Here is a 57,671-nt window from a genome sequence, read left to right as displayed (position 1 = left end):
ATAAGGGAATTTTTAAAGCTCGACTTAAAATCTTGAAGCATATTAATGCTATTTTTAAAACAAATACATAGTATAAAGGAGACTAAAATAAAACCTACCATTGTATCATTTCCGCCTATTTTTTTAAATAAAAGCCCTGCTTTGAATTTTAACGGCAATTCCACCCAAATTACCCCAAACATTGATTTTAAGAGGTTTATAGCCCCTTGTAAATTTTCGCTTCTAAAGAAAATCCAAGCTATATTGATAAAATTGAAAGTGATAAACCAAGATATAATTTTATAAATTTTCGAATTTAAAAAAGTTTTGCCTTTAGCCCAAAAACTATAAATTCTATGGCTTATCATAGCTATAGCGTGTAAAATTCCCCATATAACAAAACCCCATCCGGCTCCATGCCATACTCCGCTTAAAAAAGCTACGATAAAAAGATTTCGTAGATTGATAAATTTTCCAAAGCGATTTCCTCCAAGAGGGATGTATAAATAATCTTTTAAAAATCTTCCTAAAGTAATATGCCATTTTCGCCAAAAATCAGCTATATTTAAAGCTTTATATGGAGAATTAAAATTTACAGGTAAAGCTATACCGAAAAAAAGAGCTAATCCTATAGCCATATCACAATATCCACTGAAATCAAAATAGAGTTGAAAAGTATACGAAAGGCTTGTTGCCCAAGCCTCAAAAATATTTAAAAAATTTCCATTTTGCACAACTGTAAATCCTGCATTTGCCCAAGAAGCAAAACTATCAGCTATGTAAACTTTTTTAAAAAGTCCTATAGAAAATATAAACAAGCCCTTTGCTATTAATTTCCAATCGATTAAAGCTTTTTCTTTATTAAGTAAAGAATGAAATTGCGGCATCATTTCTTTATGATGGACTATAGGACCTGCGATAAGTTGCGGAAAAAAACTGATAAATAAGCAATAATCTATAAAATCAACTTTTTTATTTTCTAATAAATCCTCAATATTACTTTTTTTATAACAGTCCACTAAAAATGCAATTTGTTGAAAAGTGAAAAATGAAATTCCTAAAGGTAGTAAAATATGTGGTAAAGGAATATTAAAGTCTAAATGAGCAAGTTTGGAAAAAAGATTAAAATTTTCCAAAAAAAAATCTGTATATTTAAAGATTGCTAGTAAGCAAAGGTTGAAGATAATACCTAGATAAAGTAAAGTATATCCCGCCCTATTATTTTCTTTTCTTAAGATAAGGTTTGCAAGAAAAAAATTTACCAAGGTTGAAAAGGTTAAGATGAAAATATAATCAATTTTAAAATAGGCATAAAAAAATAAACTAGCTAATATTAAAAATATTTTTGCACTTGTATAATATTGCAAAGCTTTTAATATGTAAAAGCCTACCAAAGTTAAAGGCAAGAAGGCAAAAATAAAAGTAAAAGAGCTAAAAAGCATAAACAACCTTATAAAATTTTACAATAGTTTTTTATTCTAACTAAAATTTTTTTATGGAGTGCTTAATTTTTTAATTTCTTCTATCACCTTTTCAGGCTTTAGATCTTTCATGCATTTATGGTGCTTTAAAGGACAGGTTTTTTGCATACAAGGCATACAAGCTAGATCTAAATGCACTAATTTTGCGTTTTGATTTTGCCAAGGTGAAGTTTGAGTAAATTTCGTAGGGCCAAAAATAGCCACGGTTTTTATCTTATAAACTGCACTTAGGTGCATAGGACCACTGTCATTTGTGATGAAAAGATCGCAAAAAGCGATATTTTGACAAAGGGTTTTGATGGTGGTTTTATTGCAAAGATTTTTTACTTTTATGTTTTGTTCTTTTAAAATTTGATAAATTTCATTACAAAGTTCTTGTTCGGCTTTTCCTGCGCCAAAGATTAAAATTTCATGACTTTGGCTGAAATTTAAAGCCACTTTAGCAAAATAACTCGCATCCCATCTTTTTGCACTTCCAAAGCTTGCGCCAGGGTTGAGTCCTAGAATTTTTTTACCATTTTTTAAGATAAGAGGGTTTTGAAATTTTAGCTTAAAGGGAAGCTTTAAGTCTTTAAAATGAGCTTTTATACTAAGTGAGTTTTCTATAAAATAAAGGTATTTTAAAACTTGATGTTCTTCTTTGTGCTTGTTTTTGTCAAAAAAATATCTTTGTTTTGTTTTGAGAATATGCAAGATAATCTTAGAAGAAAACGCAGATCTAAAAGCAAAGCTAAGATCGATTTTACCAAGTTCTTTGCGTAAAGATAGGGCTTGTTTGTAGCGGGTTTGTTTATTTTCTATGATGATTTTAGAATTAGGAAATTCCCTAAAAAGTGCTGTGGAAACCAAAGAGCCATAAAGGATAAATTGGGTATTTTTAAAATGTTCTTTTATAGCGTATAAAGCAGGTGAAGCCATCACTGCATCGCCTAGCCAAGTGGGAAGGTGTATAAAAATTTTCATAAATTTCCTAAACTTTGATAGAATTGTTTTTATTATTTTAACAAAATTTAGGAAAAATATGCCACAACTTTCGATCATAATCCCGCTTTTTAATTCTTGTGATTTTATTTTAAGGGCTTTACAAAGTTGTATAAATCAGACTTTAAAAGATATTGAAATTTTGATTATCGATGATAAAAGTAAAGATAATAGTTTAAATATGGTTTTAGAATTTGCTAAAAAAGATCCAAGGATAAAAATCTTTCAAAATGAAGAAAATTTAGGCACTTTTGCAAGTAGAAATTTGGGAGTTTTGCATTCTAGTTCTGATTTTATAATGTTTTTAGATAGTGATGATTTTTTAACACTTGATGCTTGTGAAATAGCACTTAAAGAGATGAAAAAAGGTTTTGATTTACTTTGCTTTGATGCTTTTGTACATAGGGTAAAAACCAAGCAATTTTATCGTTTTAAACAAGATGAGTTTTTTAATCAAAAAGAATTTTTAGAATTCTTAAGCAAACAAAGGCATTTTTGCTGGTCGGTTTGGGCGAAGTGTTTTAGAAAAGATATGATCTTAAAAATTTTTGAAAAAGTTAAAATCGATGAGCGTTTGAGTTACGGCGAAGATGTGCTTTTTTGTTATATTTATTTTATGTTTTGTGAGAAAATAGCTGTTTTTAAAACTTGCATTTATCATTATGAATTTAATCCAAATGGAAGATATGAGAATAAAAATAAAGAAATTTTAAATCAAAATTATAAAGATAAAAAGAAAAGTAATGAAATCATAAAAAGACTCTCCAAAGAGTTTTTACTTGATGAATTTCATCAGAAATTATTTGAAGTTTTGGAGAGAGAGGAAAAGAGTTTATGTATGAGAGCAAATAAGATTTAGCTTTATAATACTTTATGATTTTTATTTATAAATTTAAAATAGCAATATTTAATTAAGTTTATAAATGTATTTTTTATATTTTTATTATTAAAATCTTCTTTTAATTTTTCTTTGATTATTTTATAATACTTAATTTGATTTGTATTTATTTTTAATTTTTTTGCAATATTTTGTGGTATAAAATGATATAAAGAATCAAACCAAAAATAAACTTTTATAATGTTATAATTTTTTCGATAATTTCTAGCACACCATAAAAGCATTATTTGATCGTCATCAATTATTCCAAATGAGGTAAAATATTTTATACATTTTTGCATATGATGTTTAAATAAGAGCCAATTTTTTGATTTTGCGAATATAATACCACCCATTAAAAATGTTTCCATGGAAAAGTAAATGTTTGCTAAAGTTTGTTTATTATCATTTTTTATTGAAAAGAGATTAATTTTATTTTCATCTATACTATTTTGTTTTTGTAGATAAAAGTTAAATTGATCTTTATCTACGAAAAAATTTCCTCCATGATTAAAACCAAAATCAAGCCACATTATATCCTCATCAGTCAAACCTCTTTGTATAGCATCACATACAAAAAAAGGTTTTAAATACATAAGGTAGCAATACATAGGAGAAATACATTCTATATTGTTTGGATTTTTTCTATTTATACTTTGATCATAATTTCTAAAAGTATCTATTATTTTTTTATAACCTTGCTCATCAAATTCTTGTAATTCTTTGGTTATTATTATGGTTTTGTCTTCTAAATTATGTTTTTTTCTTGTATCTAAAATTTTTTCCTTTATATTTTCTTGGGTGTATATAATCATTTTATTTTTGATACCTGCTAAAAATTCAAAATAAGATAAATATTTATCATTATCTCTTTCAAAATTTTTAATATCTTTTCTACCTATATCATAAAAAGCTGTTACTATCGTAATTTCATTATCGATCATATTGCATCCTTAAATAATATTTTATCTATCATGGAATGTTTTCTAATTTTTTTAAAAATTTTTAATGAATGTATGCTTGTTTTATTTTTTATATCATTCCATAATTTATCACTATATTTATCTTTTGCATGATATTGCAAGAGATGAATATCTGTATCATTTGTTATGTATAAATTTAAATTTAAATACTTTTTCTTTAAGGCGTCAAACAATATTTGAAACATAAAATAATATACTAATTTATTCTCATATTTCCAATAATTAATCAATATATCTTGCATTATCTTCATAATCTCATTATTTTTATTTGATAATATAAAACCATTTACAATATTAACTTTAAATTTCTCATCCCAAGAAAAAAAATTATAATTAAAATTTATCCAATTTTTGTAATCTTGCGGTTTTTTTGTAGATCTATGAAAAATAAAAAAATCTTGATCTAAAATTTCTTTTTGAATTTCTCCGCTTAAAAACATACCAGCGTCTAGCCAAATTCCACCATAATTATTGAGCAAAGAAACTCTTAATAAATCAGAAAAAATAGTTATCGTTTTTTCTCCAAATTTTTTATCATCAATTTTTTGATAAATAAAATCAGGAAATATTAAATAATCTTTTATATTATCTTTATCAAGTAAAACAACTTCATAATTACCTTTATATTTTTGAACAGATTTAAAACACTTTTTTATAATGCAAGGTGCATTATCAATACCTTGATACCAAAATTGCCATATTATTTTTTTACCATTTATATTCCGTGTTTTTTTTATCTGTATGTCATCTAATTTATTTTCAAAGTATTTTTTTATATAAGCATTTTCCAAATAATTAGCTATATTCTCATGTTCTTTTTGATGTAAGATCTTACCTTTTATAATTCTTCTATGTTTATTTAAGAAAAATGCAGAATAAATAAAATACAAGCTATATAATACAAAATTATTCATATTTTCTCAATTTTTTTAAACTAGGTATAAAAAATATGATTTTATTTTTTATCTTTTTTATATATTTTGAAATTTTACTTCTTTTTCTATATCTTCTTTTATTATCATCTTGCACATAAGTTTGGGCTCCAAATATCTCATCAGTAGTTATAACAACAGGATATAAAGCATATACATTTATTATGTTATCATTACTAGTACAATGATCATATGGAAATATTATTTTTTCTAAGTATTTATACATTTTTAAGGCACCATTTTTATTGATATAATATCCATGGGTTCCATTGCCACCACCAACTAATCTTTTTGCATGATAAAAATCATCTATTTTATAATCATATCTTAAAGAAAATGGGCTTTCTATACGAAATCCATCGTCTAAATAAACTTGCCTATAATGACCAAGTAGGAATAATTCTAAATCTTTTGGAAATTTATCTTTTAAACTTAAAATATAATTTAATTTTTCATCAAAATAAGCATCATCTTCCAATATCAAACACTCATTTAAATTTAACTCAAACATTCTTTCAAAACATTTTTTATGGGATAAAGCACACCCTATCTCACCAAGACTTAAAGTTCTACCTAAATATTTTTCCGATAAAGAAAAATCACTAATATTTTTTACAAAATCACTATCCAACTCTTTTCCATCAACAGCTTGTATGATTTCATAATCTAAGTTATGCTTTAAACATAAATTCTGCATATATTCTTTTCTATCTTTGGCTATTTTTAAATTGATTATAAAAAATTTCATAAATAAAAACCTATCATAATAATTTATAAGATAAAATTATACTATAATATAAATAAAAAAGGTTATGACAATGATATATTATCCGTATTATTTAAAAAAATATTTAGCGAAGATTGCATGCTTGTTTATACCAAATAAAAATATAAGGGCAATAATTAGAGAAAAATTACTCAATCAATTTATGCAAATAAAACTTGATAATTTAAATTCGTATATTCCAAAAGATATAGTAGATAATATAGAAAAATATGATAATGAACATTTTTATAAAATAAATCACATTATAAAATCTAAACACAAAGGATTTTTTGATTTTGACGAAAAATCTAAAAATCCAACATCACCTTTAAATCCATGGGCTTATATAAGAGTAAAAAATGAAGCATTAACTTTGAAAGCTTCGTTAAAAAGTATACTTCCGGCTATACAAAGAGGGATTATAGGATATAATGATTGCAATGATGGAAGCGAAGAGATAATCTTAGAATTTTGCAAACAGTATCCTTCTTTTATACCAGTAAAATACCCTTATGAAGTACAAATTGAAAATCCGCAAAGTGAAGAAAATAAACTTTATAGTTATTATAATTATGTTGCAAGCTTTATTCCACAAGGAGAATGGCTTATAAAAATAGATGTTGATCATATTTATGATGCTAAAAGACTTTACAAAAGTTTTTATATACCTAAAAAAGACTATGATATACTTTGTTATTCTCGAATAGATTTTTATTATAAAGATGATGATAGAGCTGAGGTATTTATAGTAAAGTATAAGAGTATCAATAATATCTTGAATAACAAGAGTAATGATCAATGGTTGATAAAAAATAATCATCTTAAATGGGCAGAAAGTATGCATGAAGATAGGTATTGTATAGAGTATTTGGATATAAAAAAGTTAAAAATTTATCAAACAGAATTTTTAAACTATCATTTTCCATATTTTAAGAGAAGCTTAGATAAAAATAAGATAGAATTAATTCCCATAGATGATTTTAGTATCAAAGAATATAAAGATATAATATCACCTGATATGGTAACTAAAGAAAAATTGCTATATTTAAAAAAATATATAAAGGAAAATCAATGAAAAAATCGAAATCCATACAAATAATCAAACAGCAAGGAATAGCTGAATTTATAAAATATAAAAAAAATAAAATATACACTAAATATGAGAAAAAATTTAATATCAATATTTTTACTCCTTATTTATTAAAATTTTGTAAACCTTTAAAAGATGATTATAAATTTATATTATTTAGCTATGGTGTAAGTGGGCATTGGGCTTTTAAAAGTTTTTTAAAATATTGCGAATTAGATGACTTTGTCTTATATCAGAATAATTATAGTTATTATAAAGAATATAAGAATTTTAATAAAAAAAATTATTATGTAGAAATAGCTTGGTATCAAAGTATGCAGCCAAAATATAAGCATATAAGTAAAATTTTAAATAAAAATAAGCCTGTTGTAATTTTGACAAGAGATCCTATATCTAGATTAAAAACAATGGTTAATCATGGTTCTTATAAGATTGAAGAACTTGGTAAAAATGAATTAAAAAATTTTTATATAAATGAAGATATATTTGAAAATTTAGATAGAATAAGATATACAGATAAAAATGGACATAATGCTAATCTTAAAAAACCTGATTTATCATCTATCTATTTTATCGTAAACGAAGAGCTAAGTTTTAGCTATTTTTCAAATATAAATTTGATTAAAAACAAAAATATATTATATGTAGACACGAAATCAATTTCAAAAGATAATGCATTTGCCACTATAAAAACTCTTGCTAAAGAGCTTAATTTTAAAGAACCAAATGATAATGATGAATATAAATTTACGCAGAAATTTTGGAACGAATTGTATTATTTACTACCTTATAGACTTATTGTCAATAATGATATTTTGATAATAGTATCTGATGAAAATAAAGTATTTTTAGACAATGATAAGCATTATAATGAGATAAAAGATGATTTAATTGATATAAAAAAAGAACTTGTAAATACAAAAAGCAAGTTATTTGATAAAATTTCAATTAATATAGAAAATAAAAATTGGATCATTATTAAAGATGATAAAGCTTTAATCAATGATCTTAGAGAATATTTTGAAAAATTTATGATTATTTTAGAGAAAAAAGCGAATGAAAGACTTGAAAATATGGTAAAAGAAGAAGATGTTTTAAATTATTTAAGGGAGCATCAAGATTTAGGAAAAAAAATTAAAAATATTTTGGATTATGAATTACAACATATAAAAGAGCATAGACCAGATATTATTAATAGTTGGGAATACTATAAAAAATTTCTTGAAATTTTTTAAAGAATAAGCGAATAAAATGGAGAGCGATCTATCAGACTTTCCATTTGTTTAATATATCAGCCACTTTTTTAAAATCATTTTCTTTCATTGTTGGCGATATAGGTAATGACAAAACTTCTTGATGGATGTTTTCTGTTACGGGTAGTTGTAAATGATTTAAATCTTTATAGCATTTTTGCTTATGAGGAGGGATAGGATAGTGTATAATAGTTTGAATATCATGATTATTTAGATAGTGTTGTAATTCATCTCTAAGCTTTGTTTTGACTATAAATAGATGCCAAACATGATCAAATTTATTACTAGGTAATATAATATTTTCATTTTTTATATTTTGTAGATAAAAATTTGCTATGTTTTTTCTTTTATTATTGTCTTCATCTAAATATTTTAATTTTATATCCAAAAAAGCAGCTTGTATCTCATCTAATCTAGAATTTAATCCTATATATAAATTTTCATATTTTTTATGAGAGCCATAGTTTGCTAAAGCTCTAATTTTGGATGCAAAATTATCATCATTGGTGCAAATACACCCAGCATCCCCTAAAGCACCTAAATTTTTACCAGGGTAAAAAGAAAAACCGGCGGCATCTCCCAAATTTCCAACTCGTTTATCTTTATAAATAGCGCCATGTGCTTGAGCACAATCTTCTATAATTTTTAAATTGTATTTATTAGCTAACAACTGAATTTTTTCCATATCACAAACTTGACCATAAAGATGAACAACCATGATAGCTTTAGTTTTTTTTGTGATCTTTTCTTCTATTAAATCAGGATTTATGTTGTAAGTATTGATATCAGGCTCTATCAGTATAGGTTTGCATTTATTATCAGTTATAGCTAAAATTGATGCTATGTATGTATTTGCGGGAACTATGATTTCGTCATTTTCTTTAAAATTATAAGCTTTTATGATCAATCTTAAAGCATCAAGTCCATTTGCAACGCCTATGCAATGTTTAACCCCACAATATTTTGCAAAATTATTTTCAAATTTTTCACATTGCTTTCCAAGTATATACCAACCACTTTCTAGAATTTCTTTAAATTTTGTTATAAATTCAGTATTAAATCTATCATTTATTTGTTTTAAGTCTAAAAATTTTATCATTTGATTTCCATTATTATAAAATTAAAAATTAAAATAAATACAATTATACCTAATAATAAAGCTGTATAATTAAACATTTTTTTATATTTTCTATATTTTTTTATAAAAATATCCCCTGTATCGCATTTTTTTGCTAATTGTAGATAGTCTTTAAATGTAAAATTATATTTTTCATATAAAATTTTAGCATTGGCATCATTTTTATAAAATTCCATTATTTTATGATAACCCCAATATTTTTTATATATGTTGTCAGATTCTAAAGCCATTATTCCTAAAAAAAAAGGCAATGTCTCTTGATAAGGTTTTATATTTGTTTTATTTACTTCTTTATGAAAAATTTGCTCTAATAAAAATATATTATCAAATTTTAAGTAAGTATCTAAGAGCATTTCTGTTTCTAGGTTTTCTCGAGTTGTTGTGATGCTATTATGAGCACTTATATTTGTTTTGTCTCTAGTTCTTCTGTATCTTATAAGTTGTGTTTCAAGTATTTTAATTTCGCCAATATTTAATATATCAATATGCATCTTCATATCTTGATAGTTGCACATTGAATTTGGTAAAGGATATAATTTTTCAAAAACATCTCTTTTTAAAGATAATCCAACTGATGTTAAGCAGTTGTATCGCATAAATAAATAATATAATAATTCTACCTTATTTCTTTGTTTTAATGGATATAAGTTCCCTAAAATTTCATTATTTTCATCTATACAAATCAAATTTGGATATACAGCTATAATATCATTATCTTTAAATGTTTTATAGATAATTTCTAAAGCATTTTTTTCTAATATATCATCACTCGCGCAAAATACTATGTATTCTCCATTTGAGTTTTCGAAAGCTGTATTTAATGTCGCATTTATACCTTTGTTAAATTCATGTTTTATAAGTTTTATTTTTGGATCTTTAAATTTTTGAATTTCTTTTGTGCTATTATCACTTGAACAATCATCTACTATAATGAGCTCAAAATCACTAAAACTTTGCTCTAAAACACTTTGTAAAAAATAACTCACATATTTTTCATGATTAAAACATGGGGTTAGAATGGAAATTTTTGCCATTACTTTATCCTTGTAATATTATAACTTATTTAATTTTTGAGCGATAATTTTAAATCCATCAATACCTGAAATTATAAAATAGTTTTCAAATTCTTGAAAGACATTATATCCTATAAATTCGTTTACTAAAATAGATTTAATAATTTTACTATTATTGATAATGGGAAGTTGATATTCTTGAAAAATAAATGCTCGAATTTAATTATGTGTTTCAAAACTTGTTTTTTAAAATTAATTTCTATGATCAAGGTTTATATCTTTTTTTGAAAAATGATTTTAATAATATTTTAGACTATTTATAGATATTTCTTATATTTTTCTTTTGCAATTTCATATTCTTGTTTTGAAATGTTAAAATAAAAATTATCAACATCTTCTTTAATAATTTTAGCACCAAATTTTTTATGAAAGGCTACAACTCTATCGTTATCTTTTCTTACATCAAAATGACTAGCATTAAAACCTAAATTATAAAATGCGAATTCATACACATTCATAACAACCTCTATGGATATATAAAAGGCAACCCCATGTTTTATTATAAAACTTCCCCAGCAAAAAGAATCGTCAATAAAGTCATACAATCTAACTAGGCCTAACTTTTCATTATTTTTATTTCTGATTGTAAAATAAAATTCTTTTTTATTTTTTTCTCTCTTCTTATATAATCTAATCCATTCTCTTTGCTTTTTTATATCATTATCTATTTTGTTTAAAAATTTATTTTTTACAACATCACTTCTGAGTTCAAAAATAAATCCAGCATCTTCGTCATCAACTAAATACATATTAATATTTTTTCCAATTATGCAAAAATCACTCATTTGCATAATCCTTGTAAAAAATTATTGTTTTGAAATAATTTTGCAATAATAAGTTGTATTGGCTGCAATATCTTTTGTAACGATAGCCCCCCCCCCTATCACTGCATTTTCTCCTATAATTACACCTGGTAAAATTGTCGCATTAGCACCAATACTCGCGCCTTTTTTAATTATAGTTTTTAAAAATTCTTTTGGATATTGTTTTGATTTTGGATATTTATCATTGCAAAATGTTACATTTGGCCCTATAAAAACATTATCTTCTATTGTTATACCATCCCATATTTGAACCCCGCACTTAATCGTAACATTATCTCCAATCACAACATCATTTTCTATAAAGCAATGAGAACATATATTGCAATTATCTCCTATTTTAGCATTAGGTAAAACTACGCAAAATTGCCATATATTTGTATTTTTACCTATATTACTACTTTGTACATCTGACATTTTATGTATCATTAATATTCCTTAAAAATTCATCATAATTTCTTATATACTCTTTTTCATCATAAAAATCACTTGCCAAAACTAGCAATTTTGCTCCATAAGAAAAATTTTTCATTTCTCTCCACATATTTTTACCTATATAAAGACCCATATCAGGACGATTTAAACAAATTTTTTCACAATTTTTTCCATCATTTAGTATTATATCACAAGAACCACTCATCATTATAAGCACTTGCTCTAAATTTTTATGTGCATGTGCTCCTCTTGGAAAATTTGGATCTGTATCAAATATATAATACACCCTTTTTATCTCAAATGGAATTTCTTTATTGCTTTCTAAAGCTACTAATTTACCTCTATCATCTTTTATGGCATCTAACTTTAAAATTTTATAATTTTTCATGCCACTTTTAAGGCATGATTTTTATAGCATACCCCCCCCCCGCCGCCCTATATTATTTTTTAATTCACAAAAATACTTATAATCATAAATATACTCTTTTTCATCATAATAAGTATTTGTTAATACCAATAAAATACAATCTTTAGAAAAATTATACATTTGTTTCCATATCATTTTATCTATATATAAGCCTTTGGTTTTATCATTTAATATTATTTTTTGTTTTGTTTGTCCATCGTCTATTAAAATTTCGCAACTTCCATTTAAAGCTATAAAAATAAATTCTGAATTTAAATTAGCATGATCACCTCTTATTGAATCATTTAAAAAATCATATATATAAAAAATTCTTTTAATTTCAAATGGACAATTTACATCTTTTTGATGGACATTTAATATTGAATTTTTACTATTTATGGTTTTGAATTTTAATATTGTATAGTTCAAATTTAACCCTTGTATTTTTTAATATACCATTGTATAGTTTTATCTAAACCGCTATTAAAATTTTCTTGTGCTTTCCAACCTATAACCCTCTGTAATTTTGTCGGATCTATGGCATATCTTCTATCATGACCTGCTCTATCCTTTACAAAAGTAATTTGCTCTTTATAAGAAGTATTTTTTGGCAATACATTATCTAAATAAGAACAAATTTTATTAGCTATGTCTATATTTTGCCATTCTTCATTTGTTCCTATATTAAATACATCAAAAAAGCTATTATTTTCTTTTATCTTTTCAAAAGCATATTTATAAATACTTTCTATAGCCACGCAATGATCTTTTACATATAGCCAATCTCTTATATTCTTACCATCTCCATATATTGGAATTTGAGCGTTATTTAATGCATTTCTTATTATGGTAGGTATAAGTTTTTCATCATGCTGAAAAGGTCCGTAATTGTTAGAACAATTAGAAATAACAGCATTTAATCCATAAGTATGATGATAACTTCTAACAAGCATATCAGCACTTGCTTTTGAAGCTGAATAAGGGGAATTTGGAGCATAAGCGTTATCTTCTGTAAATTTTCCATTTTCTTCCAAAGATCCATAAACTTCATCTGTACTTATTTGATAAAAGAAACTTTGTTTAAATTCGTCTTTTTTAAGAAAAGGTTCGAGAAACCAAGTTTTATAAGCTGAGTTTAATAAATTCCAAGTTCCGTATATATTTGTTTTTATAAAAATATCTGGATTTTTTATAGAATTATCTACATGTGATTCTGCTGCAAAATTTATAACCGCATTTATTTTATATTTGCTGAAAATTTCATTAACCAAAAAAACATCACTTATATCTCCTTGAATAAATACATAATTAGGATTATTTTTTAATTTATTTAAATTTGATATATTGCTAGCATATGTTAAAAAATCTAAATTTATAATTTTAGCATCTGGATTTTTCTCAAAAAAATATAATAAAAAATTACTACCTATAAAACCAGCTCCGCCAGTAACTAAAATATACATTATTTTCCTTGACTAAGTATTTTATATAAATATTGACCATAATTACTTTTTGAAAGTAACAATGCTCTTTTTTCTAGGGTTTCATTATCTATCCAGTTGTTATTGTAGGCTATTTCTTCTAAGCAGGCAATCTTATAACCCTGCCTTAATTCTATGGTTTGCACAAACGAACTAGCTTCTATAAGACTATCGTGAGTTCCTGTGTCAATCCAAGCAAAACCTCTTCCTAAATGTTGTGATTTTAGCTTATTTAACCTTAAATATTCTATATTTACATCTGTTATTTCAAGTTCTCCTCTTGCACTTGGTTTTATATTTTTTGCAATATCTATAGCGTCATTATTATAAAAATATAAACCAGTTGCCACATAGTTGCTTTTTGGATTTTTGGGTTTTTCTTCTAGGCTTAAAACATTTCCATTTTGATCCATTTCTACCACTCCAAATCTTTCTGGATCTTTTACATGATAAGAAAAAATACTAGCAAACCCTTTTTTTAAGTCATCTTTTGCATTTTCCAAAATATCACTAAAGCCTTGTCCGTAAAAAATATTATCTCCTAAAATTAATGCAATATCATCATTTTGAATAAAATCTTGCGCCAAAATAAGTCCTTGCGCTAAACCTTCTGGACGCTCTTGAATTTTATACTGAATTTGCATTCCAAGAAAAGAACCATCTTTGAATAGCTCTTTAAATCTATCAATATCTTTTGGAGTAGAAATAATCAAAACTTCTTTAATTTTTGCAAGCATTAAAACAGACATAGGATAATAAATCATTGGTTTATCGTATATAGGTAAAAGTTGCTTGCATAAAGTTAATGTGCTAGGATAAAGCCTAGTTCCACTACCTCCAGCTAAAATAATGCCTTTCATTGTTGCACTCCTATTTAATATATTTCCAAAAAGTATATTGTGCATAAAGCTTTGCTATGATAAAACCTCTTTTGCCTTCTAAAAAACCTAATTTTACAAAATAAAGTTTAAAAAAAGTCCAATAAGGATTTATTAAAGCTTTAAGAAGGTTATTTTTTTTAGGATTTAGACTTGAGTATTTGTTTTGTTTATCTATAAATTGCTCGATATTTTCATAAGCATAATGTAAAAAATGATGTTTTAATTTCCCTATTTTTTCTTGACAGATTATGCTTTCGTGAACTTCTCTTTCATTAAATTTGGCATATTTTTTATGAAATAGTCTTATGTTATAATCAGGATATAGCCCCATTTTTGTTATTGTTTCTCCAAAGAAAAAATTTAATCTTGCTACTTTGTATGCTTTAAATGATGGATTTTTAATTATTTGCAATACTTCCTCTTTTAATTCTTCAGTAAAAACTTCATCACTATCTAAAACAAATATCCAATCATTATTTGCTTTTTCAACTCCAAATTGTTTTTGCTTTCCAAAACCAAGCCAATCTTGATGGAAAATTTTCACGTTTTTAAAAGTTTTTGCTATTATTAAACTATCATCTGTGCTTCCGCTATCTATTAAAATAATTTCATTGGCAAAATTAACACTTTGTAATACTTCTTGAAGATATTTTTGGCTATTAAAAGTTAGTATTACTATTGAAATATTCATGAGTATATTCCTTGATTATAACTAGCAAAGCGTCTATGAAAAAAAAAGTATTCCCAAGGTCTTTTTTTAATCATTTCTTCGCAACTTTGTGCTTGATAAAGTGTCAGTTCTTCTAAACTTGCATTTTGAGAATCTTTTGCTTTAAAAAACTCTATGCAAAATTTACCCTCTTCTTTATAGGCATAAACAGGGATGATCAAAGCATTGCTTCTTTGTGCGATAAGGCTTGCTCCCATTTGATAATTCACTTCTTTGTTAAAAAATTTTAATCTTACGCTTTCGTTTTCTACGCAGTCTTGATCAGTTAAAATTCCCAAAGTTCTCCCTTTTTTTAGAGCGCTTAGCATTTGTCTTATGCCGCCTTTTTTGTCGATAAGTTCTATGTCAAATTGGGTGCGACTTTGGCTTAAAATTTCATACATAATTTCACTTTTTAACTTTTTCCCTACTATAGAAATTGCACCATATTTAGCTGCATAAGCAAGGCTTAAAATTTCCCAGTTTCCATAGTGTGCAGTTATGAAGATAATAGGACGCTTTAAAGCTAGAGCATCTATAAGAAAATTTTCATTAATGAAATTTACTTTATTGAGAATTTTTTCTTTAGTGGTGTTTTGATTTTGCAAACAATCAATCCCAAATTGAGCAAAATTTTCATAAATTTTTAAAGACAATTTATCGCGTTCTTTTTGAGTGTATTGAGGAAAACAGATTTGCAAATTTGTATCGATGATTTTGCGGTGTTTTTTGTTAAGATGAAAAGCGATTCTTGCTACAATCAAAGCTAAAAAATGCAAGATACAATCAGGCATAAAAGTAACAAAAAATTTCAAAATATAATAAAGACTAAGATATATTCTATCGCTATTTTTCATTAAGTAAGCCTTTGGCAAGTTTGAAGATATCTTCTTCTTCTATACGCGTGATACAAAAATCACTTTTATCGATATGCTTGGCATTTTGAATTTTTTTACCTGTATTAATGATTTTATTGATATGAGTTTGAAAAGCATTGCGGTAGCTTGGTGTTGCACCAAAAATCGTAATAGATGCTTTATTTAAAGCAAAAGCTAAATGTGTTGGACCGCTATCATTTCCTATGATAAGATCCATTATTTTTGTAAAAGCCATTAGCTCTTCAAGATTAAATTTTGGCGCTAATTCTATATGTGTTTCATCAATACCACTAAGATTTAAAACCTCTTTAGCAAATTCGTATTCTTTTACATTTCCCCAAGCGAGCCAAATTTTTGTTTGTTGAAATTCATTGATTAAAAGTTTGCAAAGTATAGCAAGTTTGGTTTTAGGATAGATTTTATTTTCTACACTTGAGCCCACATGTATGAGTATGTTTTTTTCGTTTTTGTCGAGTTTGAGTTTATTATTTAAGAGTTGTTTTAAATTTTCATCTACGCTAAAAATATCTTGTTTAAAGGCTAAATTTTTGACATTAAAATCAGTATTTAACATAAAGGAGGTAAGACTTAAGTATCTTACAAATACATTTTCATTGTAATCTAACTCAAGTTTTTGGTTGTAGAAATTATGAGCAAAACTTTCTTTAAGACTATTTTTATCAAAACCAAAATTATTTCTACTTAAAATTCGACTTACAATAGCAGATTTTATGAGCCCTTGTAGATCTATTACTGCATTATAGTTGTTTTTTCTTGCTTTAAGAAGAATTTTTAGGCTTTTTAAAATTTTTTTGTCTTTTAAGGGCAGGGCATAGAGTTTGTCTATTAAAGGATGGTTTTTAAGTATACCTTCAAATTTTTCATCTACAAACCAATGAATTTCTATATCTTTTTTAAAATTTTTGATAAATTGCAAAACCACGGCACTTTGTATAATATCACCAAGTGCTGACAAACGAACAATTGCTATTTTCATTAAAAGCCTAATATTTTAAAATTTTTTGCTATGATTTTAGCGAAATTATTTAAAAAAAGGTTAAAAATGGCAAAAAATGAAGGTTATATTTGTGTTTTTGATTGTGAGAGTGTGCCAGATGTTGAGCTTATCCGCAAAACTTTGGGTTTTGAAGGAAGTGATTTAGAGGTAAGTTTAAAAGCACTTCAGTGGCAAAAAGAACAAAGTGGGAGTGAGTTTTTGCCTTTGCCTTATCATAAAATTATCAGTATTTGTGCGGTTTTAAGTGATAATTTTGGAAAATTTATCAAAGTAAATAAAATTGATGGGCAAAATGAAAAAGAAATGATTGAGAATTTTTTCAATTTTATAGAAAATTATGAGCCAAAATTAGTCAGCTTTAATGGTAAAAATTTCGATATGCCTGTTCTTGTTTTAAGGGCTTTAAAATACAATTTAAAAGCAGCAACTTATTTAGATACTCAAAGCGATAAATGGAATAATTATAAAACAAGATTTTCAGAATTAAAACATTGTGATTTATTAGAATCCTTAGGATCTAATGGGCGTGGAATAAAGCTTGATACACTTTGCTCTATGGTGGGTTTGCCAGGAAAATATGATGTGCATGGCGATGAGGTGATGAAACTTTTTTATGAAAATGAACTTGAAAAAATTCACGAATATTGTGAAAGTGATGTTTTAAACACCTATATGCTTTTTTTAAAATATGAACTTATTAAAGCTAATGTTAGTGAAGAAGATTATGTTGATTTTCTTTCTTATATGAGAGATTTTTTGCGTGAAAAAAAATCAGATCGTTCCTATACAGAAGTTTTTGCAAAAGCTTGTGAGAGTGAAATTTCAAAAGTTCAATCTTAAGTATTTAAGAAAATATATTAAAATTTATTTTTGACATTTTTTAAAAAAAGGAATGATGATGAAAATTCTTATTAGCGGTGGTGCAGGTTATATAGGTTCTCATACTTTAAGACAATTTTTAAAAACAGATCATGAAATTTGTGTTTTAGATAATCTTTCTAAGGGTTCTAAAATCGCAATAGAAGATTTGCAAAAAATAAGAGCTTTTAAATTTTTCGAACAAGATTTAAGTGATTTTCAAGGCGTAAAAGCATTGTTTGAGAGAGAAAAATTTGACGCTATTGTGCATTTTGCAGCAAGCATTGAAGTTTTTGAAAGTATGCAAAATCCTTTAAAATATTATATGAACAACACTGTTAATACGACAAATCTCATCGAAACTTGTTTGCAAACTGGAGTAAATAAATTTATATTTTCTTCAACGGCAGCCACTTATGGCGAACCACAAACTCCTGTTGTGAGCGAAACAAGCCCTTTGGTACCTATTAATCCTTATGGGCGTAGTAAGCTTATGAGTGAAGAGGTTTTGCGTGATGCAAGTATGGCAAATCCTGAATTTAAGCATTGTATTTTAAGATATTTTAATGTTGCAGGTGCTTGTATGGATTATACTTTAGGACAACGCTATCCAAAAGCAACATTACTCATAAAAGTTGCAGCTGAATGTGCCGCAGGAAAACGTGATAAACTTTTCATATTTGGCGATGATTATGATACAAAAGATGGTGCTTGCATAAGAGATTTTATCCATGTAGATGATATTTCAAGTGCGCATTTAGCGGCTTTGGATTATTTACAAGAGAATGAAAGTAATGTTTTTAATGTAGGTTATGGGCATGGTTTTAGTGTCAAAGAAGTGATTGAAGCGATGAAAAAAGTTAGTGGAGTGGATTTTAAAGTAGAACTTGCCCCACGCCGTGCAGGTGATCCTAGTGTGTTGATTTCTGATGCAAGTAAAATCAGAAATCTTACTTCTTGGCAGCCTAAATATGATGATTTAGAGCTTATTTGCAAATCTGCTTTTGATTGGGAAAAACAGTGTTAAAAAAACTTTTTTTTATTTTAAGTAAGGAAGATAAAAATTTTTTATTTTTTTTGCTTGTTTTTTCAGTATTTGTTTCTTTTATAGAAACTTTTGCGATTTCTTTGGTAATGCCTTTTATCACTTTGGCCAGTGATTTTTCTTATTTTGATCGTAATAAATATTTAATCAGCTTAAAAGAATATCTTAATATCCCTGTTTTTGAAATCATTGTTTATTTTGGGGTGGGGCTTATTGTTTTTTATGTGTTTAGAGCTTTGTTAAATGCGTATTATTTTCATCTTTTAGCAAGATTTTCTAAAGGGCGTTATCATGTGATCGCTTATAAGGTTTTTTCTAAATTTTTAAATATTAATTATGAAAAATTTACTCAAAAAAATCAATCTGAAATTTTAAAGTCCATTACAGGGGAAGTTTATAATCTAAGCACTATGATTTCATCATTTTTGCTTTTGATGAGTGAAATTTTTGTAGTGCTTTTGCTTTATGCTTTAATGCTTTTGATTAATTATAAAATCACTTTATTTTTAAGTATTTTTATGGTGTTAAATGCCTTTATTTTAGTGAAAATTTTAAGCCCTATCATTAAAAAAGCAGGAGTAAGACGCGAAGAAGCGATGAAAAATTTCTTTGAAATTTTAAATACAAATTTAAATAATTTCAAATTTATTAAGCTTAAAACCAAAGAAGATGGAGTATTAAGTCTTTTTAAAGCGCAAAGTGAAGCTTTTTCTAAAGCAAATATTACCAACGAAAGTGTAGCTGCGGTGCCTAGAATTTATCTTGAAGGAATAGGTTTTTGTGTACTTGTTTTTATCGTGGTATTTTTGGTGTTGAAAAATGAAAGTGATATTTCAGGTATTTTATCCACGATTTCTATTTTTGTTTTAGCACTTTATCGCTTAATGCCAAGTGCAAATCGTATTATTACAAGTTATCATGATTTGCTTTATTATCATTCTTCTTTGGATATTATTTATCAAAATTTAAGACAAGAAGAAGAAAATTTGGGCGAGGAAAAATTAAGCTTTAATCAAGAGCTTAAAATTTACAACCTTGGCTTTGGTTATGAGGGAAAAAAATATTTATTTAAAAATCTTAACTTAAACATTAAAAAAGGCGAAAAAATCGCTTTTATAGGGGAGAGTGGTTGCGGAAAAAGTACCTTAGTAGATCTTATCATAGGACTTTTAAAACCAAAAGAAGGGCAAATTTTAATTGATAAGCAAAAATTAAATGCAAGTAATGCAAAAAATTATCGCCAAAAAATAGGCTATATCCCGCAAAATATCTATCTTTTTAATGACAGCATAGCTAAAAATATCACTTTTGGAGATGCGGTTGATGAAGAAAAACTTAATAAGGTTATCAAACAAGCAAATTTAGAGCATTTTATAAAAAATTTACCTCAAGGAGTGCAAACAAAAGTGGGCGATGGAGGGAGTAATTTAAGCGGTGGACAAAAACAACGCATAGCTATAGCAAGAGCTTTATATTTAGAGCCTGAAATTTTAGTGCTTGATGAAGCAACTTCTGCGCTTGATACTCAAAGTGAAGCAAAAATCATGGATGAAATTTATAAAATTTCTAAAGATAAAACCATGATTATTATCGCACATCGCCTTTCTACGATAACGCAATGTGATAAGGTTTATCGTTTAGAACACGGTAAGCTTAAAGAGGAGAAATAATGAAAATAAGCTTTATTATCGCAACTTTAAATTCAGGAGGTGCTGAGCGTGTTTTAGTAACCTTAGCTAATGCACTTTGTAAAGAGCATGAAGTAAGTATTATTAAATTTCATGCAGGAGAATCTTTTTATAAGCTTGAAAATGAAGTTAAAGTTACAAGTTTAGAACAATTTAGATTTGATACACTTTATCATAAAATCGCAAGTCGTTTTAAGAAATTTTTTGCTTTAAGAAAGGCTTTGAAAGAAAGTAAGGCTGATGTTTTTATTTCTTTTTTGGATACGACTAATATTGCTTGTATTCTAGCTAATATAGGACTTAAAACTCCACTCATCATTAGCGAGCATAGTAATGAAGCGTATTTAAAATCTAAAACTTGGCGTTTTTTAAGAAGGGTAAGCTATCCTTTTTGTGATGCTTTAAGTGTGCTTGGAAGCAGTGATAAGGTGTATTATGAAAGATTTGTAAAAAGGGTTAAGCTTTTATTAAACCCTTGTCATTTTAGCGATGAAATTCCTTTTGATTCTAGTTTTGAAAAGGAAAATTTGGTTCTTTTTATAGGGCGTTTAGATCACAACAAAAACCCTGCAATGTTTTTAAAAGCTATAGCGCATTTGGATAAAAATTTGCAAGAAAATTATAAATTTGTTATAGCAGGAGATGGAGAGTTAAGGCAAGAACTTGAATACAAGGTAAAATCTTTAGGAATAAAAGTTGATTTTTTAGGACGAGTTGAAAATGTCAAGACTCTTTATGAAAAAGCAAAAGTGCTTTGTCTTTGTTCTTTTGTAGAGGGTTTGCCAACGGTTTTAATTGAAAGTTTGTATTTTGAGGTTTGTAGAATTTCAAGTTCTTATTATAATGGTGCTAAGGATTTAATCAAAGATAATCATGATGGGCTTTTGATAGGTTGTGATGATGAAATAGCACTTGCTAAAAAACTTGAACTTGTTTTAAATGATGAAAATTTTAGAAAAGAACTTGTAAATAATGCCAAACAAAGGTGTAAAGACTTTGAAATTTCTCATATCAAAGAAGAATGGCTTAAGCTTATAGCTGAGGTTAAAAATGCCTAAACTTTCTGTGATAGTACCAACTTTTAATCGTCAAGTTTTGTTAGAAAAGGCTATTAAAAGCATACAAAATCAAGATTTTAAAGATTTAGAAATTATTGTAAGCGATGATAATTCTAGCGATGATACTAAAAGTGTGGTGCAAAATTTACAAAAAGATGATGATCGCATTAAGTATTTTTTAAATCAAAATTACAAACAAGGCCCAAATGGCAATAAAAATAATGGCTTAGATCAAGCAAGTGGCGAGTTTGTAACTTTTTTAGATGATGATGATGAGCTTTTATCTGGGGCTTTAAGTACCTTGATGCAAAAAGCAAATGAGGGTTATGCTCATGTTTTTGGAAATTGTTTGATAGAAAAAGAAGGAAATTTAAGCAAGGAATTTAGCGGTAAGGGCTTGGAAAAAGATAGTGAAATTTCTAAAAAAGATTTTTTAATGGCTAAATTTAGCGGAGAGTTTTTTTCTGTTTTTAAAAAATCTCTACTTGAAAACAAGCGTTTTAATGAAGAATTTTATGGCAATGAAGCTGCGCTTTGGGTAAATTTATACAAGGAAAAAAGTTTTTATATCCATAAGGCTTTTAGGATTTATAGGATTTTTAGGCAAGATAGCGTGACTTTGGGTGCGAGTAAAAATGCTCATAGAGTGTATTTGGGATATTTAGAGCTTGCTAAAATTTTAGAAAATGAACTTAGAATGAGTAAGGATAAAGATTATAAAAAAACTTGTGCGAGTTATTATAAAATGGCAGCTTATTATGCAAAACTGGCAAAAAATTATAAAGCCCTTTATAAATGTTTGTTTAAAAGCCTGAGTATAAAAATCAATGCTCCTGCTTTGATATTACTCATTTTAAGTATAATTCCAAATAATATGATTGAAAAATTATCAAAAATTCGGGTGGCTTTATGCAAAAATTAGGCATTTTTATTTATTCTTTAGGAAGTGGTGGTGCTGAAAGAGTTGTGGCGACTTTATTGCCTATTTTAAGTTTGAAATTTGAAGTGCATTTGATCTTGATGAATGATAAAATTTCTTATGAAATTCCAGAGTGTCAAATTCATTTTTTAGAATGTTCAAAACTTAGTGAAAATCCTATTTTGAAATTTTTAAAACTACCTTTTTTGGCTTTAAAATACAAAAAACTTTGCAGCAATTTGGGTATTGATACAGAATTTGTTTTTTTAAATCGACCTAATTATATAGCCTTAATAGCAAGAATGTTTGGAAATAAAACCCGCCTTGTGATCAATGAATGTACTACGCCAAGTGTGATGTATGCGAAAAATAATTTTAATTCTTTGGCAAATAAATTTCTAATTTCTTTACTTTATCCAAGAGCTGATTTAATCTTGCCTAATTCTAAGGGAAATTTAGAAGATTTAGTGCAAAATTTTAGTATAAAACCAAAAAAATGTGAAATTTTATACAATGCCATCGATTTAGAAAACATAGAGCAAAAAGCTCTTGAAGATATAGCTTTAAAAGATAAATTTATTTTAAGTGTGGGTAGGCTTGATAAAGGTAAAAATCATGCTTTATTAATTCGTGCTTATGCGAGATTGAAAACAGATTTAAAGCTTGTGATTTTAGGTGAAGGTGTGCTTAAAGATGAGCTTTTAGCTTTGATTAAAGAATTAAATTTAGAAGAAAAGGTTTTGCTTTTAGGATTTGATAATAATCCTTATAAATACATGGCTAAATGCGAATTTTTTGCTTTTGCTTCTGTGTTTGAAGGTTTTTCAAATGTTTTAATCGAAAGTTTGGCTTGTTCTTGTGCGGTGGTTTGCACTGATCATAAAAGTGGTGCAAGAGAGCTTTTTGGCGATGATGAATTTGGACTTTTAGTAGAAGTAGATAATGAAAACTCTATGTTTCAGGGTTTAAAAACTATGCTTGAAGACGATAAATTAAGAAAAGCGTATAAAAACAAAGCTAAAACTAGGGCTAAAGCCTTTGATAAAGTAAAAATTGCACGCGATGCTTTGAAATATTTATTAGGATAAAAGATGTTGAAAAAAGAGTATTTAAAAAACCCTTATTTAGTTTTGTTCGCGACGATTATATTAGCTTATGTTTTTAGTGTATTTTGCAGGTTTTATTGGGTTTGGTGGGCAAGTGAGTTTAATGAGTATTTTTTCAATAATCAATTAATGATCATTTCAAACGATGGCTATGCCTTTGCTGAGGGCGCAAGAGATATGATAGCAGGTTTTCATCAGCCTAATGATTTGAGTTATTATGGATCTTCTTTATCTACGCTTACTTATTGGCTTTATAAAATCACACCTTTTTCTTTTGAAAGTATCATTTTATATATGAGTACTTTTTTATCTTCTTTGGTGGTGATTCCTATTATTTTACTAGCTAATGAATACAAACGTCCTTTAATGGGCTTTGTAGCTGCTCTTTTAGCAAGTGTAGCAAACAGTTATTATAATCGCACTATGAGTGGGTATTATGATACGGATATGTTGGTAATTGTTTTACCTATGTTTATTTTATTTTTTATGGTAAGAATGATTTTAAAAAAAGACTTTTTTTCATTGATTGCCTTGCCGTTATTTATAGGAATTTATCTTTGGTGGTATCCTTCAAGTTATACTTTAAATGTAGCTTTAATTGGACTTTTTTTAATTTATACACTTATTTTTCATAGAAAAGAAAAGATTTTTTATATAGCTGTGATTTTGTCTTCTCTTACTCTTTCAAATATAGCATGGTTTTATCAAAGTGCCATTATAGTAATACTTTTTGCTTTATTTGCTTTAGAGCAAAAACGCTTAAATTTTATGATTATAGGAATTTTAGGTAGTGCAACTTTGATATTTTTGATTTTAAGTGGTGGGGTTGATCCTATACTTTATCAGCTTAAATTTTATATTTTTAGAAGTGATGAAAGTGCGAATTTAACGCAGGGTTTTATGTATTTTAATGTCAATCAAACCATACAAGAAGTTGAAAATGTAGATCTTAGCGAATTTATGCGAAGAATTAGTGGTAGTGAAATTGTTTTCTTGTTTTCTTTGTTTGGTTTTGTATGGCTTTTGAGAAAACATAAAAGTATGATTATGGCTTTACCTATATTGGTGCTTGGTTTTTTAGCCTTAAAAGGGGGGCTTAGATTTACCATTTATTCTGTACCTGTAATGGCTTTAGGATTTGGTTTTTTATTGAGCGAGTTTAAGGCTATATTGGTTAAAAAATATAGCCAATTAACTTCAAATGTTTGTATTGTTTTTGCAATTGTTTTGACTTTGGCTCCAGTATTTATCCATATTTACAACTATAAAGCGCCAACAGTTTTTTCTCAAAATGAAGCATCATTATTAAATCAATTAAAAAATATAGCCAATAGAGAAGATTATGTGGTAACTTGGTGGGATTATGGTTATCCTGTGCGTTATTATAGCGATGTGAAAACTTTAGTAGATGGTGGAAAGCATTTAGGTAAGGATAATTTTTTCCCTTCTTTTTCTTTAAGCAAAGATGAACAAGCTGCAGCTAATATGGCAAGACTTAGTGTAGAATATACAGAAAAAAGCTTTTATGCTCCGCAAAATGATATTTTAAAATCAGACATTTTACAAGCCATGATGAAAGATTATAATCAAAGCAATGTGGATTTATTTCTAGCTTCATTATCAAAACCTGATTTTAAAATCGATACACCAAAAACTCGTGATATTTATCTTTATATGCCCGCTAGAATGTCTTTGATTTTTTCTACGGTGGCTAGTTTTTCTTTTATTAATTTAGATACAGGAGTTTTGGATAAACCTTTTACTTTTAGTACAGCTTATCCACTTGATGTTAAAAATGGAGAAATTTATCTTAGCAACGGAGTGGTTTTAAGTGATGATTTTAGAAGTTTTAAAATAGGTGATAATGTGGTTTCTGTAAATAGTATCGTAGAGATTAATTCTATTAAACAAGGTGAATACAAAATCACTCCAATCGATGATAAGGCTCAGTTTTATATTTTTTATTTAAAGGATAGTGCTATTCCTTATGCACAATTTATTTTAATGGATAAAACCATGTTTAATAGTGCTTATGTGCAAATGTTTTTTTTGGGAAATTATGATAAGAATTTATTTGACTTGGTGATTAATTCTAGAGATGCTAAGGTTTTTAAACTTAAAATTTAAGGGTTGAAAATGAGAATAGGATTTTTATCACATGCAGGAGCGAGTATTTATCATTTTAGAATGCCTATTATAAAAGCGTTAAAAGATAGAAAAGACGAAGTTTTTGTTATAGTGCCGCAAGATGAATACACGCAAAAACTTAGAGATCTTGGCTTAAAAGTAATTGTTTATGAGTTTTCAAGAGTTAGTTTAAATCCTTTTGTGGTTTTAAAGAATTTTTTTTATCTTGCTAAGGTTTTGAAAAATTTAAATCTTGATTTTATTCAAAGTGCAGCACATAAAAGCAATACTTTTGGAATTTTAGCAGCAAAATGGGCAAAAATTCCTTATCGTTTTGCCTTAGTAGAAGGCTTGGGATCTTTTTATATAGATCAAGGTTTTAAGGCAAATTTAGTGCGTTTTGTTATTAATAATCTTTATAAATTAAGTTTTAAATTTGCACACCAATTTATTTTTGTCAATGAAAGTAATGCTGAGTTTATGCGGAATTTAGGACTTAAAGAAAATAAAATTTGCGTGATAAAATCTGTAGGGATCAATTTAAAAAAATTTTTTCCTATTTATGTAGAATCGGAAAAAAAAGAGCTTTTTTGGAAAAATTTAAACATAGATAAAAAACCCATTGTGCTTATGATAGCAAGAGCTTTATGGCATAAGGGTGTAAAAGAATTTTATGAAAGTGCTACTATGCTAAAAGACAAAGCAAATTTTGTTTTAGTTGGTGGAAGAGATGAAAATCCTTCTTGTGCAAGTTTGGAGTTTTTAAACTCTGGCGTGGTGCATTATTTGGGTGCTAGAAGTGATATAGTCGAGCTTTTGCAAAATTGTGATATTTTTGTTTTACCAAGCTATAAAGAAGGCTTTCCTGTAAGTGTTTTGGAGGCAAAAGCTTGCGGCAAGGCTATAGTGGTGAGCGATTGTGAAGGTTGTGTAGAGGCTATTTCTAATGCTTATGATGGACTTTGGGCAAAAACAAAAAATGCCAAGGATTTAAGCGAAAAAATTTTACTTTTATTAGAAGATGAAAAATTAAGATTAAATTTAGCTAAAAATGCTGCCAAAGATGCTTTACAATATGATGAAAATAATATCGCACAGCGTTATTTAAAACTTTATGATAGGGTAATGAAGAATGTATGAGAAATTTTTAAAAAGAATTTTTGATTTTATTTTAGCTTTAGTGCTTTTAGTACTTTTTTCTCCGGTGATTTTAATCACTGCTTTACTTTTAAAAATCACTCAAGGTGGTGTGATTTTCACTCAAAATCGTCCTGGGTTAGATGAAAAAATTTTTAAAATTTATAAATTTAAAACCATGAGTGATGAAAGAGATGAAAAGGGTGAGTTATTGAGCGATGAATTGCGTTTGAAAGCCTTTGGAAAAATTGTTAGAAGTTTAAGTTTGGATGAGCTTTTGCAACTTTTTAATGTTTTAAAAGGGGATATGAGTTTTGTGGGGCCTAGACCTCTTTTGGTTGAGTATTTATCCCTTTATAATGGAGAACAAAAATTACGTCATAAAGTGCGTCCAGGTATAACAGGGTGGGCTCAGGTAAATGGTAGAAATGCTATTTCTTGGCAGAAAAAATTCGAACTTGATGTGTATTATGTGAAAAATATTTCTTTTTTACTTGATTTAAAAATCATGTTTTTAACAGCCTTAAAGGTTTTAAAACGAAGCGGGGTAAGCAAAGAAGGTCATGTTACAACAGAGAAATTTAATGGCAAGAACTGAAAAAATTTATATTTATGGTGCTAGTGGTCATGGGCTTGTTTGCGAAGATGTGGCTAAAAATATGGGTTATAAAGAATGTATTTTTTTAGATGATTTTAAAGGAATGAAATTTGAAAGCACCTTGCCAAAATATGATGTTTTTATAGCCATAGGAAACAATAAAATTCGAAAAAAGATTTATCAAAAAATTTTAGAAAATGGCTTTAAAATCGTTAATCTTATTCATAAAAGCGCGCTTATAAGTCCTAGTGCAAGTGTGGAAGAAAATGCAGGAATTTTAATCATGCCTTATGTAGTAGTTAACGCTAAAGCCAAAATAGAAAAAGGCGTGATTTTGAATACTTCAAGTGTGATTGAACATGAATGCATGATAGGGGAATTTTCTCATGTGAGTGTAGGGGCTAAATGTGCGGGCAATGTAAAAATCGGTAAAAATTGTTTTTTAGGGATTAATTCTTGTGTTTTGCCTAATTTAAGTTTGGCAGATGATAGTATTTTAGGTGGTGGAGCAACTTTGGTTAAAAGTCAAGATGAAAAAGGTGTTTTTGTGGGAGTGCCTGCAAAAAGAAAAATATGAAATGATTATAAAAAGATTTTTGTTTGATTCTTTGTAAATTTTTTTAGGTAAAATAGAGTCAATTTATAAAAATTTTGTTTTACACAAAGGATAAATCATGAGATTTTTTCTTTCTCCTCCGCATATGGGTGGTAATGAATTAAAATACATAGAAGAAGTTTTCAAAAGCAATTATATAGCACCTTTGGGTGAATTTGTAAATCGCTTTGAACAAAGTGTCAAGGCTTACAGTAAAAGTGAAAATGCCTTAGCTTTAAATTCAGCCACAGCGGCTTTGCATTTAGCTTTGAGGGTGGCAGGGGTAAAACAAGATGATATTGTTTTGGCTTCTTCTTTTACTTTTATCGCTTCAGTAGCACCTATTTGTTATCTTAAAGCAAAACCTGTATTTATAGATTGTGATGAAACTTATAATATCGATGTAGATTTATTAAAGCTTGCTATTAAAGAATGTGAAAAAAAACCAAAAGCATTGATTTTAACTCATCTTTATGGCAATGCGGCTAAAATGGATGAAATTGTTGAAATTTGCAAAGAAAATGAAATTGTTTTAATCGAAGATGCTGCTGAAGCTTTAGGAAGTTTTTATAAGAATAAAGCTTTAGGAACTTTTGGAGAATTTGGAGCTTATTCTTATAATGGCAATAAAATTATCACCACTTCAGGTGGAGGTATGCTTATAGGAAAAAATAAAGAAAAGATTGAAAAAGCAAGATTTTATAGTACTCAAGCTAGGGAAAATTGTCTGCATTATGAACATTTAGATTATGGTTATAATTACCGCTTAAGCAATGTTTTAGGAGCTATTGGCGTAGCGCAAATGGAGGTTTTAGAACAAAGAGTGCTTAAAAAAAGAGAAATTTATGAGTGGTATAAAGAATTTTTAGGAGAGTATTTTAGCTTTTTAGATGAATTAGAAAATTCAAGAAGCAATCGCTGGTTAAGTACAGCTTTGATTGATTTTGATAAAAATGAACTTAATTCTTGTCAAAAAGATATAAATATCAGTCAAAAAAACATTGCTTTACATCCAAAAATTTCAAAACTCATAGAAGATTTGAAAAATGAACAAATAGAAACAAGACCATTATGGAAAGCTATGCACACTCAAGAAGTATTTAAAGGAGTTAAGGCTTATCTTAATGGCAATAGTGAGTTATTTTTCCAAAAAGGAATTTGTTTGCCAAGTGGTACGGCGATGAGCAAAGATGATGTTTATGAAATTTCAAAACTGATCTTAAAGAGCATAAAGGCTTAAAATGATTTTTTATAAAAGCAAAAGATTAGCATTTTTTTTAACTTCAGATATTGTTTTAATTTTACTTAGTGTTTATCTGGCTTTTTCTTTGAGATTTAGTGGAGATATTCCGAGTATTTTTTATCATGGCATGATGGTTTCTGCTATTATTTTGCTTGTTTTAAAACTTTCATTTTTGTTTGTTTTTAGAATTTATAAAGTAGCTTGGAGATTTTTTTCCCTCAATGAAGCAAGAAAAATTTTTATCGCTTTGCTTTTAGCTGAGTTTTGTTTTTTTCTTATTTTTTATTTTTTTAGTGATTTTTTTAATCCTTTTCCAAGAAGTGCTATTGTGATAGATTTTGTTCTTTCTTATATGTTTATAGGTACTTTAAGAATTAGCAAAAGAATGCTTGTGGATTTTAAACCTTCTAAAATGAAAGAAGAAGAAACTCCTTGTATTGTAGTAGGGGCAACTTCTAAGGCTTTACATTTGTTAAAAGGCGCAAAAGAAGGTTCTTTAGGGCTTTTTCCTGTGGGCGTAGTTGATGCGAGAAAAGAGCTTATAGGGACTTATTGTGATAAATTTGTTGTAGAAGAAAAAGAAAAAATAAAATCTTATGTAGAACAAGGGGTAAAAACTGCCATTATTGCTTTAAGACTTGAACAAGAAGAGCTTAAAAAACTTTTTGAAGAACTTGTAGCTTATGGTATTTGTGATGTAAAAATATTTTCTTTTACAAGAAATGAAGCAAGAGATATTAGTATAGAAGACTTGCTTGCTAGAAAACCAAAAGATTTAGACGATAGTGCTGTGGCGGCTTTTTTAAAAGACAAGGTAGTTTTGGTAAGTGGAGCAGGTGGAACTATAGGCAGTGAACTTTGTAAGCAATGTATTAAATTTGGTGCTAAGCATCTTATTATGGTTGATCATAGTGAGTATAATCTTTATAAGATCAATGATGATTTAAATTTATATAAAGAAAAAATTACTCCTATTTTGTTAAGTATTTTAGATAAGCAAAGTTTAGATGAGGTATTAAAAACTTATAAACCTGAGCTTATTTTACATGCAGCCGCTTATAAACATGTGCCTCTTTGCGAACAAAATCCACATTCAGCAGTAATCAATAATATTTTAGGAACCAAAATTTTATGCGACAGTGCTAAAGAAAATAAAGTAGCTAAATTTGTGATGATAAGTACAGATAAAGCAGTACGACCAACAAATATTATGGGTTGCACTAAGAGAGTTTGTGAGCTTTATACTTTAAGTATGAGTGATGAAAATTTTGAAGTTGCTTGTGTGCGTTTTGGTAATGTTTTAGGTTCTAGTGGTAGTGTGATACCGAAATTTAAAGCACAAATTGCCAATAATGAGCCTTTAACTTTAACACACCCTGATATAGTGCGTTATTTTATGCTTGTGGCTGAGGCAGTGCAACTTGTTTTGCAAGCTGGAGCTATCGCAAAAGGGGGAGAACTTTTTGTTTTGGATATGGGTAAGCCTGTGAAAATCATAGATTTAGCTAAAAAAATGCTTTTACTTTCTAATCGCAATGATTTAGAAATTAAAATCACAGGTTTAAGAAAAGGTGAGAAGCTTTATGAAGAGCTTTTGATTGATGAAAATGATGCTAAAACCCAATATGAGAGTATTTTTGTAGCAAAGAATGAGAAGGTTGATCTTGATTGGCTTAATAAAGAGATAGAAAATTTACAAATATGTGAAGATATTTCAGAGGCTTTATTAAAGATTGTACCTGAATTTAAACACAATAAAGAAGGCATATAATGTATATAAAAGATATACAAAGATTTGAAGATAATCGCTATCGTGCTAGAGCTTATATGAGTTATATTTTAACAAGAAATCTACCCAATAAACTTCCTGATATTCACCTTGAAACGATTAAAACAGCTTTGGATAAAATAGCTCATGAAGTTGTTGTTTTTGATGCTTTGTATATTTTAGATATTTCAGGCATGCAAATAGAAAATGCGATTTCCTTAAATAAGGCTCATGAAATAGGGCAGGGTGAGGATAGAAGTACTCGTTCTTATTTTTATAGAGCTGTAAAATTAAAACGATGTGTTTTGAGCGATCCTTATCCTTCGGTTTTAAACAATGAACTTTGCGTAACAGCTTCTATGCCAATTTACGATGATAAAAATAACTTGCTTTTTGTTGTTTGTATTGATATCAAGCTTGAAGATATTTTAAAGATTATTCAAGCAGGAAAATTTGAGTTTGTTTTTACTCAATTTAGTCGTTTGGTGTATTTTTGTTTCGCACTGGTTTTATTTGTGATTACTTGTTTTTTATTTCAAAAAGGTTTTTTTAGTCTTTTTGATAATCAAGCTATAGGCATAGAACATATGTTTGAAAGTACCATTGCCATAACTTTAGCTTTAGCTATTTTTGATTTGGCAAAAACTTTGATCGAACAAGAAGTATTAGGAAGGACAAAAAAAGAAGAAGGTGGAATTCAAAAAACCATGGTGAGATTTTTGGGTTCTATTATCATTGCTTTAGCTATAGAAGCTTTGATGTTGGTATTTAAACTTGCTATTGGTGATCTTTCTCAGATGATTTATGCGATTTATCTTATCGGTGGAGTGAGCTTGCTTCTTTTAGGTTTAAGTGTATATTTATTTACGGTTAAGTATAAAAATAATAATATTTGAGTAAAAATTTAAGTAAAAGATGATATAATGCTGTTTTTTAAAATTTTTTAGCTTGATTAATAAGGCTAAAAAGGGTAAAATAAAACTATAAAAACTTTGAAAGGACGAAATTGTGAAATTGTTAGTTGTTGATGACAGTTCTACTATGAGAAGGATTATTAAAAATACCCTAACAAGACTTGGACACGATGATGTTTTAGAAGCTGAGCATGGCGTTGAAGCTTGGGATTTATTAACTAAAAATGAAGATGTAAAAGTTTTAATTACAGATTGGAATATGCCAGAAATGAATGGCTTGGAGTTGGTAAAAAAAGTAAGAGCAGAGAAAAAATATGAAGATATGCCTATTATCATGGTTACAACTGAGGGCGGAAAAGCTGAAGTGATTACTGCTTTAAAAGCTGGCGTAAATAACTATATTGTAAAACCTTTTACTCCACAAGTTTTAAAGGAAAAACTTGAAGATGTTTTAGGAACAGGAAGTGGAGAAGGTGCAGCTGAGTAAAGGCTGATTTTTAAAATTCTAAATGCAAAAAAAATATTACGAATTGTTCTTTATCGTAGAAGAGCGGTATAAAAATTTATTTCTTGATTTTGCTTTTGATTTAGGTATAGAAGCCATAGAAGAGAAAGATAATGGTGTTTACATTAGATCCCATGAGAGTTTGGAAGAGCTTTCATGGGCACTTGAAATATTTGCTCAAAAACTTACAACTACTTTCAATTTAAACCATAAAATTATTTCTAATTTAAGTCTTGTAGAGAAAGAAAACAAGGACTGGATACAAGAATATAAAAAAGGCATAAAACCTATTTTAGTGGATAATGTTTACATCCATACCACTTGGCAAGAAGAAAAAAAGAATTTTATAAATATAAAGATTAATCCAGCCTTAGCCTTTGGCTCGGGACATCACGAAAGCACATATTCTTGTGTAAAATTTTTACAAAAATTTTCTAAAAGTAAATTAAGAGCTTTAGATCTTGGTTGTGGTAGTGGAATTTTGGGTATTATTATGGCAAAGTTTGGCTGCAATGTTGAAATTTGTGATACTGATGAGTTGGCTATTGATAGTTCTTTAGAAAATGCAAGATTAAATGGTGTTGATTTTCACAAGGCTTGGTGTGGATCTATAGATAAAGCAAATGGTTTATATAATCTAATTGTTGCAAATATCATTGCAGATGTGATTTTAATTTTAGAAAAAGATATTAAAAACCATTTAGAAGATAATGCTATACTTATTTTGTCAGGAATTTTAGATAAATATTCAACAAGAATTAAAGAAAAATTTCAAGATTTGGAACTCATTGATGAAATGCAAATCAATGAGTGGTGTAGTTTTGTATATAAAAATAATAAAAAAGGATAAGTAATGAATAATAATACCCCAAATAATAAGGGTAATCCGCAGGGTAATAATTTTTTTAACAAAAATCCCATTTTTATTTTTGCGATTTTTGCAATTGTAATGATAATTATTTTTAAGGGATTTTTTGATGGCAATGGTTCTTTTGGCGGGGCATTGAATGGCAATGAAGTAAATAAAAATGTCCCTTATTCTGAGTTAAAAAAGCTTATTGAAAGTGGACAAATCAATCAAGTTAGCATAGGACAAACAACAATCAAAGCGATTTCAAGCTCTCACAATACTGTTTATACAGCAAAAAAAGTTAATGATCCTGAGCTTGTGAGTTTACTAGATAGTAAAAATATCGCTTATGGTGCGTATTCTGAAACAAATTGGTTTACGGATATACTTTTTTCATGGGTTTTGCCAGTATTTATTTTCTTTGGTATTTGGATGTTTTTGGCAAGTCGTATGCAAAAAAATATGGGAAGTTCTATATTGGGTATAGGAAGTTCTAAGAAGCTTGTAAATTCAGAAAAACCTAAAGTAAAATTTAGCGATGTAGCTGGTGTTGAAGAAGCTAAAGAAGAAGTAAAAGAAATTGTAGATTTTTTAAAGTATCCTGAAAGATATATTAAATTGGGAGCTAAAATTCCAAAAGGGCTTTTACTTGTTGGACCTCCAGGTACAGGAAAAACTTTGCTTGCAAAAGCAGTTGCAGGTGAAGCTGATGTGCCGTTTTTTAGTGTTTCAGGTTCATCTTTTATAGAAATGTTTGTGGGTGTAGGTGCTTCTCGTGTGAGAGATTTGTTTGAAAATGCAAAAAAAGAAGCTCCTGCTATTGTTTTTATAGATGAAATAGATGCTATTGGTAAAAGTCGTGCAGCAAGTGGCATGATGGGTGGAAACGATGAAAGAGAGCAAACTTTAAATCAGCTTTTGGCTGAAATGGATGGCTTTGGGACAGAAAGTTCCCCAGTCATTGTTTTAGCAGCAACAAATCGCCCAGAAGTTTTAGATGCAGCGCTTTTAAGACCAGGAAGGTTTGATAGACAAGTTTTAGTTGATAAACCTGATTTTAAAGGTAGGTGTGATATTTTAAAAGTGCACATGAAAGATGTCAAAATATCCCCAAAAGTTAAAGTAGAAGATATAGCACGCTTAACTGCAGGGCTTGCAGGAGCTGATCTTGCAAATATTATTAATGAAGCAGCGCTTTTAGCGGGTAGGGATTCTAAAAAATATGTAGAACAAAATGATTTAGTTGAAGCTGTCGAAAGAGCTATAGCAGGACTTGAGAAGAAATCACGTCGTATTAATGAAAAAGAAAAGAAAATTGTTACTTATCATGAATGTGGTCATGCCTTGATTGCTGAAACAACCAAAGGCGCAAAACGTGTAAGTAAGGTTTCTGTGATTCCGCGTGGTCTTGCGGCTTTAGGTTATACTTTAAATACTCCTGAGGAAAATAAATTTTTAATGCAAAAACATGAACTTATCGCTGAAGTAGATGTACTTTTGGGTGGTCGTGCAGCTGAAGAAGTGTTTATAGGTGAAATTTCAACGGGTGCAAGTAATGATTTAGAAAGAGCAACCGATATCATAAAAGCTATGATTTCTATGTATGGTATGAGTGAAATTGCAGGACTTATGGTGCTTGAAAAACAAAGAAATACTTTCTTAAGTGGTGGGCAAACTATAAAAGACTATTCTGAAAAGATGGCAGAATCTTTAGATGATTATGTAAAGAAAACCTTAGATGAACGCTATAAAGATGTTAAAGATACTTTAAATACTTATAAGGGAGCGATTGAGACTATGGTTGCAGCCCTTTATGAAGAAGAAACTATTGAAGGTAATAAAGTGCGTGAGATTATTAAAGAGTTTGAGGATCAAAATAGTCTACCAACTCGTTTACAAGAACTCGAAGAAGTTAAAACTGAAGTTAAAGTAGAAGAATGAAAGATTTTATTGCAAAAGATGGATATTTAAGTCTTATTATTTTAAGCTTAATTTTTATTTTTGTGTGGATTTTTTATTCTTTTTCCATCTTGCTATTAGCATTAATTGTAATTTGTATTTTTCTTTTTAGAGCGCCCAAAAGAGAACTTGTTTGTAGTGATGAAAAAGCTATTTTTGCACCTATGGATGGTAGGGTTACTAAAATAGAAAATATTCATCATAAAGATTTGGGTGAATGTGTTGAAATTACTATTAAAAACGCTCTTTATGATGCTGGGAATTTTAATACACCTTTTGCAATGTCTATAATAGATATTCGTTTACGGCATGGGCTTTTTTTGTGCAGTGAATTAAAATCTGCAAAAATGATGAATGAAAGAGCTTTTATTTTGGCAAAAGTTAAAGAGAATAAAACGATAGCCTTGCGAATCTATGCAGGTTCTTTTGATAGAAAATTAAAGCTTGATAATATTTCTCATGATTTAAAAGCAGGAGATAGAATGGGTTTTTTAATCAATGGCTCTATAAGTTTACTTTTACCAAAAGATACTAGAATTCATATAGGCTTAAATGATGAAATTAAAGCAGGCTCATTGCTAGGCTATTTTGCGTAAGGAAAAATAATGAATAACAGACCGCAATTAATTTATATTTTACCCAATCTTTTTACAGCTGCTTCAGCTTTTTTAGGGGTTATTTCTATTATAGCTTCAATACATGGAAATTATTATACAGCTTTGATTTATATTATTTTATCTTTGATTTGCGATGGGCTTGATGGCCGTGTTGCAAGACTTACAAATTCTACTTCAAAATTTGGAGTAGAATTTGATTCTTTAGCTGATCTAGTAGCTTTTGGAGTTGCTCCAGCGGTTCTTTTTTATATGGCTATAGGTTATGATTTTGGAAAACTTGGATCTTTGATTACGGCTTTTTTTGTGGTTTTTGGAGCTATTCGTTTGGCGAGATTTAATGTTACCACAGGCACTTATGAACCTTCTGTTTTTATAGGTCTTCCTATACCTACTGCAGCAGTTGTGAGTGCTATATGGACTTATGCGTTTATTAGTTATGATTTTTTAAAGCCTTATGGTGTAGTTTTTTTGGTGCTTCAAGCAATTTTAGGGCTTTTAATGGTAAGTAATATACGCTATCCTAGCTTTAAAAAGCTTGATTTTAATCGTTCTAGTGTTTTAAAAGTTTTGATTATTTTAATTATAATATTTTCATTTTTATATCTTTATCCTCTTGAAAGTTTAGTAATTTTAGCAAGCTTGTATGTGCTTTATGGAATTATTCGGGTTTTATATACCATTATTGTTTCAAAATTTAAGATAAGAAATCAAGAGTAAAATTTTTCAATGACTTCGCATTCTTCTTGAGTGAAGCCAGCTTTGATTCTTGCTTGAATGTTAAGTTTTTTTCCTGCAAGAGAGAATTGTTTAAACGTTTTACAAAGCTCGATAAAATCATACTTGTTTTGATTTGCAAATTTCCACCAAGTATCTCCTTTTTTAACGTGTTTTATTTCATCATTAAGTATAATTTCAAGATATTCCATTAAAAGATTTTTAATGGAATGATTGGAACTTTGAAGTTTTTGAACAACAAAGGGGTTGGCATCAAGCCCTTTAGCTTCTAAACCTCTATGAACTATTCCCATTCTAAAGCTTAAAGAGTCTTTTGTAGCTTCTAGAGCAGATTCTAAATTATCATGCACTGGAAAATCTCCATATTTGTAACCAAGTTCTTCAAGTGCTGAATTTAAAAGTTTGAAATGTTTAATTTCCTCATCTGCCACCTCCAGCCAATCGTAATAAAATTGCAAAGGTAGATTTTTAAAGCGATAACTCGCATCTAAAGCTAGGTTAATTGCATTAAATTCTATATGAGCGACTGAATGAATTATTTTAGCAAGCGCATGAGTTGAATTGACAAATTTAGGCCTTCTTATACGTGTAGGATGAAGCAAGGTAATTTGTTGCGATGTATTTTTTTTGAAAATGCTTTGATGCTCGTGATTAAAAATAAATTTGTGGCTTTTAAAGTCTTCATAAAAATTTTGAAAAGAGTGAAATTTTATAGTTATATTTTTTTCATATAAAATATCTTGAAGTTCTTGAAAAAATTCTTTTTGCATTTAAAACTTTCTTGAAAATTATAAAAATTTATCATTTAAAATTGAAATTTTAATTATATAATATAAAAATTATTTTACAAGGGTAGATCATGAAAGAATTAAATGAAGAAGAAAAAAAAGTAATTTTAAATAAAGGAACAGAAGCTCCTTTTAGTGGGAAATATAATGATTTTTATGAAAAAGGAATCTATCAATGCAAGCAATGTGGAGCTTCGCTTTATAAATCCGAAGATAAATTTAAATCAGGTTGTGGGTGGCCTAGCTTTGATGATGAAATAAAAGGGGCTGTTAAAAGAATTCCTGATAAAGATGGGATTAGAACCGAGATTGTATGTGCAAACTGCAATGGACATTTAGGTCATGTTTTTGAAGGAGAAGGATTTTCTGCTAAAAATGTAAGACATTGTGTAAATTCTATTTCTTTGGAATTTGTAAAAACTAAGGATTGATAGTGTTTTCTAGTATGGGTTCTGAGCTTTATTTGATGTTTTTTGCTGCAATTACTTTACTTGCCATATTAAATCCTTTTGGTAATTTAACTCAATTTTTGGCTATGAGTGATGGATTGCCTTTAATGCTTCGAAAAAAACTTTTTAGAACTATTCTCTATACAGCTTTTACTATAGTTTTGGTATTTTTATTATCAGGACCTTTGTTTATGAACTATATTTTTAGGGTTTCATTAGATGATTTAAGGGTTTCTGGTGGTTTGGTTCTTATTATAATGGCTATTAAAAATTTACTTTTTTCAACAAAAATTGCAACTAAGGATTTTAGTTCTTATCAGGATATGGATGATAAGGAAATTTTAAGACAGAGTTTAATACCTATGGCATTTCCTATGCTTGTTGGGCCTGGAACTTTAGCTAGTGTTATCGTTATAGCCGAAGATGGTGGGCTTGATGTTGCTCTTGGCGGAGTAATGATAGCTTTTATTTTTATGTTTATACTTTTTCATTTTGCAGCTACTATAGAAAAAATAGTTGGAAAATTGATTTTACATGTTTTTTCTCGTATAGCACAAGTATTTATTGCTGCTATGGGGTTTAAGATGATTATTGTAGGTTTAAAGGATATATTTAACTTATAAATTAATATAATTTTAAGTAAATAATACTATATAAATATGATATAATTTTAAAATAATTTATTATTAAAAAGGTGAGTTTTATGTTTGGTGCTAAGAAAAATAATACTGAAATAATTGAACAACTTGAAAAAAAGTGTAATGGTTTAGGAGATATTTTAAGATCTATTGGGAATACTATGGCGGTAATTGAATTTACCACCGATGGCGTTATTTTAGAGGCAAATCAAAATTTTTTAACAACTATGAAATACTCCCTTTCAGAGATCAAGGGTAAGCATCATAGTATGTTTTGTTTGCCTGAAGTTGTTAATTCTTCAGCATATAGTGATTTTTGGAAAGATTTAAGAGATGGAAAAGCTAGAAGTGGTCTTTTTAGACGTATAGCTAAGGGAGGGATAGATGTTTATTTAGAAGCAAATTATCTTCCAATTAGTGATAATAATGGTTATGTTTATAAAATTATTAAATTTGCCAATGATATAACTCAAAGACATTATGAAATGCTTGATCTTAAAAATACTATTGCTGCTGCTAATCGTTCTATGGCTATTATTGAATTTAAACCTGATGGGACTATTATTACGGCTAATGAAAATTTTTTAAGAACTATGGATTTTAATATTGATGAGATTAAAGGAAAGCATCATAGTATGTTCTGTGATTCTAATTATAGACACTCTAAGGACTATGTTCAATTTTGGGAAGATTTAAGAGAGGGTAAATTTCAATCAGGTAAATATATAAGATACGGAAGAAATAATAAAAAAGTATACCTTGAAGCAAGTTATAATCCGGTTAAAAATGATGATGGAAAAATTTACAAGGTTATTAAATTTGCTACAGATATAAGCGAACAAGTTAAAAAAGATCAAGAAAAACTTCGTCTCATAAGCGAACTTGCAGAAAAAAATGATAATCTTACTCAAGATGGAGATCGTGTAATTGAAAACACTGTTTCAAATGTTCAGAATATTGCTGATATGATGTCTCAAAGTTCAAATCTTGTTTCCTCTTTAAATCAACAATCAGATGAAATTAAATCTATTATTCAAACTATTAGTGATATTGCTGATCAGACTAATCTGCTTGCTTTAAATGCTGCTATTGAGGCAGCACGTGCTGGTGAACATGGTAGAGGTTTTGCTGTTGTTGCTGATGAAGTAAGAAATTTAGCTGAAAGAACAGGGCATTCGGTTAATGAAATTACCACTACGATTAATTCTATTCGTAATGTTACATCACAAGTGGTTGAGAGTATTAAAAGCGGTTTAGAGGATGTTAATCAGAGTGTTGAACTTGCAAAAGAAGCAAGAGAGTGTATGGAGAAAATTCGTGAAAGCTCTGCTGAAGTTGCTAAAGCGATGTCATAAGCGTGATTTTCACGCTTATTTTTAAGTAATTAAATCTTTAAAATTTTTAAAACCACTTTCTTGATTGCATTTTTCTTTTAAAATATTTAAAAATTCTTTCCTAGAAATATTATGAGCACCCATAAATTCTAAATGTTGGTTATAAACTTGACAATCTATGATAAAATCATAAGGTTTTAATAAATCACAAAGTTTAATCATGGCAACTTTAGATGCATTTTTTTTAATGCTTACCATGCTTTCACCAAAGAAAACCTTGCCTAAAATTAAACCATAAATTCCACCTATAAGTTCATTATTTTCATAAAGTTCAAGGCTATGCGCATAGCCTTGGGTAAATAACTTATAATAAGTGGTAATAAATTCATCATCTATCCAGCTTTGAGAGCGTGTATCGCGACATAATGTAATTAATTTTAAAAAATCATAATCAAGTTTAATTTGATAGAGATTAATAAATTTTTTCATATTTTTTTGGATGTGAATTTGATTTGGAATTAAAATGCATCTAGGATCTGGACACCACCAAGTTACAGGTTTACTTGTCCATGGGAATAGACCAAAAGTATAAGCTTTTACAATAAAATCAGCTTCTAAATTTTGACTTAAAAATACAGGAGCATTTTTAGGTGCATTGAGTAATTTAGAATATAAATTCGAGCTTTCCATTTTTACCAAGTTTGATTTTAGCTATACCGCCTTTTTTAAGCTTTCCGAATAAAATTTCATCACTGATTTTTTCTCCTATTTCCTCAGAAATTATGCGTTTTAAAAGCCTTACTCCAAATTCTTTATTATAGGCTTTTTTAGCTAAATAAATTTTGGCTTTATCATCCATTGATAATTTTATATTATTTAAATTTTTAGAAATTTCATCAAGTTCTTTTTCGATAATTTTAACAAGTATAGCATCGTTTAAATCATTAAAATGTAAAATTTTATCAATGCGATTAATAAATTCTGGAGCAAAAAAATCTTTGATAGCACGATTACTTTTTTCTTCATTTTTACTTAAAAAACCAAGCTCATTGCTTTCTTTAAGTCCTAGATTAGATGTCATAATAATGATTGTATTTTTAAAATCTACTTTAAGACCGCTATTGTCGGTGAGTTCAGCATTGTCAAAAATCTGTAAAAAGGTATTGCTTAAATCAGGATGAGCCTTTTCTATTTCATCAAAAAGAACAAGACTGAAAGGATTTTTGCGAATAGCATTGCTTAAAAGTCCACCCTCTTCAAAACCTATATATCCAGCTGGAGATCCTATTAGTTTACTTATAGTATGTTTTTCTGCATATTCACTCATATCAAAGCGTTCTAAATTTAAACCTAAAAATTCAGCTAAAGCTTTGCAAAGTTCTGTTTTTCCAACTCCACTTGATCCAGTAAACAAAAACACTCCGCGTGGTGTATTGGAATTTTTAAATCCCGCAAAACTTTGCTTAAGTGATGAAACAAGGCTATCTATAACTTCATCTTGGCCAAAAATTTTTGCTTTTAAATTTGTTTTTAAATTCATTAAAGCTTTATTTTGATCGAATTCAAATATTTTGTGATGGTGGGTCATTTTTGCTAAAACATTTTCTAAATCTTTTAAATTGGCATTTTTTTTAGCTTTTGGATTTAAAGCAAAAGAAGCGCCAAGTTCATCGATCAGATCTATAGCACAATCAGGTAAAAATTTATCATTAAAAAATTTTTTACCCCAAATTACAGCATATTGAAGAATTTCATCGTTTAATTTTATATGATGAAATTCTTCATATTTGTTTTTTAATCCTTTAAGAATTTGCAAGCTTTCTTCTTGGCTTGGTTCATCTACATTTATTTTAGCAAAACGGCGACTTAGGGGTTTATTTTTATCAAAAGTATTTTTATATTCCATAAAAGTTGTTGCACCTATGCATTTTAAAGTTCCATTACTTAGAGCTGGTTTTAAAAGATTGGAAAAATCAGTATGAGATTCTCCTGTGCTTCCAGCTCCTACTATAGTGTGAATTTCATCAATAAATAAAATAGCATTGGGTATTTTCTCAAGTTCATTTAAAATTTCTTTAATTCTTTTCTCAAAATCTCCACGGTATTTTGTTCCCGCAAGTATACTAGCCATATCAAGACTAAAAATTTTTGCATTTTGTAAGTTTTTAGGCACCTTTTTTTCCGCAATAGCTAATGCTAATCCTTCTACAATGGCCGTTTTGCCAACTCCTGCTTCTCCTACTAAAATAGGATTATTTTTCTTGCGACGTGAAAGAATTTGCATCATTCTTTCAAGTTCAAATTTTCTTCCTATTAAAGGATCAATCTTGCCATTTTGAGCCAAAAGTGTTAAATCACTTGTGTGGTTGTTTAAATTTTGTATATTTTCATGATTTTGAAGTTCTTGAATTTTGTTAAGATTTATGTTGTGTTTTTTTAAGAGATAGCTAGAATAACTTCTTGAATCCTGTATGAGCTTTTCTAAAAAATCTATAATTTTAATTTCATTATTTTTATTTTTAGATGAAAGTAAGATTTCATCTAAAACAACAGATATTGTAGGTTCTATTTCTTGTTTAATAACTTGATTGTTTTGAGAAATGTAATTTTTTAATTCGGTTTCTAGAAGCTCAAGATCTCCATCTGAAAATTCTTCAAATATATCCTTAAAATCAGTGCTTAGTTTTAGTAATGCAAACAGTACATGCTCACAGGTAACAAATTCATGGTGGTTTATTAAGCTTAGATTTTTGGCATTATCAAGATATTTTTGTAAATTTTCTTGGTATTTCATTCTTCTTCTACCTTTGCTTGTAGTGGAAAATTAGCAAGTTTAGCCGCATCTATAACTTTTTTTTGTTTTGAAAGAGCTATTTCTTGAGTGTAAATGCCACAAATTCCAGAACCATTGTGATGAATTTCTAACATTGTTTGACTTGCTTTTTCAAGGTTTTGATGAAAAATATTCATCAAAATTTCTATGACAAAATCCATGGTTGTTACATCATCATTTAAGAGTATAACTTTATACATTTTTGGTTCACTAAGTTTTGTCTGCTCTAGAGTCTGGGTTTTTGGCATTATTTTCCTTTGTAGATTTTATTTAAATCTTCTTGCATGAGTTCTGTTGGAATTTTGCCAAGATAAAAATTTGTTGGAGCATTATTATTCCAGTAATCGCTTATTTTTTGATAAATTCCATTTTTTAAAACAACTTTAAAAGGAAGTTGCTCCATATTTTGATAGTCTATATCTTTTAAAATTTGAGCAATAATACGATCATTAGAACCGCCATTGCTTAGAAAATAGTAAGCACCATAATCATCTGCGAATTTTTTAACTGTTTCATCGCTAACATCTTCAAAATGTGTAAGTCCTATAATGATAAATTTGCTAGAATTATTTTTCCAAAGTTTGCTAAGATCTAAAGCTTCTTCTTTGCATGGGGTGCAAAAAGTGCCAAAAAAATCAAACATTAGAACTTTTCCTTCCTCTCCTTCTACCACAAAACCTTTATCTGTTCTTATTAAAGTTTTGCTTCCACCATTTACACTATTTAAGACTATTTTATCTCCTTTGTGATACTCTTCAAACATAAAATCATTTTGAATTTCTTCTTCTTTGGAGCAAGCATTAAGAAAAAATGCTAAACTTATTAAAAATAGGGTTAAAATTTTTTTCATTTAATTTCCTTTATTTATAATTTTTCATAGCAGCTCTAGCTTCTAAATCGGCTTGCTTTTTCTTTAAAGTTTCACGCTTGTCGTGCAAATTTTTCCCTTTAGCTAAAGCAAGAGTGGCTTTTACTTTATTTTTTGTGTTAAAATAAAGATCTAATGCAACGATAGTATATCCTTCTATACTTACTTTACCTAATAATTTATCAATTTGCTTTCTATGCATTAAAAGCTTTCTAGCGCCTCTTTCTTCGTGTTTATAGAAAGAATGTGTAGTATGAAGCAATGAAATATGAGAATTAAGTAAAAAAATCTCATTTTTTATAATGCGAACAAAAGAGTCTTTAAGATTTGCTCTTCCTGCCCTTAAGGCTACAACTTCACTTCCTTTAAGGACAATTCCGGCTTCAAAGCGTTCTATGATGCTATAATCAAATAAAGCTTTTTTATTTCTCGCAATAATTTTCATCGATCAACCTTAAAAACACTACTACCGCTACCGCTTAGAAAAAAATCTTCTTGTAAGTAAGACTTCATTTTAGGATATAAAGTTGCACAAGGAGTAAATAAATCATTTAATTCTTTGTTTTTAAAATTTTGTAACAACTCTTTTGTGCTGAGTTTTTTGTAGATTTGCGCTTGATTATTGTTTTTTTGAAAGTCAAATATTCCTCTATCAAATTCATCATAAACAGCTTTAGTTTGGCAAGATATTTGTGGAAAAGTCCATTTTAAATTAGGTATGTCATCTTCAAATTCTTCTATAATTTCGCCACAGCTACTTACATTAGCAGAGTGAAAGCCACTTAAAAAAAAGGCAATATCACTTCCTAGTTGTATGCTTAAATTTATAAGTTCTTGTAGGTTTAATTTTAAATTTAGGGTTTCATTTATTAGTAGTAAAAAACTCGCACAATCGCTACTTCCACCACCAAGCCCAGCACATACTGGGATATTTTTTGTGAGTTTTAGACTTTTTTTGCTAAATAATTCTTTTAATTCGTTATTATATCTTCTAGAAAGTAGCAAATAAGCCTTTTGAATAATATTATTTTCGCATTTAAAATTACTAATGATTTCAAATTCTTTTTTAGAATCTGATTCTTTGTCAACAAGCTCAAGCTCATCAAAAACATCTTTTAAAAGTATAAATCGTGATTCTAAAAGATGATATTTTCTTGAGTCAAAACCGGTAAGTTTTAAAAAAATATTTGCTTTAGCGTAAGCTTTCATTTGATTAGTTTTTTGCTTAAGTCATCAAGTTTAATATCATTCTGAACAACAGAATGCAAATTTTCATCCTTTACTTGTTGAACAAGTTCTTTTCTAAGTATCATAAGGGATTTTGGAGCTTCTATACCTATTTTGGCATATCCTTTCCCTGTTTGAACGACTTTGATTTCTATACCTTCTCCGATAATTATACTTTCATTTTCTTTTCTTGATAATATTAACATTTTTCAACCTTATTTAGAAGATATTTTACTGTATTTTCTTTAATATTAATTATGCTAAAATATTTTTCTGTTTCAATATAATAATCTCCTTCATCATGAAATTCTAATTCTTCGACAAAAATTTTAGCACCATTTTCGAGTTTATTTAAATCCTTGATAAAATTTGGCTTTAGGTTAATGTATTTTAACACATTTAAGCTTTTCTCATTATTATAAACAAATTTGCCTTCTTTAATGCGCTCTAAAGAGCTTAAAGTCGCATTAATACCTAGTTTTCTAGCAAAAAGTTCACAATAAGATCTTATGTAAGCACCTTCACTGACTGTGATTTCAATATTTAAAAAAGGATGATTATAGCTTAAGATCTTACAATCAAATACTTCCATTTGACAAGGTTTTAAATTTGCTTCTATACCTTTTTTTGCAAGTTCATAGGCGCGAGTTCCATTGATTCTTTTGGCGCTAAATTGAGGTGGTGTATAGGAGATAATTCCTTGCATTTGATCAATGATTTGTTTTAAATTTGCAAGATCAAATTCTTTTATATTTTGAATTTCTTTTATATTTTGATCATCAAGACTTAAGGAGTAAACTCCAAGCCATAAAGTAGCTTTATAGGTTTTTGGGGTTTTTTTTAAAAATCGGAAAAGTTTTGTGTATTGTCCAAACGCAACGATTAAAACCCCTTTGGCGAAAGGATCAAGAGTGCCAGAATATCCTGCTTTTTTATTTTTATATTTTTTCTTTAAAGTACTTAAAAAGGCATTAGAACTCAAACCTCTTGGTTTAAAGGCTGCAAAGATCTTATTCATACTGCTTTTTCCACAAAGCTTGCCATGATTACACGCATTATACCACCAAAATTAATATTAAGCTTTTCCTCTTTTCCGCTTTTATTAACTTCAACAACCCTGCCAATGCCAAAAATTTTATGTTTAACTAGATCTCCTTTGCAAAAACTAGTTTTTTGTATATTTTGATTTTTTGATTTTTCATTGATTAATTTACTTTCTTCTAAGAAGCGGCTAGGATTGATGTTTGCTCTTGAACCATGATAAAAACGAGAATTTGCAACACTTATTGTGAGAAATTTCTTGGCGCGAGTGATGGCAACATAAGCAAGACGGCGTTCTTCTTCGAGATTTTCTTCGCTATTTAAAGGAAAAAATCCTTCATCAAAGCCTATTATAAAAACATAATCAAATTCCAAACCTTTGCTAGCATGAATACTCATCAAGCAAACACATTCTTCATCTAAATTATCTTGATCACTTAATAAAGAAATTTCACTAAGTAGATCTTCTAAAGAAGCTTCGGGATCTTCTTTGAGTTTTTCTCTTAGATTGGCATAAAACTCATCAAGATTTCTGATTCTTTCATCTCCATCATCTTGCTCTGAAAAATAATCTTTAATTTTAAATAATTCTTCTATATTGTCAAAAACCTTTTTTGCATTATCGTAGCTTTTTAGAGTGTGAATATTTTGTATAAAAATATTTGCTTCATTTTGTGCTTTTTTTGTTGTTAAAATTCCTACACCACCATCGCTTTCGCATAGGGCATCAAAAAGTGAAATTTGACGTTTTTTTGCATATTCTTCTAAATTTTTTAGGGCTTTTTCTCCTATGGATCTTTTGGGGCGATTAATAATACGTTTAAACGACAAATCATCGCTTGGATTTAAGATAAGTCTAAGATACGAGATTAAATCTTTTATTTCTAATCTCTCATAAAAACGCATACCACTAAGTAGTTTATAAGAAATTTGTTTCTTCATAAATGCTTCTTCTATTGCTCTTGATAGTGCATTAACTCGAAATAAAATGGCGATCTCTTTAGCTTCTACTCCAGAATTTAGCAATTTTTTCACTTCTTGAGCGATATATAAACCTTCATCTTTTTCGTTTTCGTTTTTTAATATTTTAATATTTTCCCCTGTATCTTTAGTACAGATTAAAGTTTTTCCAAGTCGTTGCTCATTGTGAGATATGAGATTATTTGCTGCTTGTAAAATAGTCCCTACTGAACGATAGTTTTGTTCAAGTTTTACAAGTTTAACATTTTTAAAATCATTTTGAAAATTTAAAATATTTTCAATTTTTGCTCCACGCCAACTATAAATACTTTGATCATCATCACCAACAACTGTGATATTTTCATGCATACAACATAGATTTTTTAGAATTTTATATTGCAAGGTATTAGTATCTTGATACTCATCAACTGTAATGTAATTATAAAGTAAGCTTTGTTCTTTGGCAAAATTTATATCATTTTCTAAAATGAGATTGCTTAGCAATAAAAGATCATCAAAATCTACAAAATTTTGTTTTAATAAGTATTCTTCATAAGCACGGTAATAGTTGGCAAATTTGTATTCATTTTGATATTTTTCAAAATTATGTTCTTTTAGTAAATTTAAATCTTCAAAGACATTGCTTACTCTTTTGCCTTCATTTTTGCAATAAGATATGTATTGGATAATATCATAGACATTATCTTTGTTTTTATCATGGATTAAGTCTTTAATTATTTTTTTTGTATCATCTGTATCGATAACAATAAAACTATTTTTACGCTCCAATCTTTCAAAATGGAGTTTTAAAAATAAAAGTCCAAATTTATGAAAGGTGCAAAGCAAAGGATTGTGATTGCCTTGTAGAAAATTTAATGCTCTATGACGCATAACACTAGCTGCTTTATTTGTAAAAGTAAGAGTAAGAGTGTTATGTGAGGGGATGCCTACTTCACCGATAAGATAAGCAAGACGAGTGGTGATAGTTTTGGTTTTTCCACTACCTGCGCCTGCTAGGATAAGCATGGCTCCATCAATGTGGCTTACCGCTTGTTTTTGACTATCATTTAACTCTTCAAATAGATTCATTTTTTGAAAATATCTTTATTTTTTGGATTATTTAAAAATATATTTTTAGATTTTTGTAAATTTTTACTATCTTCGCGTTTATAAAGGCTAAAATTAACAAATAAAATGCTATTTTCTATTTGAATTTGCGTGATAGCTCCTAAATCAACCTTTACAAAACTATCAAAATCATCATTTCCAAAACCTGCGTGAAATTGAATGAAATCTTTATTTAGTTGTATGGATTCAAAGGTGTATCCTCCAAGAGCAAAAAGAGCATAAGGATTTTGTTTAACATCAAGCTCTTTGGGAAGTTCAGGGTTAAAATTTATGAAATTTGTATTTGCAACTATGGAAAATTCTATATTTTCTTCTATAAGGTGTGAAATAACTTCATAACAATGCTTTTGCATGGTATGGATAAAATTTTCATTTTTTAAGATTGTTTCTAGCATGATTGTAACTCCATAAATTCATTGATGAGTTTTTGAATTTCTTTTATGCCTATTTCCCAAAAATTTTCATCTTCTATATCAAAGCCAAACATTCCTACTAGTTCTTTTGGACTCACACTTCCACCTAAAGAAAGCATTTTGATATAAAGTTCTTTAAAATTTTCACATTTTTTACTTTTGTAAAGTCCATAAAGAGCTAAAACTAAAAGTTGCGCATAAGCATAAGCATAGCAGTAAAAAGGAGAATGGATAAAATGAGGAATATAACTCCACCAAGAAGCATAATTTTTTGTAAGTTTTACGCTGTCTTGAAACATCTTTTGAGATTCTTCCATCCAAATTTTATTGATTTCTTCGGTGCTAAGTTCATTTTCTTGAGCATGTAAGCGTCTTTCAAAACAAGTAAAATTAATTTGTCTATAAAAAGTTGCAAAAATATCTTCGATTTTATTTGCATATAAAGATAGGAGTTCTTCTTTTTTTAACTTATCTTTAATAAAATCAAATACGAGCATTTCAGCAAAAACTGAAGCTGTTTCTGCGGTGGTTAAAGGCGTGTTTTGATTTAAATAGCTTACATTATAAGAAAGTTTTTGATGGATGGTGTGTCCTAATTCATGTGCAAGTGTAAAAAGATCACGCCTTTTATCGGTGTAGTTTAATAAAACAAAAGGATGTGCATCAGAAGTTGCAGAATGTGAAAAAGCACCCCCTTGTTTATTTTCTTGTGGATAAACATCAATCCAGCCTTGATTAAAAGCATTTTTTGCTATATCATAAAATTGCGGAGAAAAAGCTTGAAATGCCTCTAAAACAATATTTTTACTTGTTTTAAAATCAAAACTTGCTTCTTTTCCTATGGGTGCATATCTATCATAGTCTTTAAGCTCATCATAGCCCAAAATTTGTTTTTTTCTTTTGTAAAATTGCGATACTAAGTTAAAATGTTTTTGCGCACTTGCTATCAAGGAATCAACGCTTTTTTGCGAAATTTGATTGCTGATATGTCTTGAAATTTCAGCATTTTCATAACCTCTTAATAAGCTTATATTTTTTCTTTCTGTTTTTATCATATTGATAATAAAACTTAAAAGTCTGCTATTTTTTTGCAAAACTTTACTGAATTTTTTAGCAGCTTTTTTGCGTGTTTTTCTATCTTCATCATACATTTTGCTTAGAATTTCTTCTTCGCTAAGTTTTTTACCTTCAAAAGGGATCTTTAAAGCACTCATACTTTCATCAAAAAGTCTACTAAAAGCATTTGCACCTGTATTTGAAAGATAGAGCATAATGCGTTCTTCGTTTTTGCTAAGATTATAGCGTTTGTTTTGCAATAAATTAGAAAGATAAAAATCATAATCTTTGCAAAAAGTTGTAAATTCTTGACTTTTCTCAGGAGCTAACTCGCAAAATTCAAGCTCGAAAAAGAGTAAATTTTCTTCTATTTTTTTGCATTCTTCTTCGTATTGTGCGTAAAAAGAACCATTTTGAGTGTTTTTAGCAAAAAGCAAATAAGCATAAGTCATGATTTTGCCAAGAGCTTGATTTAAATTTTCATAATCTTTTAAAGCTTGTAAAAACTCATTAGCATTTAATATATAAAGTTTATTTTCATAGTTTTTTTTAAAATTTAAACTTTGTTGGATTTGATCTTGTGTAAAATTTTGCAACGCTTCTTTATCGTGAAATAAAGCACTTAAATCCCATTCTAACATTTTTTATCCTTCATTTTCTAGTATGAGTTTTTTAAGAACAGCCATTCTAATAGCCACTCCATTTTTAACTTGTTTTAAAACTAAAGTCCTTTCATCGCTCATCATTTCATCGCTTATGTCAATATTGCGATTAACAGGGCCTGGATGTAGTAAAATAAGCTTTTTATCTTTTACTAAGCTTTTTTGAATGCAAAAATCATTTGCATAGTCTTTAAGTGAAGCATAAACGGTTTTATTATGTCTTTCTGTTTGTGTTCTAAGACTCATGATGATATCTGAATTTGCTATGATATTCTCATCAAGCTTATAATGTTTTTTAAGATGGGTATTAGGCATAAAATGTGGTGGAGCTACTAGGGTAATATCAAGATTAAATCTGCTTAAAAGTTCTATATTAGACGCTGCAACGCGGGAATTTTTAATATCACCTACGATGCAAATTTTTTTACCTTCGACATCGCCTTGAAAATGATTATAAATAGTAAATAAATCTAGCAAAGCTTGGGTAGGATGGGCGTGTTTTCCATCTCCTCCATTAACAACTGGACAATGCATATGCTTTGCTAATATCAAAGGAACTCCTGAGTTTGCGTGTCTTACAACAATAGCATTAGGACTCATGGCATCTAAATTAGCAGCAGTATCATAAAGAGTTTCTCCTTTGCTAGAGCTTGATCTTGAAACATCAAGGCGTAAAACCCTAGCGCCTAATCTTCTTGCAGCGCTTTCAAAAGATGAAAGGGTGCGTGTAGAATTTTCAAAAAAAATTGTCGTGATACTTTTTCCTTTAAGAAAAGTTCTAGGTTTTTCATCTAAGAAATCACTTGCTTCTTTAAAAAGCTCCATAATTTCGACTTTATTAAAATCTTTTGTAGTGATGAGATGACGCATGTTTTTGCCTTATTTGATATTGTAATTTAATTCATTTTTAGAACAAATTGCTGTAAAAAGAACATCTGTAGAACTATTTAAAGCAGTTTCAACACTATCTTGAATAACCCCTATAATAAAACCTATGGCAACTACCTTCATAGCAATATCATAGTCTATATTAAATAAAGAACAAGCCAAAGGTATAAGCAGCAAAGATCCGCCCGCAACTCCGCTAGCCCCGCAAGCTGCAAAGGTAGCAATAATGCTTAATAAAAAGGCTTGTAAAAGACTGATTTCTATGCCAACGGTATTGGCTGCAGTAAGGCTTAAAATAGCTATAGTAACTGCCGCTCCTGCCATGTTGATAGTAGCTCCTAAAGGTATAGAAATGCCATAAAATTCTTTATCTATGCCAAGTTTGGCACAAAGTGCCATATTTACAGGAATATTTGCTGCCGAACTTCTTGTAAAAAAAGCAAAAAATGCACTGTGCCTTAAGCAGATAAAAATCAAAGGAAAAGGATTTTTTCTTGTATAAAAAAAGACTATTAAGGCATTAATAACAAAAGTAACAAAAAGCATAGTAGCTACAAGTAAAATTAAAAGTTTTACATAACTTAGTAAACCTTGCGCTCCTGTTTGTGCTACAGAATTAGCCACAAGTCCAAAAATTCCAAAAGGAGCAAGTTTTACTATAAATTTAACAATTTTTAAAACCCCTTCATTGATATCTATAAAAACTTGTTTTGCTTCGTTAGAACAGTGTTTTAATGCTATACCTCCAGCTATTGCCCAAGTTAAAATTCCTAAATAATTTCCGCTTGAAAGAGCATTTATGGGATTATCGACAATTTTAAATAAAAGATCTTTGAAAATATCACTCATGTGGGTTGGAGATGAGTTTGTAGCAGTTTGAACTCCATCTAAAACAAGCTTTACAGGGAAGAAAAAATTAGCAAGAACTGCACAAGCTGAAGCAAAAAAGGTGCCTACTATATATAAAATGATAATATTTTTGATCTTAGCACCACTTTGAGAAAAATCTTTAGTGCAAATTGAGGTTAAAATTAAAATAAAAACAAGCATAGGAGCGATAGCTTTTAAGGCACTTGTAAAAAGTATTCCAAGTAAATTTGCAATTTCAGATATTTCTTTAGAGCTAATGCCTATAAGTATTCCTAGTGCTATACCTATGCAAATTTGAACTATGAGGTTGCCTTTAGCGTAGCTTTGAATGATTTTAGAAAACATAAAAACCTTTTAAATATTTTTTATATCAAAAGTTGATTTTAACTAACTTTTGCTTAATTTTAGAGAATTTTTAATTTATCAAGCTTTGATAAGTTTATTTGGATACAATTGTGGTTTATTTTAAATGAAAGGACTTTTTATGTATCTATTCACTTCAGAAGTCGTAAGTGCAGGTCATCCAGACAAGTGCGCTGATATAATCGCTGATACGATAGTGGATATACTCTTGAAAAATGACAAAAATTCAAGGGTGGCGAGTGAGGTTTTTGTCGCAGGAAATAAGGTTGTGATAGGAGGCGAAGTTAAGTCAAATCACAAACTTAGTAAAGCTGATTACGATAATTTAGTTAAAGATGTTTTAAAAAACATTGGTTATGACGGAGCAGGCCATTTTAGCAAAGAGCAGTGTTTACATCCTGATGAGGTTGATGTTATGGTGTTTTTAAATGAACAAAGCCCTGATATCAACCAAGGTGTCGATCAAGAAGATGGCGAAACAGGAGCAGGTGATCAAGGCATTATGTTTGGTTTTGCAAGTTGTGAAGCTGAGGAATATATGCCAGCAGCTATTAGTTATGCAAGAATGCTATGTGATAGAGTTTATGCTTATGCAAAAGCAAATCCACATGAACTTGGAGTGGATATTAAAACTCAAGTGACTATAGATTATGGCACTAAGGCGAATTTTGAAAATTGCAAACCGCAAAGTATTCATACTATAGTAGTTTCTGCACCTTGTGTTGAAAGTATGAAAATAGAAGATTTAAGATCTTTAGTGATGAAACTTATCTTAGATAGTAATTTACCAAAAGAACTTTTTGATCCTAATAAGACTAGAATTTTAATCAATCCAACTGGTAAATATGTTAATCATTCTTCTTTACATGATAGTGGTTTAACAGGAAGAAAACTTATAGTAGATAGTTTTGGAGGTTATTCTCCAATAGGTGGTGGTGCGCAATCGAGCAAAGATTATACTAAAGTTGATAGAAGTGGACTTTATGCAGGTAGATGGTTAGCTAAAAACATAGTTGCAGCAGGGCTTGCTAAAAAATGTATAGTTCAACTTAGTTATGCTATAGGTGTTGCAAAACCTACTTCGGTAAGCGTGGATTGTATGGGCACAAATACCAGTGTAAATGACGATGTTTTAAGTGATTTTGTAATGCAAAATTTTTCTTTAACGCCAAATTGGATCCGTGATAAATTTCATCTGGATAAACCAAGTAAAGAAACTTTTCTTTATGCGGATGTAGCAGCTCGTGGGCAAGTAGGACAAAAGGACTATCCTTGGGAAAAACTTGATGCTCTAGAACAGTTTAAAAAGCTACTTTAAAAAATTAACAATATTATACAAGCTTAAACAAGGCTTGTATAATTATAAAGAATTAATAAAGTTATATTAATTTTTGACTTAGAGGGATATTTTTCAATATCCCTCATAAATATAAAAGTTAGGAAGGAAGCTAAATTAATTTAGCTTTGGGGTAAAAACCCCTCTAAGTCAAAATATTGTTTGACAGAATTATAATATAAAATAACTTAAATTACTTTAAAATTAAAATTTTAATATTATTTTTTATCATTAAATATTTCTTTGGATAAATTTTTCCAATCTTTGCTTAAAAGCTTTTTAGGGAGTATAACTATATTCTCTTTGCCATTTGTAGCATGATAAACACTAACCCCATATTTACTTGCATAAAATTTCATTAAGAGTTGCTGGAGTTTGTATTCGCTACTATTATTAAACCAAGCATTGTTGCTTAGGGCTATAATAATTTGTGAATTTTGATAGTTTTGTTCTTTGGTAGCTTCATAACAAATTGCATTTGTGATAATTTGATTATCTAATTTATATTTGCTTTGTATAGGACCTTTGGAAAATTCTTCAATATTTTTGAGAAAATATTTTTTTGTTAAGTCTTTAAAAAATGGAATTTCTTCACCAAAGGGAACTAAAAAATGCTTATTTAAAATATAGACATTGCCTTTTTTAAAGATATAAGTGCTATTGTAAGTATGCTCTTTTTCAACATGAAATGCTCCTGTAATAATGGTGATTTTATAAGATAATTCTTTAAGCATGAGCTCATATTTGGTATTTTTTAAATCAAAAGCAAAAGCGGTTTCAGGCAAGATTACAAGTTCTTTTTTTTCATTTATAGCTTGAAGTATATCTTGAATTAAGATATCAGAATTTGATTTTAAATTTTCTTGTAAAAATTTTTGATCTTGAGAGATATTAGTATTGATGAGTTTATAGTTTAAATTAAGAGTTTGAGCTTGTTTTTCATTATATTGAAATCCACTAAAGAATAAAATAAGAACAATCGCTATTTTATAATATCTTGATATATAACCCTCATAGATGAAATATGCTATTAAAAATATGCAAATAATGCCACGATAACTTGGGTCAAAAAAACCATAAACTGTAAAAATTCCCCAATTAAGCCAATCAAATCCTAAAGGATGAATAAAACTTATGCAAAAAATTCCACAAAGCCTTAAAAAATCAAATTTTAATAAATAACATAATCTAAAAAGTAGTCCATAAATAAAACCAATGATAATTGGTATAATTGGTACTAAATAGTTTAGATTAAAATAAATTGAAGATAAACCAATCCACCAAAACCAAAGAATCCCTACAAAAAAACCTATCCAAAAATATTGTTTAGAATTTTTACTTTTTAGAAGTAAAACTAAGCCCCAAATAGCTAAAAATGGGCTAATAGTTTGTGTAAAAATATTTTCAAAAAATGATAGATAAATAGAATTTGAAAGTAAAATTGCAATAAAAAAGACTTTTATTATTTTAAAAATGATAGAATTAGTGTTTAATTTTTTTGGAATAAAGGAAAAATATGGCAGAAAATTCAATTTTAACTTCATTGTTACCTCTTGTAGTGTTATTTGCAATTTTTTATTTCTTGGTGATCAGACCGCAACAAAAACAAGCAAAAGCACATAAACAAATGCTTGAGTCTTTGCAAAAAGGAGATAAAATCATCACTAATGGCGGACTTATTTGTGAAGTCGTAAAACCAGAGGAGGATTTTATCAAAGTTAAGCTTAATGAAGACAATGTTACTGCAAAAATTTCAAGAGAATTTATAGCAAAGAAAATTGATGCGTAATTCTAAAATCAATTATCGCTTGATTATTTTTATAGCGGTATTTATTTTTGGAGTGGCTTTTTCACTCCCTTCTTTTTTGCAGTCAGAACGTGGTGCGAAGATTAATTTAGGGCTTGATTTGCAAGGCGGGCTTTATATGCTCTTAGGTGTAGATAATGAAGAAGCTGTAAAATCTAAAATAAAATCAATTGCATCTTCATTGAGTTATTCTTTTAATAAAGAAAATATTTTAAATGATGGCTTAAATACCCATGATGATATTTTAGAATTTACTTTGCTTGATAATGCAGATATTGCAAAAGTTGAAAATTTGCTTAAAGAAATAAAAGGAATTAATATACAAAGTGAAAATATGCACTATAAAATTTCTTTTACCTCAGAAGAAGTAAAAAATATAGAAAATTTTGCACTTTTGCAAGCAGTTGAAACCATAAGAAATAGGCTTGATCAATTTGGATTAGCAGAGCCAACAGTTGCTAAACAAGGTGATGATAAGATTTTGGTTGAACTTGCAGGGATTAAAACCAAAGAAGATGAACTAAGAGCAAAAGAACGCATCACAAAAGCAGCACATTTGCAACTTATGGAGGTTGATGATTCTAAAATGGGTCAAGCTTCTACAATGAGCGATACTGAGGCTGCGAGTTATGGACTGATTTTAGTGCCTGATTCTAGAAATCCAAATTTAAAATATACCTTAAAAAGCATACCTATTTTAGATGGATCTATGCTTACTGATGCTAGAGTAGGGATTAGTGATAAGAGTAATTATCCTGTGATTAATTTTACTTTAAATGCCGAGGGTTCTAAAAAATTTGCTGATTATACAGGAGCAAATGTTGGAAAGCGTCTTGCTATTGTACTTGATAATAAAGTGTATTCTGCCCCATCTATCAATGAACGCATAGGTGGAGGTAGTGGGCAAATCAGTGGAGCTTTTACCCAAGAAGAAGCGCGTGATGTGGCGGTAGCTTTAAGAAGTGGAGCTTTGCTTGCGCCTGTAAAATTGCTTGAACAAAGAAGCATAGGACCATCTTTAGGTGCTGATAGTATTAAAATGAGTATGATAGCCTTAATCGGTGCATCGGTTTTTATTGTAATATTTATGATGATGTATTACGGTGTGGCAGGAATTTTTGCAAATATTGCAATGTTGGTTAATGTTTTGGTAGTAGTGGCTGTTATGGCTATGTTTGGAGCGACTTTAACTTTACCAGGGATGGCAGGACTTGTTTTAACTGTGGGTATGGCAGTAGATGCAAATGTGATTATTAATGAGCGTATAAGAGAACTCTTGCGAGATGGAGTAAATATAAGAGCTAGTATAGAACAAGGCTATAAAAATGCTATGAGTGCGATTATAGATTCAAATATCACTTCTTTGGTTACTTCAGTAGCGCTTTATGCCTATGGAACAGGAGCGGTCAAAGGTTTTGCTGTGACTTTAGGGATTGGTATTGTCGTTTCTATGATTACAGCTATTTTAGGAACTCATGGAATGTTTGATTATTTTATGCAACGCATAGAAAAAAGTAATAATACAAGATTTTGGTTTGGTTACAGGAGAAGATAATGCAGTTTTTTAGCGAAAAGAAAATTTATGATTTTATGAGAATGCGTTTTGCTGCTATTTCTCTTTCTTTTATTTTGTTTTTTGGTTCTATTTATTTGCTTTGGGATAGGGGTTTGCAATATGGCATTGATTTTAGCGGGGGAACTTTAGTTCAGCTTAAATATGAAAATGCAGCTCCTATAACGCAAATTCGAGAAATTTTAGAAAATCAAGGAACTTTTCAAAATTTATCTGTAACTGAGTTTGGAAGCAATGAAGAAGTAACTATACGCTTTTTAGGAAGTAATGATAATGTAAGCAATGATATAGGTGAGCATATAAGCACTCTTTTAAAGGATACGGGAAAATTTGAAGTGCGTCGTGCTGATGTGGTAGGTCCAAAAGTAGGTGATGAACTTAGAAATAAAGGACTTATGGCTATAGCTGTATCTTTGATAGCAATTTTAATTTATATAGCATTGCGTTTTGAGTGGCGTTTTGCTCTTGCGGCTATAATCAGTGAAATTCATGATGTTGTGATTACTTTAGGGGCAATTTCTTTATTTAAAATT

The 57,671-nt window shown here is 28.7% G+C and carries 59 protein-coding genes and 1 pseudogene (2 of these 60 running past the window's edge); 28 read left to right on the top strand and 32 right to left on the bottom strand.

What is annotated here, in order from left to right; translation table 11 throughout:
* Both SR62_RS05645 and waaF read right to left on the bottom strand, forming a co-directional pair.
* Positions 1 to 1,421, bottom strand: the 5' portion of a protein-coding gene (locus SR62_RS05645; protein WP_002877116.1) for an MBOAT family O-acyltransferase. Its footprint begins 79 nt before the window's first position; 1,421 of the gene's 1,500 nt are visible here — the first part of the coding sequence; it begins with the start codon at positions 1,419 to 1,421; its stop codon lies off the left edge, out of view.
* A 51-nt stretch (positions 1,422 to 1,472) separates the two neighbouring features.
* Positions 1,473 to 2,423 (bottom strand): lipopolysaccharide heptosyltransferase II, encoded by a 951-nt coding sequence (waaF, locus tag SR62_RS05640; protein ID WP_002891851.1) that lies wholly within the window; start codon positions 2,421 to 2,423, stop codon positions 1,473 to 1,475.
* 58 nt (positions 2,424 to 2,481) lie between these two features.
* Here waaF and SR62_RS05635 point away from each other — a divergent pair, with 58 nt between their 5' ends.
* Positions 2,482 to 3,300 (top strand): glycosyltransferase family 2 protein, encoded by an 819-nt coding sequence (locus tag SR62_RS05635; RefSeq protein ID WP_002877115.1) that lies wholly within the window; start codon positions 2,482 to 2,484, stop codon positions 3,298 to 3,300.
* A 2-nt stretch (positions 3,301 to 3,302) separates the two neighbouring features.
* On the opposite strand, the gene wlaTC is transcribed toward SR62_RS05635, so the two are convergent.
* From wlaTC to SR62_RS05620, 3 genes are read right to left on the bottom strand one after another with little or no spacing between them, the layout of a single operon-like run.
* Positions 3,303 to 4,262, bottom strand: coding sequence for a class E lipooligosaccharide biosynthesis protein WlaTC (wlaTC, locus tag SR62_RS05630; protein ID WP_002891853.1), 960 nt, complete (start codon positions 4,260 to 4,262; stop codon positions 3,303 to 3,305).
* A complete protein-coding gene (gene wlaTB / locus SR62_RS05625) occupies positions 4,259 to 5,215 on the bottom strand; it encodes a class E lipooligosaccharide biosynthesis protein WlaTB (protein WP_147502300.1) in 957 nt (318 codons plus the stop codon). The genes wlaTC and wlaTB overlap by 4 nt, the downstream gene beginning before the upstream one ends.
* A complete protein-coding gene (locus SR62_RS05620; RefSeq protein WP_002866160.1) occupies positions 5,208 to 5,981 on the bottom strand; it encodes a glycosyltransferase family 25 protein in 774 nt (257 codons plus the stop codon). The genes wlaTB and SR62_RS05620 overlap by 8 nt, the downstream gene beginning before the upstream one ends.
* 70 nt (positions 5,982 to 6,051) lie before the next feature.
* Here SR62_RS05620 and SR62_RS05615 point away from each other — a divergent pair, with 70 nt between their 5' ends.
* Both SR62_RS05615 and SR62_RS05610 read left to right on the top strand, forming a co-directional pair.
* Complete coding sequence (locus SR62_RS05615) at positions 6,052 to 7,074, top strand: hypothetical protein (protein WP_002876190.1); 1,023 nt, start codon at positions 6,052 to 6,054, stop codon at positions 7,072 to 7,074.
* A complete protein-coding gene (locus SR62_RS05610) occupies positions 7,071 to 8,324 on the top strand; it encodes a DUF2972 domain-containing protein (RefSeq protein ID WP_002876189.1) in 1,254 nt (417 codons plus the stop codon). The genes SR62_RS05615 and SR62_RS05610 overlap by 4 nt, the downstream gene beginning before the upstream one ends.
* 31 nt (positions 8,325 to 8,355) lie before the next feature.
* Here SR62_RS05610 and wlaRG read toward each other — a convergent pair whose 3' ends face one another.
* The 12 genes and pseudogenes from wlaRG to waaC form a co-directional block, all read right to left on the bottom strand.
* The gene (gene wlaRG / locus SR62_RS05605) at positions 8,356 to 9,441 is read right to left on the bottom strand and encodes a class E lipooligosaccharide biosynthesis aminotransferase WlaRG (protein ID WP_002876187.1); all 1,086 of its coding nucleotides are present in this window, start codon (positions 9,439 to 9,441) and stop codon (positions 8,356 to 8,358) included.
* Entirely contained in the window at positions 9,438 to 10,514 is a 1,077-nt protein-coding gene (locus tag SR62_RS05600; protein ID WP_002876186.1) for a glycosyltransferase family 2 protein, read from the bottom strand. The genes wlaRG and SR62_RS05600 overlap by 4 nt, the downstream gene beginning before the upstream one ends.
* A gap of 18 nt (positions 10,515 to 10,532) precedes the next feature.
* Positions 10,533 to 10,790, bottom strand: a pseudogene (locus tag SR62_RS09500) (hypothetical protein); the annotation flags it as partial.
* A 20-nt stretch (positions 10,791 to 10,810) separates the two neighbouring features.
* Positions 10,811 to 11,338: a GNAT family N-acetyltransferase gene (locus SR62_RS05590; protein ID WP_002876185.1), complete on the bottom strand. Its 528-nt coding sequence runs from the start codon at positions 11,336 to 11,338 to the stop codon at positions 10,811 to 10,813.
* A gap of 21 nt (positions 11,339 to 11,359) precedes the next feature.
* Positions 11,360 to 11,803, bottom strand: a complete 444-nt coding sequence (locus SR62_RS05585) for an N-acetyltransferase (protein WP_002860229.1) — start codon at positions 11,801 to 11,803, stop codon at positions 11,360 to 11,362.
* Positions 11,793 to 12,197, bottom strand: a complete 405-nt coding sequence (gene wlaRB / locus SR62_RS05580) for a class E lipooligosaccharide biosynthesis 3,4-ketoisomerase WlaRB (protein WP_002860228.1) — start codon at positions 12,195 to 12,197, stop codon at positions 11,793 to 11,795. The genes SR62_RS05585 and wlaRB overlap by 11 nt, the downstream gene beginning before the upstream one ends.
* Positions 12,198 to 12,218: 21 nt before the next feature.
* A complete protein-coding gene (gene wlaRA / locus SR62_RS05575; RefSeq protein ID WP_002860227.1) occupies positions 12,219 to 12,644 on the bottom strand; it encodes a class E lipooligosaccharide biosynthesis 3,4-ketoisomerase WlaRA in 426 nt (141 codons plus the stop codon).
* Positions 12,645 to 12,646: 2 nt separating this feature from the next.
* A complete protein-coding gene (gene rfbB, locus SR62_RS05570) occupies positions 12,647 to 13,678 on the bottom strand; it encodes a dTDP-glucose 4,6-dehydratase (protein WP_147502299.1) in 1,032 nt (343 codons plus the stop codon).
* Complete coding sequence (gene rfbA / locus SR62_RS05565; protein ID WP_002869595.1) at positions 13,678 to 14,556, bottom strand: glucose-1-phosphate thymidylyltransferase RfbA; 879 nt, start codon at positions 14,554 to 14,556, stop codon at positions 13,678 to 13,680. The genes rfbB and rfbA overlap by 1 nt, the downstream gene beginning before the upstream one ends.
* Positions 14,557 to 14,566: 10 nt before the next feature.
* Positions 14,567 to 15,268 (bottom strand): glycosyltransferase family 2 protein, encoded by a 702-nt coding sequence (locus SR62_RS05560; protein WP_002876132.1) that lies wholly within the window; start codon positions 15,266 to 15,268, stop codon positions 14,567 to 14,569.
* Positions 15,265 to 16,143: a lipid A biosynthesis lauroyl acyltransferase HtrB gene (htrB, locus tag SR62_RS05555; RefSeq protein ID WP_147502298.1), complete on the bottom strand. Its 879-nt coding sequence runs from the start codon at positions 16,141 to 16,143 to the stop codon at positions 15,265 to 15,267. The genes SR62_RS05560 and htrB overlap by 4 nt, the downstream gene beginning before the upstream one ends.
* The gene (gene waaC, locus SR62_RS05550; RefSeq protein WP_002876134.1) at positions 16,133 to 17,161 is read right to left on the bottom strand and encodes a lipopolysaccharide heptosyltransferase I; all 1,029 of its coding nucleotides are present in this window, start codon (positions 17,159 to 17,161) and stop codon (positions 16,133 to 16,135) included. Before waaC ends, htrB begins: the two co-directional genes overlap by 11 nt.
* 66 nt (positions 17,162 to 17,227) lie before the next feature.
* Between waaC and SR62_RS05545 the strand changes: the two genes are divergently transcribed.
* The 18 genes from SR62_RS05545 to pssA all read left to right on the top strand — a co-directional run bounded on the left by SR62_RS05545 (position 17,228) and on the right by pssA (position 36,886).
* Entirely contained in the window at positions 17,228 to 18,022 is a 795-nt protein-coding gene (locus SR62_RS05545; protein ID WP_002860221.1) for a 3'-5' exonuclease, read from the top strand.
* 58 nt (positions 18,023 to 18,080) lie between these two features.
* Positions 18,081 to 19,067, top strand: a complete 987-nt coding sequence (gene galE, locus SR62_RS05540) for a UDP-glucose 4-epimerase GalE (RefSeq protein ID WP_052778503.1) — start codon at positions 18,081 to 18,083, stop codon at positions 19,065 to 19,067.
* Positions 19,061 to 20,755: an ABC-type lipopolysaccharide transporter PglK gene (gene pglK / locus SR62_RS05535; RefSeq protein ID WP_147502297.1), complete on the top strand. Its 1,695-nt coding sequence runs from the start codon at positions 19,061 to 19,063 to the stop codon at positions 20,753 to 20,755. Before galE ends, pglK begins: the two co-directional genes overlap by 7 nt.
* Positions 20,752 to 21,831, top strand: coding sequence for a GalNAc-alpha-(1->4)-GalNAc-alpha-(1->3)-diNAcBac-PP-undecaprenol alpha-1,4-N-acetyl-D-galactosaminyltransferase (gene pglH, locus SR62_RS05530; RefSeq protein ID WP_074484151.1), 1,080 nt, complete (start codon positions 20,752 to 20,754; stop codon positions 21,829 to 21,831). The genes pglK and pglH overlap by 4 nt, the downstream gene beginning before the upstream one ends.
* On the top strand, positions 21,824 to 22,753 hold the full coding sequence (gene pglI, locus SR62_RS05525; RefSeq protein ID WP_002891888.1) for a GalNAc(5)-diNAcBac-PP-undecaprenol beta-1,3-glucosyltransferase: 930 nt from the start codon (positions 21,824 to 21,826) through the stop codon (positions 22,751 to 22,753). The genes pglH and pglI overlap by 8 nt, the downstream gene beginning before the upstream one ends.
* On the top strand, positions 22,741 to 23,838 hold the full coding sequence (gene pglJ, locus SR62_RS05520) for an N-acetylgalactosamine-N,N'-diacetylbacillosaminyl-diphospho-undecaprenol 4-alpha-N-acetylgalactosaminyltransferase (protein ID WP_002891890.1): 1,098 nt from the start codon (positions 22,741 to 22,743) through the stop codon (positions 23,836 to 23,838). Before pglI ends, pglJ begins: the two co-directional genes overlap by 13 nt.
* Before the next feature lie 3 nt (positions 23,839 to 23,841).
* Positions 23,842 to 25,983: an undecaprenyl-diphosphooligosaccharide--protein glycotransferase gene (pglB, locus tag SR62_RS05515; RefSeq protein WP_002891892.1), complete on the top strand. Its 2,142-nt coding sequence runs from the start codon at positions 23,842 to 23,844 to the stop codon at positions 25,981 to 25,983.
* 9 nt (positions 25,984 to 25,992) lie between these two features.
* Positions 25,993 to 27,123: a N,N'-diacetylbacillosaminyl-diphospho-undecaprenol alpha-1,3-N-acetylgalactosaminyltransferase gene (gene pglA, locus SR62_RS05510; RefSeq protein ID WP_002891895.1), complete on the top strand. Its 1,131-nt coding sequence runs from the start codon at positions 25,993 to 25,995 to the stop codon at positions 27,121 to 27,123.
* Positions 27,116 to 27,718: an undecaprenyl phosphate N,N'-diacetylbacillosamine 1-phosphate transferase gene (gene pglC / locus SR62_RS05505; protein WP_002891898.1), complete on the top strand. Its 603-nt coding sequence runs from the start codon at positions 27,116 to 27,118 to the stop codon at positions 27,716 to 27,718. Before pglA ends, pglC begins: the two co-directional genes overlap by 8 nt.
* A complete protein-coding gene (pglD, locus tag SR62_RS05500) occupies positions 27,705 to 28,295 on the top strand; it encodes a UDP-N-acetylbacillosamine N-acetyltransferase (protein ID WP_032603994.1) in 591 nt (196 codons plus the stop codon). The genes pglC and pglD overlap by 14 nt, the downstream gene beginning before the upstream one ends.
* Positions 28,296 to 28,392: 97 nt before the next feature.
* Positions 28,393 to 29,553, top strand: coding sequence for a UDP-N-acetylbacillosamine transaminase (gene pglE, locus SR62_RS05495; protein WP_002891904.1), 1,161 nt, complete (start codon positions 28,393 to 28,395; stop codon positions 29,551 to 29,553).
* Position 29,554: 1 nt separating this feature from the next.
* On the top strand, positions 29,555 to 31,327 hold the full coding sequence (pglF, locus tag SR62_RS05490; protein ID WP_002866136.1) for a UDP-N-acetylglucosamine 4,6-dehydratase (configuration-retaining): 1,773 nt from the start codon (positions 29,555 to 29,557) through the stop codon (positions 31,325 to 31,327).
* A complete protein-coding gene (locus SR62_RS05485; protein ID WP_002891907.1) occupies positions 31,327 to 32,220 on the top strand; it encodes a PDC sensor domain-containing protein in 894 nt (297 codons plus the stop codon). Before pglF ends, SR62_RS05485 begins: the two co-directional genes overlap by 1 nt.
* Before the next feature lie 112 nt (positions 32,221 to 32,332).
* Positions 32,333 to 32,725, top strand: coding sequence for a chemotaxis response regulator CheY (locus tag SR62_RS05480; protein WP_002866134.1), 393 nt, complete (start codon positions 32,333 to 32,335; stop codon positions 32,723 to 32,725).
* 22 nt (positions 32,726 to 32,747) lie between these two features.
* Complete coding sequence (locus SR62_RS05475) at positions 32,748 to 33,593, top strand: 50S ribosomal protein L11 methyltransferase (RefSeq protein WP_002866133.1); 846 nt, start codon at positions 32,748 to 32,750, stop codon at positions 33,591 to 33,593.
* Positions 33,594 to 33,596: 3 nt separating this feature from the next.
* Entirely contained in the window at positions 33,597 to 35,534 is a 1,938-nt protein-coding gene (ftsH, locus tag SR62_RS05470; RefSeq protein WP_002853468.1) for an ATP-dependent zinc metalloprotease FtsH, read from the top strand.
* The gene (locus tag SR62_RS05465) at positions 35,531 to 36,148 is read left to right on the top strand and encodes a phosphatidylserine decarboxylase (RefSeq protein WP_002866132.1); all 618 of its coding nucleotides are present in this window, start codon (positions 35,531 to 35,533) and stop codon (positions 36,146 to 36,148) included. The genes ftsH and SR62_RS05465 overlap by 4 nt, the downstream gene beginning before the upstream one ends.
* A gap of 9 nt (positions 36,149 to 36,157) precedes the next feature.
* On the top strand, positions 36,158 to 36,886 hold the full coding sequence (pssA, locus tag SR62_RS05460) for a CDP-diacylglycerol--serine O-phosphatidyltransferase (protein ID WP_002859122.1): 729 nt from the start codon (positions 36,158 to 36,160) through the stop codon (positions 36,884 to 36,886).
* On the opposite strand, the gene SR62_RS05455 is transcribed toward pssA, so the two are convergent.
* Complete coding sequence (locus SR62_RS05455; RefSeq protein ID WP_002866129.1) at positions 36,877 to 37,674, bottom strand: ferritin-like domain-containing protein; 798 nt, start codon at positions 37,672 to 37,674, stop codon at positions 36,877 to 36,879. The two genes, pssA and SR62_RS05455, sit on opposite strands and share 10 nt — an antisense overlap.
* A gap of 89 nt (positions 37,675 to 37,763) precedes the next feature.
* On the opposite strand from SR62_RS05455, the gene SR62_RS05450 reads away from it, so the two are divergent.
* The 3 genes from SR62_RS05450 to cetZ all read left to right on the top strand — a co-directional run bounded on the left by SR62_RS05450 (position 37,764) and on the right by cetZ (position 40,134).
* A complete protein-coding gene (locus SR62_RS05450; RefSeq protein WP_002826104.1) occupies positions 37,764 to 38,123 on the top strand; it encodes a methionine-R-sulfoxide reductase in 360 nt (119 codons plus the stop codon).
* A 14-nt stretch (positions 38,124 to 38,137) separates the two neighbouring features.
* Entirely contained in the window at positions 38,138 to 38,764 is a 627-nt protein-coding gene (locus SR62_RS05445; RefSeq protein WP_002866128.1) for a MarC family protein, read from the top strand.
* An 80-nt stretch (positions 38,765 to 38,844) separates the two neighbouring features.
* Entirely contained in the window at positions 38,845 to 40,134 is a 1,290-nt protein-coding gene (cetZ, locus tag SR62_RS05440; protein ID WP_147502296.1) for an energy taxis response protein CetZ, read from the top strand.
* Between the two features lie 21 nt (positions 40,135 to 40,155).
* On the opposite strand, the gene aat is transcribed toward cetZ, so the two are convergent.
* From aat to sstT, 13 genes are read right to left on the bottom strand one after another with little or no spacing between them, the layout of a single operon-like run.
* A complete protein-coding gene (gene aat / locus SR62_RS05435) occupies positions 40,156 to 40,803 on the bottom strand; it encodes a leucyl/phenylalanyl-tRNA--protein transferase (RefSeq protein WP_002826100.1) in 648 nt (215 codons plus the stop codon).
* On the bottom strand, positions 40,778 to 42,907 hold the full coding sequence (locus SR62_RS05430; protein ID WP_042635869.1) for an AAA family ATPase: 2,130 nt from the start codon (positions 42,905 to 42,907) through the stop codon (positions 40,778 to 40,780). The genes aat and SR62_RS05430 overlap by 26 nt, the downstream gene beginning before the upstream one ends.
* Positions 42,904 to 43,194, bottom strand: coding sequence for an ATP-dependent Clp protease adaptor ClpS (locus SR62_RS05425; RefSeq protein ID WP_002856038.1), 291 nt, complete (start codon positions 43,192 to 43,194; stop codon positions 42,904 to 42,906). The genes SR62_RS05430 and SR62_RS05425 overlap by 4 nt, the downstream gene beginning before the upstream one ends.
* Positions 43,194 to 43,796, bottom strand: coding sequence for a TlpA disulfide reductase family protein (locus SR62_RS05420; protein ID WP_002856169.1), 603 nt, complete (start codon positions 43,794 to 43,796; stop codon positions 43,194 to 43,196). The genes SR62_RS05425 and SR62_RS05420 overlap by 1 nt, the downstream gene beginning before the upstream one ends.
* Positions 43,797 to 43,806: 10 nt before the next feature.
* Positions 43,807 to 44,259 carry an SsrA-binding protein SmpB gene (gene smpB, locus SR62_RS05415; RefSeq protein WP_002852861.1) on the bottom strand — a complete coding sequence of 151 codons (453 nt, stop codon included), beginning with the start codon at positions 44,257 to 44,259 and terminating at the stop codon, positions 43,807 to 43,809.
* Positions 44,256 to 45,023, bottom strand: coding sequence for a 4-(cytidine 5'-diphospho)-2-C-methyl-D-erythritol kinase (locus SR62_RS05410; protein WP_002859130.1), 768 nt, complete (start codon positions 45,021 to 45,023; stop codon positions 44,256 to 44,258). The genes smpB and SR62_RS05410 overlap by 4 nt, the downstream gene beginning before the upstream one ends.
* On the bottom strand, positions 45,020 to 45,247 hold the full coding sequence (gene csrA, locus SR62_RS05405) for a carbon storage regulator CsrA (protein WP_002852854.1): 228 nt from the start codon (positions 45,245 to 45,247) through the stop codon (positions 45,020 to 45,022). Before csrA ends, SR62_RS05410 begins: the two co-directional genes overlap by 4 nt.
* A complete protein-coding gene (truB, locus tag SR62_RS05400) occupies positions 45,241 to 46,059 on the bottom strand; it encodes a tRNA pseudouridine(55) synthase TruB (protein WP_002869549.1) in 819 nt (272 codons plus the stop codon). The genes csrA and truB overlap by 7 nt, the downstream gene beginning before the upstream one ends.
* Positions 46,056 to 48,131, bottom strand: a complete 2,076-nt coding sequence (locus SR62_RS05395; protein WP_002874070.1) for an ATP-dependent helicase — start codon at positions 48,129 to 48,131, stop codon at positions 46,056 to 46,058. The genes truB and SR62_RS05395 overlap by 4 nt, the downstream gene beginning before the upstream one ends.
* Entirely contained in the window at positions 48,128 to 48,565 is a 438-nt protein-coding gene (locus SR62_RS05390) for a hypothetical protein (protein WP_070306623.1), read from the bottom strand. The genes SR62_RS05395 and SR62_RS05390 overlap by 4 nt, the downstream gene beginning before the upstream one ends.
* Positions 48,559 to 50,280 carry a M3 family oligoendopeptidase gene (locus tag SR62_RS05385; RefSeq protein WP_002880665.1) on the bottom strand — a complete coding sequence of 574 codons (1,722 nt, stop codon included), beginning with the start codon at positions 50,278 to 50,280 and terminating at the stop codon, positions 48,559 to 48,561. Before SR62_RS05385 ends, SR62_RS05390 begins: the two co-directional genes overlap by 7 nt.
* A 3-nt stretch (positions 50,281 to 50,283) precedes the next feature.
* Positions 50,284 to 51,171 carry an aspartate carbamoyltransferase catalytic subunit gene (locus SR62_RS05380; protein WP_002855708.1) on the bottom strand — a complete coding sequence of 296 codons (888 nt, stop codon included), beginning with the start codon at positions 51,169 to 51,171 and terminating at the stop codon, positions 50,284 to 50,286.
* A gap of 9 nt (positions 51,172 to 51,180) precedes the next feature.
* Entirely contained in the window at positions 51,181 to 52,404 is a 1,224-nt protein-coding gene (gene sstT / locus SR62_RS05375) for a serine/threonine transporter SstT (protein WP_147502295.1), read from the bottom strand.
* A 139-nt stretch (positions 52,405 to 52,543) separates the two neighbouring features.
* Here sstT and metK point away from each other — a divergent pair, with 139 nt between their 5' ends.
* A complete protein-coding gene (metK, locus tag SR62_RS05370; RefSeq protein WP_002852836.1) occupies positions 52,544 to 53,740 on the top strand; it encodes a methionine adenosyltransferase in 1,197 nt (398 codons plus the stop codon).
* Positions 53,741 to 53,976: 236 nt separating this feature from the next.
* On the opposite strand, the gene SR62_RS05365 is transcribed toward metK, so the two are convergent.
* Complete coding sequence (locus tag SR62_RS05365) at positions 53,977 to 55,302, bottom strand: apolipoprotein N-acyltransferase (protein ID WP_002856545.1); 1,326 nt, start codon at positions 55,300 to 55,302, stop codon at positions 53,977 to 53,979.
* Here SR62_RS05365 and yajC point away from each other — a divergent pair.
* The 3 genes in view from yajC to secF are tightly spaced (each overlapping or abutting the next) and all read left to right on the top strand, a layout consistent with a single transcriptional unit that may run on beyond the window.
* Entirely contained in the window at positions 55,275 to 55,547 is a 273-nt protein-coding gene (gene yajC, locus SR62_RS05360) for a preprotein translocase subunit YajC (RefSeq protein ID WP_002786346.1), read from the top strand. The genes SR62_RS05365 and yajC overlap by 28 nt on opposite strands.
* A complete protein-coding gene (secD, locus tag SR62_RS05355; protein WP_002892216.1) occupies positions 55,540 to 57,120 on the top strand; it encodes a protein translocase subunit SecD in 1,581 nt (526 codons plus the stop codon). The genes yajC and secD overlap by 8 nt, the downstream gene beginning before the upstream one ends.
* Positions 57,120 to 57,671, top strand: the 5' portion of a protein-coding gene (secF, locus tag SR62_RS05350; protein ID WP_002858025.1) for a protein translocase subunit SecF. Its footprint extends 420 nt past the window's final position; the window shows 552 of its 972 coding nt (coding positions 1–552); it begins with the start codon at positions 57,120 to 57,122; its stop codon lies off the right edge, out of view. The genes secD and secF overlap by 1 nt, the downstream gene beginning before the upstream one ends.

This window comes from Campylobacter sp. 2014D-0258 (genome assembly GCF_008000495.1).
In the GTDB taxonomy this organism is placed as follows: Bacteria; Campylobacterota; Campylobacteria; order Campylobacterales; family Campylobacteraceae; genus Campylobacter_D; species Campylobacter_D jejuni.
The sequence above is the reverse complement of the archived record's forward strand: the minus strand, read 5'-3'. Positions and strand labels throughout refer to the sequence as shown.

What these genes read in the sequence shown, in the direction of transcription:
- SR62_RS05395 (WP_002874070.1), bottom strand. Translation starts at nt 48,131, where the DNA reads ATGAATCTATTTGAAGAGTTAAATGATAGTCAAAAACAAGCGGTAAGC.
- ftsH (WP_002853468.1), top strand. Translation starts at nt 33,597, where the DNA reads ATGAATAATAATACCCCAAATAATAAGGGTAATCCGCAGGGTAATAAT.
- truB (WP_002869549.1), bottom strand. Translation starts at nt 46,059, where the DNA reads ATGAATAAGATCTTTGCAGCCTTTAAACCAAGAGGTTTGAGTTCTAAT.
- cetZ (WP_147502296.1), top strand. Translation starts at nt 38,845, where the DNA reads ATGTTTGGTGCTAAGAAAAATAATACTGAAATAATTGAACAACTTGAA.
- csrA (WP_002852854.1), bottom strand. Translation starts at nt 45,247, where the DNA reads ATGTTAATATTATCAAGAAAAGAAAATGAAAGTATAATTATCGGAGAA.
- SR62_RS05590 (WP_002876185.1), bottom strand. Translation starts at nt 11,338, where the DNA reads ATGAGTGATTTTTGCATAATTGGAAAAAATATTAATATGTATTTAGTT.
- pglD (WP_032603994.1), top strand. Translation starts at nt 27,705, where the DNA reads ATGGCAAGAACTGAAAAAATTTATATTTATGGTGCTAGTGGTCATGGG.
- pglF (WP_002866136.1), top strand. Translation starts at nt 29,555, where the DNA reads ATGATTTTTTATAAAAGCAAAAGATTAGCATTTTTTTTAACTTCAGAT.
- wlaRB (WP_002860228.1), bottom strand. Translation starts at nt 12,197, where the DNA reads ATGAAAAATTATAAAATTTTAAAGTTAGATGCCATAAAAGATGATAGA.
- SR62_RS05610 (WP_002876189.1), top strand. Translation starts at nt 7,071, where the DNA reads ATGAAAAAATCGAAATCCATACAAATAATCAAACAGCAAGGAATAGCT.
- SR62_RS05380 (WP_002855708.1), bottom strand. Translation starts at nt 51,171, where the DNA reads ATGCGTCATCTCATCACTACAAAAGATTTTAATAAAGTCGAAATTATG.
- SR62_RS05445 (WP_002866128.1), top strand. Translation starts at nt 38,138, where the DNA reads ATGGGTTCTGAGCTTTATTTGATGTTTTTTGCTGCAATTACTTTACTT.
- SR62_RS05420 (WP_002856169.1), bottom strand. Translation starts at nt 43,796, where the DNA reads ATGAAAAAAATTTTAACCCTATTTTTAATAAGTTTAGCATTTTTTCTT.
- pglJ (WP_002891890.1), top strand. Translation starts at nt 22,741, where the DNA reads ATGCAAAAATTAGGCATTTTTATTTATTCTTTAGGAAGTGGTGGTGCT.
- SR62_RS05465 (WP_002866132.1), top strand. Translation starts at nt 35,531, where the DNA reads ATGAAAGATTTTATTGCAAAAGATGGATATTTAAGTCTTATTATTTTA.
- pglE (WP_002891904.1), top strand. Translation starts at nt 28,393, where the DNA reads ATGAGATTTTTTCTTTCTCCTCCGCATATGGGTGGTAATGAATTAAAA.
- SR62_RS05475 (WP_002866133.1), top strand. Translation starts at nt 32,748, where the DNA reads ATGCAAAAAAAATATTACGAATTGTTCTTTATCGTAGAAGAGCGGTAT.
- wlaTB (WP_147502300.1), bottom strand. Translation starts at nt 5,215, where the DNA reads ATGAATAATTTTGTATTATATAGCTTGTATTTTATTTATTCTGCATTT.
- pglB (WP_002891892.1), top strand. Translation starts at nt 23,842, where the DNA reads ATGTTGAAAAAAGAGTATTTAAAAAACCCTTATTTAGTTTTGTTCGCG.
- SR62_RS05410 (WP_002859130.1), bottom strand. Translation starts at nt 45,023, where the DNA reads ATGAAAGCTTACGCTAAAGCAAATATTTTTTTAAAACTTACCGGTTTT.
- SR62_RS05600 (WP_002876186.1), bottom strand. Translation starts at nt 10,514, where the DNA reads ATGGCAAAAATTTCCATTCTAACCCCATGTTTTAATCATGAAAAATAT.
- pglI (WP_002891888.1), top strand. Translation starts at nt 21,824, where the DNA reads ATGCCTAAACTTTCTGTGATAGTACCAACTTTTAATCGTCAAGTTTTG.
- smpB (WP_002852861.1), bottom strand. Translation starts at nt 44,259, where the DNA reads ATGAAAATTATTGCGAGAAATAAAAAAGCTTTATTTGATTATAGCATC.
- SR62_RS05635 (WP_002877115.1), top strand. Translation starts at nt 2,482, where the DNA reads ATGCCACAACTTTCGATCATAATCCCGCTTTTTAATTCTTGTGATTTT.
- SR62_RS05390 (WP_070306623.1), bottom strand. Translation starts at nt 48,565, where the DNA reads ATGCTAGAAACAATCTTAAAAAATGAAAATTTTATCCATACCATGCAA.
- pssA (WP_002859122.1), top strand. Translation starts at nt 36,158, where the DNA reads ATGAATAACAGACCGCAATTAATTTATATTTTACCCAATCTTTTTACA.
- rfbA (WP_002869595.1), bottom strand. Translation starts at nt 14,556, where the DNA reads ATGAAAGGCATTATTTTAGCTGGAGGTAGTGGAACTAGGCTTTATCCT.
- SR62_RS05450 (WP_002826104.1), top strand. Translation starts at nt 37,764, where the DNA reads ATGAAAGAATTAAATGAAGAAGAAAAAAAAGTAATTTTAAATAAAGGA.
- SR62_RS05430 (WP_042635869.1), bottom strand. Translation starts at nt 42,907, where the DNA reads ATGAAATACCAAGAAAATTTACAAAAATATCTTGATAATGCCAAAAAT.
- SR62_RS05585 (WP_002860229.1), bottom strand. Translation starts at nt 11,803, where the DNA reads ATGATACATAAAATGTCAGATGTACAAAGTAGTAATATAGGTAAAAAT.
- SR62_RS05425 (WP_002856038.1), bottom strand. Translation starts at nt 43,194, where the DNA reads ATGCCAAAAACCCAGACTCTAGAGCAGACAAAACTTAGTGAACCAAAA.
- wlaTC (WP_002891853.1), bottom strand. Translation starts at nt 4,262, where the DNA reads ATGATCGATAATGAAATTACGATAGTAACAGCTTTTTATGATATAGGT.
- SR62_RS05560 (WP_002876132.1), bottom strand. Translation starts at nt 15,268, where the DNA reads ATGAATATTTCAATAGTAATACTAACTTTTAATAGCCAAAAATATCTT.
- SR62_RS05615 (WP_002876190.1), top strand. Translation starts at nt 6,052, where the DNA reads ATGATATATTATCCGTATTATTTAAAAAAATATTTAGCGAAGATTGCA.
- secD (WP_002892216.1), top strand. Translation starts at nt 55,540, where the DNA reads ATGCGTAATTCTAAAATCAATTATCGCTTGATTATTTTTATAGCGGTA.
- yajC (WP_002786346.1), top strand. Translation starts at nt 55,275, where the DNA reads ATGGCAGAAAATTCAATTTTAACTTCATTGTTACCTCTTGTAGTGTTA.
- SR62_RS05385 (WP_002880665.1), bottom strand. Translation starts at nt 50,280, where the DNA reads ATGTTAGAATGGGATTTAAGTGCTTTATTTCACGATAAAGAAGCGTTG.
- htrB (WP_147502298.1), bottom strand. Translation starts at nt 16,143, where the DNA reads ATGAAAAATAGCGATAGAATATATCTTAGTCTTTATTATATTTTGAAA.
- SR62_RS05545 (WP_002860221.1), top strand. Translation starts at nt 17,228, where the DNA reads ATGGCAAAAAATGAAGGTTATATTTGTGTTTTTGATTGTGAGAGTGTG.
- pglC (WP_002891898.1), top strand. Translation starts at nt 27,116, where the DNA reads ATGTATGAGAAATTTTTAAAAAGAATTTTTGATTTTATTTTAGCTTTA.
- SR62_RS05365 (WP_002856545.1), bottom strand. Translation starts at nt 55,302, where the DNA reads ATGAAGTTAAAATTGAATTTTCTGCCATATTTTTCCTTTATTCCAAAA.
- SR62_RS05455 (WP_002866129.1), bottom strand. Translation starts at nt 37,674, where the DNA reads ATGCAAAAAGAATTTTTTCAAGAACTTCAAGATATTTTATATGAAAAA.
- rfbB (WP_147502299.1), bottom strand. Translation starts at nt 13,678, where the DNA reads ATGTATATTTTAGTTACTGGCGGAGCTGGTTTTATAGGTAGTAATTTT.
- wlaRG (WP_002876187.1), bottom strand. Translation starts at nt 9,441, where the DNA reads ATGATAAAATTTTTAGACTTAAAACAAATAAATGATAGATTTAATACT.
- aat (WP_002826100.1), bottom strand. Translation starts at nt 40,803, where the DNA reads ATGGAAAGCTCGAATTTATATTCTAAATTACTCAATGCACCTAAAAAT.
- galE (WP_052778503.1), top strand. Translation starts at nt 18,081, where the DNA reads ATGAAAATTCTTATTAGCGGTGGTGCAGGTTATATAGGTTCTCATACT.
- sstT (WP_147502295.1), bottom strand. Translation starts at nt 52,404, where the DNA reads ATGTTTTCTAAAATCATTCAAAGCTACGCTAAAGGCAACCTCATAGTT.
- SR62_RS05620 (WP_002866160.1), bottom strand. Translation starts at nt 5,981, where the DNA reads ATGAAATTTTTTATAATCAATTTAAAAATAGCCAAAGATAGAAAAGAA.
- waaF (WP_002891851.1), bottom strand. Translation starts at nt 2,423, where the DNA reads ATGAAAATTTTTATACACCTTCCCACTTGGCTAGGCGATGCAGTGATG.
- pglA (WP_002891895.1), top strand. Translation starts at nt 25,993, where the DNA reads ATGAGAATAGGATTTTTATCACATGCAGGAGCGAGTATTTATCATTTT.
- waaC (WP_002876134.1), bottom strand. Translation starts at nt 17,161, where the DNA reads ATGAAAATAGCAATTGTTCGTTTGTCAGCACTTGGTGATATTATACAA.
- metK (WP_002852836.1), top strand. Translation starts at nt 52,544, where the DNA reads ATGTATCTATTCACTTCAGAAGTCGTAAGTGCAGGTCATCCAGACAAG.
- SR62_RS05485 (WP_002891907.1), top strand. Translation starts at nt 31,327, where the DNA reads ATGTATATAAAAGATATACAAAGATTTGAAGATAATCGCTATCGTGCT.